This window comes from Shewanella sp. FeAMO, assembly GCF_053653955.1.
The window spans coordinates 2,820,779-2,878,449 of record NZ_CM132201.1 but is presented as its reverse complement, the minus strand read 5'-3'; the positions used below and the strand labels follow the sequence as shown (position 1 = coordinate 2,878,449).

Here is a 57,671-nt window from a genome sequence, read left to right as displayed (position 1 = left end):
AGGTCATTGCCTTGCCGTTGAATTTACCGAGATCCGGGCGGGCAAAGCCGGGGTCATTCACCAGAATAAGGGCGATTTTGCCCTTCATATCCAGGCCCTGGTAGTCGTTCCAGTCGTACTCGGGGGCGTTGATACCGTAACCGACAAACACCAGCGGCGCGTTGGTGATATCGACACGTTTGACATCATGGCGACTGCCGAGCACCAGATCTTGGGGATATTGAAAATCGATGCCGGCCAGCTGTATTGCCTGGGTTTCACTGGCGGTATAGCTCACCATGGGCACTTTTTGCAAAAAGCTGCCGCTGGCGCCGGGCTCAAGCCCCATATCGGCAAAGGCCTTGCTGAGATAGTCCAGAGTCAGCTGCTCGCCGCGAGTTGTCGGTGCCCGGCCTTCAAATTCATCCGAGGCCAGGGTTTGGATGTCCTGGCGAAACTCTTGTTCATTGAAACTGACAACGCGGATGGGGTCGTCGGCAGTATTGTTTTGGCTGCAGGCACTCAAGAGTGCCAGGGTACACAGGGGGATCATCAAGCGCATAACGGATCCTGTTGTTGCTTTTATTGTCAGGTATGGAGTGGCAAAGGCTTTGCCCTTGCCCGTGCGCTATCATGGACGAAAAAACGCCCCCGACACAAGCGGAGGCGGTAAAAGGAATGTTACCAATGGTTTCAGATCACATCTATGTCGGCGGCGCAGGCAAAGACATGGTTGGGTCGGAAGGGCTCTTTCTCTATGTCTTCCAGCTTGCTGACCCCACTGGTGACCAGTATGGTTTCCAGCCCGGCCTGAAAACCGGCCAGAATATCGGTGCGCATGTTATCACCGATAATCACGGTATTTTCGGAATGACCATCTATATGGTTCAGGGCCGAGCGGATGATCCAACTGCTGGGTTTACCCACGTAGAAGGGCTTGCGACCGCTTATTCTCTCAATAGGTGCACAGAGAGCGCCACAGGCGGGACTATAAGCCGGGCCATGGGTATCCGGATTGGTGGCAATAAAACGGGCGCCGGCGGCAACAAAGCGGGCGGCCTTGTGGATCATGTCCCAGTTGTAGGAGCGGGTTTCGCCGACGATAACAAAGTCGGGGTTGATATCGGTAATGGTAAAGCCGGCCTTGTAAAGCTCGTGGGTGAGGGCGCCTTCACCTATGACAAAAGCCTTGCTGCCTTCCTGATGCTTGAGAAAGTCGGCGGTCGCCATGGCCGAGGTATAGAAACACTCTTCGGGAATATGCAGCCCGGCGGCGCCGAGGCGGTTTTGCAGATCTTTGCCCGTCTGTACCGGATAGTTGGTCAAGATAACCAAGGGGTTTCCCTGTTCCAGTACCCGGGCGATAAACTTGTCACTGCCGGGGATTAACTTGTTGTCGTGCATCAGCACGCCGTCTATATCGCAGATAATATTCTTCATGCGCGTCTCGTTCTGTCCTGATAACTGCCCCTATCTAACGCCATTGGTCATAAAATTACAATTGGCCGCGGTAAAAAGCCGGTAACGGAGCGTCATATCCGGGTAAATTAAGCGGAGAGTCAAGCTTGCGCCACAGCCGTAATAGCCATTGTTGGAATGAAAAAAGGAGCCGTATGGCTCCTTTTTGCTGAATTAATCAACCTAAGTTTACTCAGAGATCAGTCCGGGGCGTAGCCGTTGGGGCCGATGGCTTCATCGTCGAGCCAGGCCTTACCGTCAACCATCTTCAGTCGGCCCTGGCAGAACCAGCGCACCACTATCGGGTAGATGGCGTGTTCCTGCTCGTGCACCCTGGCCGCCAGAGTTTCCACTGTGTCATCGGCAAACACAGGTACCTTGGCCTGCAAAATCACAGGGCCACTGTCCAGTGCCGGGATAACGAAATGAACACTGGCGCCATGTTCGCTGTCACCGGCTTCGATGGCGCGCTTGTGGGTATCCAATCCAGGATACTTGGGCAGCAGTGACGGGTGGATATTGAGCATCTTGCCCTGGTAACGGCTGACCAGCTCATCACTGAGAATACGCATAAAGCCGGCCAATACGATGAGGTCGGGCTGATATCTGTCGATAGCCGCCTGCAGTCTGGCATCGTATTGGGCGCGGGACTCCTCTTTGCGGGCGATGACGCAACTGGTGTCTATTTCGGCATGATGGGCCCGGATCAGACCATAGGCATCGGCCTTGTTGCTGATCACTCCGACCACGCGCCCTGGCATCTTGCTATCACAGCTGTCGATAACAGCCTGCAAATTACTGCCATTGCCCGAAATCATTACCAATATGCGACAACTCTCCTGCATTAAAGGATCTCCACTTGCTCTTCTTGTTGAGTACGATTGGCGATAGTGCCTATCTGCCAGGCGTTTTCACCTTTGGCCTTGAGTAGCTCAATGGCGGCGGCGGCTTCAGCCTGAGGCAGGGCAACTATCATACCGACACCACAGTTAAAGGTGCGGTACATTTCATGTTCTGTGATATTACCGGCTTGCTTGAGCCAGTTGAATACGCTGGGCCACTGCCAGGACTCGCCCTGGATAACGGCCTTGGCATTTTCTGGCAGTACCCTTGGAATGTTTTCCCAGAAACCGCCGCCTGTGATGTGTACCATGGCGTGAACCGGATGTTTTTCCAGCAGTTCCAGCAAAGGTTTGACATAGATGCGGGTCGGTTCCAGCAAGTGATCGATAAGCGGCTTGCCGTCCAGATCTTGCTGTGGGTCGGCCTGGCTGACTTCCAGGACTTTACGGATCAGTGAGTAACCGTTGGAATGAGGACCACTGGAGCCCAGGGCTATCAGTGCATCACCGGCCTGTACCTTGCTGCCGTCGATGATGGCTTCTTTCTCCACCACACCGACACAAAAACCGGCCAGATCATAGTCAGCGCCTTCGTACATGCCGGGCATTTCGGCAGTTTCACCACCGATCAGGGCACAACCGGATTGGAAGCAGCCTTCGCCGATACCTGTGACCACATCGGTCGCCACATTGACGTCCAGCTTGCCGGTAGCATAGTAGTCGAGGAAAAACAGCGGCTCGGCCCCTTGTACCAGCAGGTCGTTGACACACATGGCCACCAGGTCGATACCGACAGTGTCATGCTTTTTGAAGTCAATGGCCAGGCGCAGCTTGGTGCCCACGCCATCGGTACCGGAAACCAGCACAGGGTGCTTGTATTTGGTTGGCAGTTCACACAGGGCGCCAAAACCACCCAGGTTGCCCATGACTTCAGGACGGTGAGTGCGTTTGACTACGGACTTGATGTTATTGACGAGTGCGTTGCCTGCATCGATATCGACACCGGCGTCTTTATAGCTCAGTGGGGTAGGGGTACTCACTTGATCCTCTCGGGTACATCGTTATGGATTTTATGCGGCGCTATTCTAGCAGTTTGCCGGGGGGGTCGAAAGCCAAGATTGCACTTTATTCATAGGGATATAAGTCACGATTTACCAGATTTATAAAACTTTCTGTTTTACCGCCGGAACAAATCAACTAAAATCTCAGAAATTTGCCCAAATCCGGCTGGTTTGTGCTCTTCACGCCGGGAGCCGCCAGTCTGATTGCTCGTCCCGCCCGCAAGATCAGGAGAAAAAGAATGAAAGTTGTCGAGGTTAAACACCCGCTGGTACGCCACAAAATCGGTTTGATGCGCGAAGCTGAGATCAGCACCAAGCGTTTTCGTGAGCTCGCCGCCGAGGTTGGCAGCCTGTTAACCTACGAGGCAACCGCAGGTTTGGAAACCGAAACTGTGACCATTGAGGGCTGGAACGGTCCCGTTGAAGTGGAGCAGATTAAAGGCAAGAAGGTGACTGTAGTGCCTATTCTGCGTGCCGGTCTTGGCATGATGGACGGCGTGCTGGAGAACATTCCCAGTGCCCGCATTTCTGTCGTCGGTGTTTACCGTGACGAAGAAACCCTGGAGCCTGTGCCTTATTTCGAGAAACTCGCCAGCGATATGGAAGAGCGTTTGGCACTGGTAGTTGACCCTATGCTGGCTACCGGCGGCTCCATGATTTGCACCATAGACTTGCTGAAAAAGCGTGGTTGTAAGCATATCAAGGCGCTGGTATTGGTTGCGGCTCCTGAAGGCGTCAAGGCACTGGAAGAGGCGCATCCTGATATTGAACTCTACACGGCGTCTGTCGATAAGTGCCTGAACGATAAGGGCTATATCCTGCCTGGTCTGGGTGATGCCGGTGACAAGATTTTCGGTACCAAATAAGTCTCTTTAGTGAGCACAACTCTTTATTGTTTTTAATAAAAGAGTGAGCATAAGAAAGGCGCCCTCAGGCGCCTTTTTGCTTATTTCGACCTTACTTATTCCTTCTGATCTTAGGCGGTTTTCATGGTGATAACCGCGGCGATAACCACGGCTATGCCGACCCAGCCTATGGGCTTGAGTCTTTGTTTGAACAGCAAGGCGCCGCCGATAGCCGTTCCCAAAATGCCTATGGCGCCCCAGGAGGCGTAGGCGATCGCCAAGTCTATCTCTTTCACTGCCTGTGCCAGCAGAGTAAAAGCGCTCAGCACCAGCAGGATTGCCAGCGCGCCCCACAATTTACGCTTGAACCCATTGGAGCGGGTGAGCGCCATATTGGCGGCAATATCAATCAAGGCGGCCAGCACCACATAGCCAAAGGAGAGCGTCAGAAACTGGTTCATGTTCGCCTCCGTTACAGGTTACCGGCGGTGCTGTTTGCTCCCAAGCCGGTATCCTGAACTTTGGTTTTATCACCTTCATGGCTCTCCCCCAGAGTCACCAACACTATACCCAGGATGGCCAAGGCCAGTCCGGCAAGCTCCTGCGGGTTGAGCCTGGAGTCAAACAGCAGCATGGATACCAGGGTGATCAGGGCTATGCCCAAACCTTCCCAAACCGCATAAGCCACGCCTATGGCAATCTTCTTCGCCGCCAGTGATAAAAAGAAGTATGACACACCAATCAAGAGGTACATCAACAGGTAGCCCCAGATTGAGCCTTCGGGTCCCAGCAGGTTCATGGTACTGGTACCCGCCACTTCGGCGGAAATCGCAAACAATAGAAATACGCGTGCAAGGATCATAATTCACCTTCTACATGAAATTAAAAATATGCATAACGGAGAATTGCGCATTACACCCGGAACTATCTGGCCAGATAAGTGATGAAAAAAGGAGTAACAACAAAATTAAGTAGCAATTCCAAACTTACGCCACTAGGTTAACCGGTCAATTTTTGGGTTGGTAGGTAATTGAGATATTCAATTTTGAATATCTATTTCAGTCTGGACAGATGCTTGCGATGGCCGAAAGGTGTCTTGCATTACCTTGTGAAGATGCCGGTGCAGCGGGTGATTACGGTAGGTCTGCAAAAAGCCGCCGGACACCACGAAGTGGCTGAACTCCTGATTGACCTGGGGCATGGGGAAGGAGGCCAGCTCCGGCATCAACCTGGCAGTGCCTTGACTGGCGTACATGATGGCGTCGGTTTCCAGCAACATCTGGCAGGCGACCCTAAGATTGTAGGACTTGAGCAGCACATGGGGCTGATAACCCATACGCTGATACTCTGACTCCACAGTGCATTGCGGATTGTAGGAGGCCGGTGCAGGCAGGGAGACTATCGGCAGCGTGGACACTGTCTGCCAATCATTTTCATCGCCGAGCAGCGGATGATTTTTGCGTGCCAGGATCACCCGTTTTTCGGTGAACAGCGGCCGCATATAGATATCCTTGGACAGCTCGGTTTCCTGATCCAAAATACAATAGTCATGTATGCCTTCGAGCATCTCATCATGGCTGTAACCATTCCAGCTGGAAAAGGTGAAGCTGGCTTTGGGAAAGGCCCGGTGACAGCTTTGCAGCAATCTTTGTCCCTGTTCATCCATCAGGTAGGGATCTGTCACTATGGCTATTTGCCCTGTGTAGGTGTCGGCGCTGAAGTCTTCGAACTCCAGCAGGACTTTCTCGATAGGGGCCAGAATATTGTCAAACTCTTCTGCCAGGCGCAGCGCCATGGGAGAGGGCTCTACACCATGGGGTTTACGGACAAACAGGGGATCCTGGAAGGTTTGCTTCAGGCGCATTACACCCCGGCTGGCGCTGGGCTGAGAGATCCCAAGTTGCATGGCGGCCAACTTGATACTGCGATTGTCGACAACCGCCTTAAGTAGGCGCATCAGATTCAGATCCAGAGTATCCAGTTCATGAGCCATTTATCTATCACCCCTGTTTGCGGCTGGCGCCACTGTATAAGAGCGCGCGGCACAAGATAAAACATCAAAGTTTGCCATGGCTTCTGTGTTGCTCACGGCAATGATTGCAGGTGACTCGAGAGTAACACAGCTTAACGCTCTAAGCGCCTGTGGGGTTACATCGGCTGACTTTGGCGCTTGGCTAATGTCCCGTTCAGAGCAACGCTTTGATTACTCAGTTTCTTTACTGAGTTCTTCTACTGGCTTTCGGGCCTGCTTGAGACCTTGCCACAGCAGCAAGCCGCCGAGTATCAGCACCAAAATAACCACGGGCCCACCGACCGCATAATCGTTTAAGGCGATCATCGGCGGCAACTGGGCCGTGTCTCTGTATGATGCATCGGACACTATGATCAAAAGCGCCAAACCTGCTGCCGCCAACAAGGCGATACCGCTGGAGCGGCACCAGTTACGGCGGCGGTTGAGAAAACCGGCGAGGGTGAGGCTGACAGCCGCCAGCAAGGCGCCGAAGATAACCATAAAGTATTTTGCCGGTTGTTGCTCCGGCAGGCTCTGGAAGGCACCAAAAATACAGACATAAGTTGAAAAAGCGCCGACCAGCAGTAACAGGTAAGCAAGCAATATACGCAGCAGTGACATACGGGTCCTTGTTGTCTTTGGGAAAGGTGGCGATTAAAACATAAAAAAAAGCCCACTTGAAACAAGCGGGCCGCAAAAATTAAATCATTGCAATCAACAAATTGAAGGAAGGAAGTCAAGCATAAGAACCAGGGAAAACTGCCATGAAAACTACACAACAGTTTTGAAGTTCTTGGTTTTCATATTTACCGGGGTAAATACTTCCTGAAAACGAGGCACATTTTAGTGACAGAATGTGTCAGCAACAAGCGAGAAAAACTACGTCATGAGATAAGTAAAACTAATGTCACAAAGGTGATGCAGGTCACGTAAATGCACTTATAGCCCGTGTTTCGCTTCTTTACTCAATGTGGATGCATAAATCTGCAATTTATATAATTAATCCTTGTTGCCGTTTTATTAACATTTGTCATTGTTCAATCCTTGCACAGATTGTCATTTGACGATTGTGTCGGTTTTTTTTGCTTGTATAGTACTTTGCAAGTCGCTGCGTTTGCATTTTTTGCTAAAACGCCGCTGTACGCCTCTTTATTTAGTCGGACAGGAAGTTTCCATGACAATAACTACAAAATTGGCTCGCCCTATGCTGTTGGCTGTAGGCTTGAGCCTGGCGCTCGGCGCCTGCCAGAGCACAGATACCCCAAATGGCCAGAGCTCGCTGGCTGCCGTTAAGTCCCAGTATCCGGCGACCCGCGCCGAAGTGCTGGTCGAAAACATTCACGGTGTTCAGGTTGCCGATCCTTATCGCCACCTGGAAGAAAGCACTCCGGAAACCGAAGCCTGGGTCAAGGCTCAGCAAGCTTTTGGACAGGAGTATCTGTCGGCTATCCCCAACAAACAGGCTGTAGTCGACAGGATCACCACCCTGTGGAACTATGAAAAAATCTCTGCCCCCTTTGAAAAGGGTGACAACACCTTCTACTACCGTAACGACGGCCTGCAGGCCCAGTCAGTGCTCTATGTCAAAGACAAGCAGGGTAATGAGAAGGTGTTGCTGGACCCCAACGCTTTCTCCGACAAGGGCACAGTTGCCCTGTCAGGCGTGTCAGTGAGTGACGATGGCAAGGTGCTGGCCTATGGTGTCTCCGAGTCCGGCTCCGACTGGCAACAGTGGCAGTTTATGGATATTGCCAGCGGCAAGCTGCTCAGCGACAAACTGGAGTGGATCAAGTTCTCCTCTGCCGTGTGGGATCATGCCAACGAAGGCGTATTCTATGCCCGCTATGATGCCCCGGCCGGCGGAGACAAGATGGCCGATGTCAACTTCAACCAAAAGGTTTACTACCATAAGCTGGGCACAGATCAGAGCCAGGACAAGCTGGTTTATGAAAGGCCACAAAACAAGGACTGGGGCTTTGGTATCGGTGTCTCTGAAGACGGCGACTATCTGCTGCTGTCCATCTCCCAGGGAACAGACAGCCGCAACCGCTTCTTCTATAAGTCACTCAAAGATCCAAAAGCGGAAGTGGTCGAGCTGATTTCCGAGTTGGAAGCCGAGTACAGCTTTATCGGCAACGACAAGTCAGTATTCTACTTCAAGACAGATCTCGATGCCCCCAACGGCAAAGTGATTGCCATAGATTTGCGCCGCCCGGCCAAAAAAGACTGGAAGACAGTGATCCCTGAGACAAAGGATCCTATCGCCAGTGTAGGGATCATCAATGATCACCTGGTGGTGAGCTCACTGCATGATGTGCTGGGACAGCTGTCCATCTACTCCATGGGCGGCGTCAAGCGCCAGGACGTGACTCTGCCGGGCAAAGGTAAGATTGCCGGCCCATACGGCAAGCGCAGCAAAGACTACTTCTATTACACCTTCAACAGTTATGTGCAGCCGCAGACCACCTATAAGTTTGACTTCAAGACAGGTGAGTCCGAGCTGTACCAGAGTCCTAAAATCGTCTTCAATCCGGATGATTATGTATCCGAGCAGGTGTTCTACACCAGCAAGGACGGTACCAAGGTGCCCATGATGCTGTCATACAAGAAAGGGCTGAAGAAAGACGGCACCAACCCGACACTCCTGTATGCCTATGGTGGTTTTGCCATCTCCATGACCCCAAGATTCAGCCCGGCCAATATCGCCTGGCTGGATATGGGCGGCATCTATGCTGTGCCCAGCCTGCGTGGCGGCGCCGAATATGGTGAGAGCTGGCACCAGGCCGGTATGTTCGACAAGAAGCAAAATGTGTTTGACGACTATTTTGCCGCAGCCGAATACCTGTTGGACCAGGGCTATACCAACAAGAGCAAGCTTGGCGCCTATGGCCGCAGTAATGGTGGTTTGTTGATGGGCGCCGCCGTGACCCAAAGACCGGATCTGTTTGCCGCCGTGCTGCCCGCCGTAGGGGTACTGGATATGCTCAGATTCCACAAGTTTACCATAGGCTGGGCCTGGACCAGTGAATACGGCAGTGCCGACAATGCCGAGCAGTTCCCGGCGTTGCTGGCTTACTCGCCATATCACAACGTCAAGTCTCAGGCTTATCCTGCGACCATGGTGATGACAGCCGATCATGACGACAGGGTGGTGCCGCTGCACAGCTTCAAGTTTGCCGCCATGATGCAGGCCAAGCAGCAGGGGGATCAGCCGGTTATCATGCGTATCGAGTCCAATGCCGGTCACGGCGCCGGTAAACCCACGGCGATGAAGATAGATGAAGCGGCGGATATCTTCACCTTCCTGTGGCACAACTTTGGCTTGACCCTGCCGAGCAAAATCGACGGTTAAGCTTAAGTTAAGCCTTGAAAAAATAAACTGGGGCCTGCGGGCCCCTTTGCTTTTTCCGCCATTCACAAGCGGATTGTGGATAAGGTATAGTAGGCCTCACTTTTGGCGCATTAAAAGCAAGTGGAAGCATGTTTCGTTGGCCTATCACTGTCTATTATGAAGACACAGACGCGGGTGGGGTGGTTTACCATTCCAACTATTTGAAATTTTTTGAAAGAGCCCGAAGTGAGTGGCTCAGGTCTATGTCGGTGAGCCAAACCGCCCTGTTGCAGCAGGATATCGCCTTTGTGGTACGCCACGCCGAGCTGGATTTCTGCAAGGCGGCACGATTTGAGCAGAACCTTTGGGTGGAAACCCGTGTCTCAGAAGTGAAGCGGGCATCTTTGGTGTTTGAACAGCGCCTGGTAGATGCCGAGGGTGAGTGTTATTGCGCAGCCAGCATTCTGGTTGCCTGTATTTCGCTCGAGCGCATGCGGCCATTGGCCATTCCCCAACACATATTGCAGGAGTTTAAAAAAGGTGGAAGCTGAGATTTCGTTTATTGGATTGTTCATGCAGGCCAGTCTGTTGGTAAAACTGGTGATGCTCACCTTATTGTCTCTGTCTATCGCGTCCTGGGCTGTGATTATCCAGAGGCGCAAACTCCTGAAAGCGGCCAGGCAAAATGCCGAACGCTTCGAAGAGAAGTTTTGGTCCGGTGTGGATCTCAATCGTTTGTACCAGGAGCTGTCGGTGCGCCAGGAAAGCAACTCAGGGCTTGAGTCCATGTTCGTATCCGGCTTTAAGGAATACGCCCGCCTGTCGAAACTGAACGGCCGGGTGCCAGAAGCCATTATGGATGGCAGCTATCGCGCCATGCGGATCTCCCTCTCCAAAGAGTTGGATAAGCTGGAAACCCATCTGCCACTCTTGGCAACCATAGGCTCTACCAGTCCCTATATCGGCCTGTTTGGTACAGTTTGGGGGATCATGAACTCCTTTATCGCCTTGGGCGCGGTTGAAAATGCCACTCTGGCCATGGTGGCACCGGGTATTGCCGAAGCGCTTATCGCTACCGCCATGGGCTTGTTCGCCGCGATTCCAGCGGTTATCGCCTACAACAGATTCTCCACTCAGGTGGAAAAGGTCGAGTCTTCCTACGCCAACTTTATGGAAGAGTTCTCCGGCATATTGCACCGTCAGGCATACAGCGATAAGGAAGCCGTATGATGCAGGGATATCAGCGCAAGCGGCGTCGCCCCGTCGCTGAAATCAATGTGGTGCCCTATATCGACGTGATGTTGGTGCTGCTGATCATCTTTATGGTGACGGCGCCGATTGTGACTCAAGGGGTGAAAGTGGACTTGCCTCAGGGTAAGGCCGAGCCGCTGCCCGCCGACAGCAAGCCGCCTGTGGTGGCCTCCATCAATGCCGAGGGTGAGTATTTTCTCGACTTGGGTGGCTCACCCAATAATGAGGTGCTGGATCTGGAAGAGATCAGCACCCGGGTCAGCGCCATCATCAAGATGGAGCCGGATCGCCCCGTGGTGGTCAAGGGCGATCGCGCCATTCCCTACGAGCGGGTAATCCAACTGATGGTGTCGCTGCAAAATGCCGGCGTGCCTTCTGTCGGTTTGATGACAGATTCGCCAGAGGAGAAGTAAGTGGCTGGGAAATCTGATTTTACTGTCCCCTTTATCATCTCAGCTGTGCTGCATATTGGGGTTATTGCGATTCTGGCCATGGGCGTGGACTTTCAGGACAAACCCAAATTGCCGACACCACAGGCTCAGTCTGCGCCTGTGCAGGCCGTGGTGGTCGATCAACAGAAAGTGGATGACTATGTCCAGAAGCTGAAACAGGACAAGGCCGCCGCCGAGCGCCGTGAGCTCGAGCGGCAGCAGGAGCTGGATCGCAAGGCCAATGAAGCCAAAAAGGCCCGTGAGCAGGAGCAGGAACGGATCCGCAAGTTGGAGGTCGAGCGCAAGCAAAAAGAGCTGGAGACCCAGAAGGCTGCCGATGCTGCCAAGGCTGCCAAGCTGAAAGAGCAGCAGGAGAAAGAAAAGGCCCAGAAAGCCGAGGCCGAGCGTAAGGCCAAGGAGCAACAGCGTAAGGAAGCCGAAGAGGCTGCTCTTAAGGCAGAGCAGAAACGCAAGGCTGAAGAAGCCGCCGCCAAAAAAGCGGAAGAGGAGCGAAAACGTAAAGAAGCTGAGCGTAAGGCCAAAGAGGAAGCCGAGCGTAAACGCAAGGCCGAGGAAGAGGCCCGTCGCCGTCAGGAGCAGGAGTTGGCCGATGCGCTGGCCGCCGAGCAAGCCGCCTTGTCTGCTACCCGTAATCGTCAGGTCATGAGTGAAGTCGACCGTTACCGGGCGATGATCACCGCCACTATTCAGCGCAATCTGGTGGTGGATGAGTCGATGCGGGGTAAAGTCTGTAAGGTCAAGGTGCGTCTGGCCAAAGACGGCTTTGTCACCAACAGCCAGATCATCGAAGGGGATCCTGTGGTATGTCGCGCCGCCAAGGCCGCCATCAACAAGGCCGGGCGTTTGCCGGTTTCCCAGGAGCCTGATGTGTATCAGCTGATGAAAGAGATTAATTTACAAGTCAGACCGGAATTCAACTAAGGGAGCCCCATGAAACGAATTGCCAAGAGTCTTATCTGTTTGCTGGCTGTGCTGGTGCTGCCGGCAAAGGCGGCACTGGATATAGTGATCACCGAAGGGGTGGACGCCGCGCGTCCCATCGCCGTGGTGCCATTTGTCTGGCAGGGCGCCGGGCCGGCCCCAGAGTCGATTTCGGATGTGGTGATGTCCGATTTGACCCGCAGTGGTACCTTCAAACCACTGGATGAATTGTCACTGGGTCAGCGCGCCATCAGCAAGATGGACGAGTTCAATGCCGCAGCTTGGAAAAAAGTCTCTGCCGAAGCCGTAGTGATGGGCTATGTGAAACCCTATGGCGCCGGTAAGTATCTGGTGAGCTTTGATTTGGTGGATCTGGTGAAGGCGCAGATGCAGTCCGGCGGCCCTCAGTCCCGCAGCGAGCTGCTGCTGGATAGCCGTGAAACCGTTATCAGCGAAGCACAGTTCCGCCAGTATGGTCACAGGATCAGCGACATAGTCTACGAGAAGCTGACCGGGATCCGCGGCGCCTTTTTGACTCGTATCGCCTATGTGGTGGTTAATCACCAGGAGAAGAATCCCTACCGCCTGATGATTGCCGACTACGACGGCTACAATGAACAAATGCTGCTGCGCTCGCCTGAGCCTTTGATGTCTCCTGCCTGGTCTCCGGACGGGCGCAAGCTGGCCTACGTCAGTTTCGAAAACAAAAAGGCCGAAGTATTTGTCCAGGATATCTATAGCCAAAGCCGTACCAAGGTTACCAGCTTCCCCGGTATCAACGGCTCGCCAAGCTTCTCGCCCGATGGCAGCAAGCTGGCGGTGACTCTGTCCCGTGACGGTCAACCTGAGGTCTACGTAGTAGAGATAGCCACGGGCGCGCTCAAGCGGATCACCAATCACTATGCCATTGATACCGAAGCTACTTGGTTCCCCGATGGCAAGTCGCTGCTGTTCACCTCCGAGCGGGGTGGCAGGCCCCAGCTATATCAGGTAGAGTTGGCCTCAGGCAAGGTGACCCGCCTGACATTCGAAGGCGAGTGGAACCTGGGGGGGACTGTGACCCCTGATGGCCGCAGTATGATTTTCGTCAACAGAACCAACGGCAAATACAATATTGCCCGTATGGATCTGCAGACGCGTTTTATGCAGGTGTTGACCTCAACCCGGCTCGATGAATCACCCAGCGTTGCCCCTAACGGCACCATGGTGATTTATGGCACCACCTATAACGGCAAGCAGGTGCTGGCAGCGGTATCTGTTGATGGCCGTTTCAAGGCGCGGTTGCCAGTGGGGCAGGGCGAGGTGAAATCACCCGCTTGGTCACCGTTTCTATAACTTATATTTCAGAAGGATAACATGATGGATCTCAACAAGTTGTTTAAGGCAATCGTAATCGCTGCGCCATTACTGGCTCTGGGTGCCTGTAGCTCAACTTCAGAATCAGAAACGGACGCCAGCGGTTCGACAACTTCCGGTAGCGAGTACGGCAATGGTGCCGGCGGCGTGGAAATCGGTGGCGCCAATCCGGTTTTGAGCCCGGAAGAGCAGCAGCGCCTCAAGTTCCAGGAACTGCGTAAAGAACACATCATCTACTTTGATTTTGACCGCAGTGAAGTGCAAACAGAATTTGCTGAAATTCTGGAAGCCCACGGTACTTATCTGGTTGAACATCCTAACGTACGCGTGTTGATCGAAGGCCACGCCGACGAGCGTGGTACGCCTGAGTACAACATAGCTCTGGGTGAGCGCCGCGCCAAGGCTGTAGCCAAGTACCTGCAGGGTATGGGTGTACTGCCAAGCCAGATGAGCATTGTCAGCTATGGTGAAGAGAAGCCTCTGGATATGAGCCACACAGACGAAGGTTTTGCCAAGAACCGTCGCGCTGTGCTGGTGTATTGATCCCGGCATTAGAGGGACATTGAAGAATGAAGAAAGCCGTTATCATCACGGCCATGCTTCTGGGAACTGGGGTCGCTTATGCGGCCCCAGCGCCCGTTGAAGACATTGGCGGCGGTTCCAGTGAGGATCGCATCGCCCGCCTTGAGCGGATCATCAAGGCCCGTCAGCAAGCCGAGTTTGAGACCATGCGCAGAATGGATACTCTGCAGCAGGAGGTGCTGGAACTCAGAGGCCTGACCGAACAACAGAACTATCAGATAAACCAGATGTTGCAGCGCCAGCGCCAGCTCTATGACGAAATCGCCAACCTGCAAAGCAAGCCTGCGGCGCCCGCCGTCAGCCAAACCCCATCAAATGTGGTGGCCAGTTCGTCTTTGTCCGAGACCGACAGCTATCAAAGGGCGGTTGATCTGGTACTGAAAGAGCGCCAGTACGACGCAGCAATTCCGGCATTTCGTGACTTTATCAAGCAGTACCCCAATTCGGGCTTCGCCGATAACGCCAACTATTGGCTCGGGCAACTGCTCTATAATAAGAATGAATTTGCCGAAGCCAAAACCGCTTTTGCCAATGTGGTCGATAACTTCAAAGAATCGGGTAAGCGGGCCGACAGTCTGGTTAAACTTGGGCTGATTGCCGAAAAAACAGGCGATAAAACGGCAGCAAAGAACTACTATCAGCAAGTGGTGAAACAGTACGCAAACAGCGCTGCAGCAAGGATTGCACAGCAGCAATTGGCGGCAATTAAACCATGATTTAACTAAAAAACATCCGCCCAGTTTGTTTTTCATGCAAACAACAAAAAATCGGGAATTTACACTTGCATGAGAATCACAAAGCGGTATTATAGGCGCCCTCAGCACGGCATGGCCTGCTGAGGCGAAACCTGAATGGGTCGTTAGCTCAGTCGGTAGAGCAGTTGGCTTTTAACCAATTGGTCGAAGGTTCGAATCCTTCACGACCCACCAACTTCATGTTTCGTAAACCTTTTAGTGGGTCGTTAGCTCAGTCGGTAGAGCAGTTGGCTTTTAACCAATTGGTCGAAGGTTCGAATCCTTCACGACCCACCACTGATTTATTGCGGTCTGCCTCGGCAGTCAATGTCGGGTCGTTAGCTCAGTCGGTAGAGCAGTTGGCTTTTAACCAATTGGTCGAAGGTTCGAATCCTTCACGACCCACCATCGCAATCCAAATCAAACAATCTGGCAGTATATCCGTGGGTCGTTAGCTCAGTCGGTAGAGCAGTTGGCTTTTAACCAATTGGTCGAAGGTTCGAATCCTTCACGACCCACCATTTGCCTGAGAATAGGTGACACCCAGATGGGTCGTTAGCTCAGTCGGTAGAGCAGTTGGCTTTTAACCAATTGGTCGAAGGTTCGAATCCTTCACGACCCACCATTTCTCAGCGTGCTGCAAAAGGTAGATCTTCCTGCGGGTCGTTAGCTCAGTCGGTAGAGCAGTTGGCTTTTAACCAATTGGTCGAAGGTTCGAATCCTTCACGACCCACCATCAGGAAAGATAGACCAAAACATTCAGTGGGTCGTTAGCTCAGTCGGTAGAGCAGTTGGCTTTTAACCAATTGGTCGAAGGTTCGAATCCTTCACGACCCACCACTGAATGCTCAATCTGTATGGGTCGTTAGCTCAGTCGGTAGAGCAGTTGGCTTTTAACCAATTGGTCGAAGGTTCGAATCCTTCACGACCCACCATCCAGAACTCCGCTTGAAAACGCCAAGCTCGCCAATATCCAGCTTCAGTCGATTCGCAATATCCAAGCTAATTTAGCCAATACTTTTCTACTTTTGTCTCATAGACCTATTGCCAATGTTTCAATTCTGTTAAACATCGGATAGTGCTTCTTGCTTTCTCAATCTGTCTTGGCAGTTGTGTTTTTTGCCGGATGGGTTGGCATAACAACAAGGAGACAATCCAAGATGAAACAAGCAAGACTCACCGGGGTATGCGCTGCAACCCTTCTGGCTCTGGGTGGTTTGGGGACGGCTCAGGCATCGGTATTGGAAAAGACTGACGTGCAGTTTGGCGGCTATCTCAAGGCCGATATCATGTTCAGCGATTACAGTAATGGCGCGCCCGACTCCAACAACGTCTCACGCCAGTTCTATGTGCCCGGCGCCATCTATGGGGTAGATGGCAACGGCAATCAGGTGACCGACTTCCAGGCGCGGGAAACCCGTTTTAACTTCAAGACGGTAACAGATCTCGACGGCCACACTCTCACCGGCTTTATTGAGCTGGACTTCATGACTCATACCGATGGTGATGAGCGGGTATCCAACAGCTATTCACCGCGCATTCGTCACGCCTTTATCAGCTATGACAACTGGACCATAGGCCAGACCTGGACCACCTTTATGAACCCGGGGGCACTGCCAGAAAACCTTGATTTTGTGGGTGCCACCGAAGGGACTCCCTTTGCCCGTCAGGCGCAGCTGAGATACAGCAATGGTGGCTTTCAAATCGCCATTGAAAACCCGGAAACTACCATTACTCCCTATGGCGGTGGCAGCCGGATCACCAGTGGCAATGGGGTGATGCCGGATCTTATCGCCCGTTATAACTTCAAGACCTCTGGCGGCGCCAGTTTCTCTGTGATGGGGATGCTGAGGCAGCTCGAGCTTGAGACCCGTATCGCCAATCAGGATATAGACAGCACTGAGCTCGGCTATGGCGCCAGCGTGGCCGGGATCATTCCTGTGGGCCGTGATGATATCCGTTTCACCGCCACCTATGGCGAAGGCCTGGGCCGCTATGTGGCGCTGAACTTTGCCAATGGCGCGGTACTGGACAACAACAACGACCTGCAGGCAATAGAATCCTACTCAGGCTTTGTGTCTTATCGTCATTGGTGGAACGAGCAGTGGCGATCAAGCTTTACCTTGTCTGCTTTCAGCGCCGATAACGATGTGTCTCTGACCGGAGGCAGCGCCAATAAGGAATCCTATTCAGGTTATATCAATCTGCTTTACTCGCCGGTGAAGGCACTGACCTTTGGGGTAGAGTATATGTATGCCAAGAACGAACGGGAAAATGGCACAGATGGTGAGCTTAACCGGGTCACCTTCTCGGCCAAATACGTGCTCTAACCCTTGTTGCGACCGGGAGCTGTGACTCCCTACTTGTGACTCCCTATTTATACTCTTAGCCAAGCCACCTCAGGGTGGCTTGCTTTTTTACTCTGGCCCTAAATATCAGGCAATTGTGAAATCTGCCTCAAAGGTTTAGGGGCTGTAATGAATGACATGGTTCCCCTTCATTGCAAATTCCGGTCATAGAGGTTCATCAACGCCAGAAGCAGGCAATGGCCCATTATGTTGGTTATCGTTGCGCTGAGCTTGCCAAACACTAATTCGCTATTCATGCCATTGATAACATTTGAGAAGTCATTCTTCACATGTTAATGCTTCGGGGTCAACTGGAGAGGTACCTGAAATGTATGAGCGGCTTACGTCGGTAACCCGTTTAAGCCGATTCTGGGGCAAGCTGAAAGTAAAAAAATGCCCCTCCAGGAGGGGCAATAGGAGGAAGTAAGCTTTTACTCTGTACGGTTGAGTCGCGACTCAATCAGAGTATCAATCACGGCTGGGTCGGCCAGAGTTGATGCATCTCCAAGGTTGGTTATCTCGTTGGCGGCAATCTTGCGCAGGAAGCGGCGCATGATCTTGCCGGAGCGGGTCTTGGGCAGACCACCGGCAAACTGGATAAGATCAGGGGTCGCCAGGGCGCCAATCTCTTTGCGCACCCATTGTCTCAACTGTTGTCTCAGCTCTTCGGTGGCTTCTATGCCCTTGGTCAGCGTGACATAGGCGTAGATCCCCTGGCCCTTGATGTCATGGGGGTAACCCACAACCGCAGCCTCGGCCACCAGATCGTGCGCCACCAGTGCGCTTTCAATCTCGGCGGTACCCAGACGATGACCGGAGACGTTAATCACGTCATCGACCCGACCTGTGATCCAGTAGTAGCCGTCTTCGTCACGGCGGGCACCGTCACCGGTGAAATACATGCCGCGGAAGGTTTTGAAGTAGGTCAGGGCAAAGCGTTCATGATCACCGTAAACCGTGCGCATCTGTCCCGGCCAGGAATCCAGCATCACCAGGTTGCCCTCGGTAGCGCCTTCCAGAATATTGCCCATGTTGTCTACCAGCGCAGGTTGCACCCCGAAGAAGGGACGGGTGGCCGAGCCTGGCTTGGTATCCGTGGCACCGGGCAGCGGACTGATAAGAATGCCGCCGGTTTCGGTTTGCCACCAGGTATCGACAATCGGGCAATGCTCATGACCTATGACCTCGTGATACCAGCGCCAGGCCTCAGGGTTGATGGGTTCGCCCACAGAGCCCATGATCCGCAGCGAGCTGCCGTCAAACTGGTCAAACTGCTCCTTGCCTTCGGCCATCAGGGCGCGGATAAGCGTGGGGGCCGTGTAGAGTATGTTGACCTGGTGGCGGTCAATCATCTCGCCCAGGCGGGCAGGGCTTGGGTAGTTGGGCACACCTTCGTGAATAAGCACTGTGGCGCCATTGGCCAGCGGGCCGTAAATCATATAGCTGTGGCCGGTGATCCAGCCCACATCTGCGGTGCACCAGTAGACTTCGCCCTGCTTGTAGTCGAACACATATTCGTGGGTCATGGAGGCGTACACCATGTAGCCGCCCGTGGTGTGCAGTACACCCTTGGGGTTACCGGTAGAGCCTGAGGTGTAGAGCAGGAACAAGGGATCCTCGGCGCCCATTTCTTCCACTTCGCAATGCTCGGAAGCGGTTTCGGTCAGCGATTCCCACCAGACATCACGACCATCGACCCAGTTGATATCATTGCCGGTGCGTTTGAGCACTATCACCTTCTCAACCGTGGTGACATCCGGATGGGCCAGCGCCTCGTCGATATTGCGCTTGAGTGGGATGGCCCGGCCACCACGCAGACCTTCGTCTGCGGTCAAAATTACCTTGGAGCGGCCATCTATGATACGTGAAGCGATGGAATCCGGGGAAAAACCACCGAATACCACGGAATGCACGGCGCCGATGCGGGCGCAGGCCAGCATGGCGATGGCGGCTTCCGGCACCATGGGCATATACATGGTGACCACGTCACCGCGGCGCACGCCCTGGCTCTTGAGGGCGTTGGCAAATTTGCACACTTCTGTGTGCAGCTGGCTGTAGCTCAGGGTGCGTTGATCTTTGGCATCATCGCCTTCCCAGATGATGGCGGTTTGGTCGCCGAGTTTTTCCAGATGGCGGTCGAGGCAGTTGGCCGAGGCGTTCAGTGTGCCGTCGTAGAACCAGTTGATGGACAGGTTGTGATCGTCAAATGAGGTTTTCTTGACCTTGGTATAGGGCTTGATCCAGTCGATACGTTTTCCATGTTCACGCCAGAAACCTTCGGGGTTAACCACGGACTCCTGGTACATTTTCTTATATTTTTCATCATTTACCAGTGCATTGGCCGCAATTGCTGCGGGCACTTTATAAAGAGACTGAGTGCTCATTTGGCTTCCCTTTGTTTTTGTCATGCGTGAGCCAAAGTATGGGATGCTTGCCGGTGCCGTCTCTATTAGACATTGGTCTAGTTCTGAAAAAATGTTATTTATTAACCGGTTATTGCGTTTAAAACGAACAGCTTGAAGTGCTTGAGCCGGCGCCGTGCCGCCTGAAAACGCCGGGTTTCTGCCTCTGCAAAGTAAGGGAACATGAACGCAGGCCAAGGCAGCGGTTCATCAAAGCCATTGGCTGGTGTAATCTAGCCGGGATAACAACAGTCGCCGACGGATACGGCGACAATAAAGAGAACCCTATGAATCTGACCCTTTTTGTGGCGGTGATCGCCGTCTGTTATGTTTGTTTGCTGTTTCTGCTTGCCTGGGGCGCGGAGCGTTGGTTCAGTGGTGTCACCCGCAGGTTGCAGAAATGGATCTACGCCCTCAGCCTGGCGGTGTATTGCTCTTCCTGGAGTTTTCTCGGCACGGTTGGCCAGTCGGCCAATGACTTTTGGTCCTATCTGCATATCTTTATCGGCCCCATCATCATTTTTACCCTGGGCTTTGGCATGCTGCGCAAAATGGTGGTGGTGTCCAAGGCGCAAAATATCACCTCGGTGGCCGACTTTATCGCCGCCCGCTACGGCAAGTCGCAGCCGCTGGCGGTGATCATCACTCTCATTGCCCTGTTCGGCATCATGCCCTATATCGCGCTGCAGCTGAAAGCCATGGTATTCAGCCTAAGCCTGTTCCAAAGCCCGGATGATCCGCTCGATGGCGCCAAAGTCGCGCTTATCATCGCCGTGCTGCTGGCCATCTTTGCCATCCTCTTCGGCACCCGCAAACTGGATGCCACCGAGCATAACCCGGGGATGATGCTGGCTATCGCCTTTGAATCCTTGGTGAAACTGGCCGCCTTTGTGTTGGTGGGCGGCATAGTGGTCTTCGGGGTATTCGGCGGCTTTGGCGACCTCTGGAGCCAGGCCAGCGCCAAGGGCGTAATAGTCAATCCCAATCTAAGGCTCGAAGCGCTGATGCCCGAGCTGATAGTCGGCATGGCGGCTTTTCTCTGTATGCCGCGCCAGTTCCACGTCATGGTGGTCGAGGCAGAAGGCGAGCAGACACTGTCCAAGGCGCGCTGGTTGTTCCCTCTCTATATCGGCCTGTTCGGCTTGTTTGTCGGGCCGCTGGCACTGGCGGGCAAGGTGCTGCTCGGCGACAGTGTCTCTGCCGATACCTATGTGATCAATCTGCCGCTGGCGCTGGACGCACCTTGGCTGGCGATAGTGGCGCTGCTGGGAACCCTCTCGGCCGCCACCGGTATGGTGATAGTGGCTGTGGTGACCATCAGTGTGATGATAAGCAACGAGTGGCTGGTGCCGGTACTCTTGCGTACCGGGCAGATCCGTCGCAAGAACTTCAGCCAGTTTTCCCAGCAACTGCTCTATGCCAGACGTCTCTCCATCGCGCTGATCCTGGCTTTCGGGTATTTCAGTTACCTGAGCTTTGAGAGCAGTGATTCCCTGTCCAACCTGGGCATGCTGTCTTTCGGCGCCTTTGCCCAGTTGGCACCGGCCTTGGTGGGCGGGCTCTACTGGAAACATGGCAATCGCGCCGGGGTGTTTCTCGGCATGGCGGCGGGCTTTGGTCTATGGGGCTTTTTGCTGCTCAAGGGCTCGGGCGCTTGGGAAGGCGTGCTGGCAGGTCAATTTGAACTGTTAAAGGCGCTTAAGCCCAATGTCAACGATACCCTGTTGGCACTCGGCGCCAACCTGATTGGCTATATCGGCGGCTCTATCTGGCTGCGCGCCGGCTTGGTGGAGCGTATTCAGGCCAGCGCCTTTGTCACCCCGGGTGAACTCAAAAACACAGGCAATCGCAAGACAGGCCCCATCAGTCAGCAGGACTTGCTTATCCTGGCTAGCCGCTTTGTCAGCCCGACCCGGGCCTATGAGAGTTTCTCGCGCTTTTCTGCCGATGCGGTGCGCAGCGACAGCTGGCACAAGACCGCATCACCCGAGCTTATTGCCCATACCGAGCACATGCTGGCCGGGGTGCTGGGGGCTTCCAGCGCCTCTTTGGTGATGGACTCAGTGTTGCAGGGGCGGGATCTGGCCCTCGATGAAGTCTTCAGCCTGGTGGATGAGGCCTCATCGAAGATTATTCTCAGTCAGGACATGCTGCGCGCCGCCATAGAACACGCCTACGAGGGTATGAGCGTGGTGGACAAAGATCTCAACCTGGTGGCCTGGAACTACCGCTATGTAGAGCTTTACGACTATCCGGAGGATTTCCTGCAACCGGGAATGCCCATCAGCGAGGTGATACGTTTCAATGCCTCCCGCGGCTACTGCGGCCCGGGGGATGTGAATGAGCATGTCGAGCGCCGGGTACAGCATATGCGTAACGGCACCGCCCACAGCTCAGAGCGGCGCAGGCGCGATGGCAAGGTGATCAAGATTCAAGGCAATCCCATGCCGGACGGCGGTTTTGTGATGACCTTTACCGACATTACCCAATATCGTGAGCAGCAACAGGCGCTGGAGCAGGTCAACGAAACCCTGGAGGCCAGAGTCAAGGAGCGCACCTATGAGCTGGCGCTGCTCAACAGCAAGCTGCTCGAAGCCAAGGCCCAGGAGGAGATGGCCAACGCTTCCAAGAGCCGTTTTCTGGCGGCGGTGGGGCATGACTTAATGCAGCCGCTCAATGCGGCCAGGCTGTTTACCGCCTCTTTGAGTCAGTATCCCGGGCTGGACAGGGAAGGGCGACTGACCCTCTCCCATGTCAACAGCTCACTGAAAACCGCCGGTGAACTGCTGACCGATCTTTTGGATATCTCCAAGCTGGATTCCGGCATGGTGGAGGTAAAACGGCGCGACTTTGCCATCTCCGAAGTGCTCAACGCCCTGGCGGTGGAGTTTGAGGCAATGGCCAAAGACTGCCAGATCCGCTTTGCCATGATGCCCTGCAGCCTGACGGTCAATTCAGACCCTTCACTGCTGCGGCGGGTGCTGCAGAACTTTCTCACCAACGCCTATCGCTATGCCAAGGGCGGGCGGGTGCTGATGGGCTGTCGCCGCCGCGGCAGTGAGCTTGAGGTGCAGGTGCTGGATACCGGCTGCGGCATTGAAGCCGGGCAGCTTAGGGAGATATTTCACGAGTTCAAGCGCCTGGATAACCCCCATTCCAACAGCGTCAACGGCCTGGGGCTTGGGCTGGCGATAGCCGACAGAATAAGCAAGGTGCTGGAGCATGATATCCGTGTATCTTCGGTACAGGGCAAGGGCTCTGTATTTGCCATTCGGGTGCCGCTTGGGGCCACTGTCAGCGTGCCGCAACCCAAGGCCATCTCTGCTGTGTTGCAGCCGCTCGCCGGGGTCAAGGTGCTGTGTATCGACAACGAAGAGGCTATCCTCGCCGGGCTCGAAAGCCTGTTGAGCCGCTGGCAGTGCGAGGTGATCTGCGCCCGGGATCTGAGTGATGCCAGGATCAAGCTGGGGCTCAACGGGGTGGCGCCGGATATCATGCTGGCGGATTATCATCTGGATAAGGGCCAAAACGGCGTCGATGCCATGGATGAGCTCAGGGCGCTGTATGGGCAACATCTGCCCGGCATTTTGATCACCGCCAATACCCGTAAGGATCTGGTGGAGGATGTCGAGCGCCGCGGTTACCACTATATGGCCAAGATGATTAAACCGGCGGCGCTCAGGGCCTTGATCTCCAGCCTGGTGAAGAAGGCGTAATTTAAAAGCTCAGTGAAATAGCCTTTGGAAACGGGGCCTGATTTATCGGCGATAGATCAGGCCCTGTATTTTAGCGGGTGACTTCTGTCTGTGTCTGCGTCAGTGTCTGTGCTTGCGCCAGAACCCCGGCGTATCCGGCCGCTCGCCAAGGGCGATAAGCCAGGCCGTAGCTCAAGGTCGCCATGGTCCAACCGATAAGGGCGCTGGCGATATCGTGGGATAAAAAGTGGGCGCCGCGAAACTCCTGACACAGACTGAACACGGCGCCTATCAGCAATACCGCGCCGAGTAACTTAAAGCGCCATTTCGGCTTCAAGACCAACGCCAGATAATAAAGTCCCACCCAGGCAAAGGCGCCGCTGGAGTGGCCGCCGGGGAAACACTGGCCCAATTCAGTGTCAACGCTCAGGCTCATGGGGAAGGGCAGATAAGGCTGCTGGCCACCAAATAAACTGAGATCCCAGGGACAGGCGACATTGGTCATGCTCTTGCCGATACGCACCAAAAGCACGGTTGCCAGGGCGCTTATAAACAGCATCAGCAAGGGCCGGCGCCAGCGCTTCATTGAGGCTTTGAAACTGCTTAAAACCAGGGTCGACAGCAACACAACTGCCGCCAGCACCACCAGATCCCGTCCTCCTGTGTGCAGCAGTTTGTCTGCGACAAAGGCATGGCGCCAGGGCCAGGCCGTGTTGGTGCCCTCAAATGCCAACATCCACTGTGCCAGCAGCAGGTCGGCATTAGTGATGTGCAGCAAGATAAGCACGCCAAGCCCTACCGATAACGGCAACAGCAGATGATGTTTGAACCAGTGTTGAAAACTCAGCGGGTGGCTTGCAATGGGCATTGTGATTCCTGTGGCATAGTGCGAGTTGAGACAGAGTCGCAGCTGAGATCTGCGAAATAAAAAGCCTGAAAAAGTGGGCGTTGAATTCATGGCCCGGCTGGTGGATAGGCATTATTTTGGCCGGCTCAGATTAAGGTCTGCTTAAGGCCGGGGACTTTTGTCTCATTCGCCCGGAATGGCGTATTGCAATGAGTTGAAACAAAACCTTTTTTGCGTATTTTTTTACCACTGGTTATGTTACAGGGGTAGCTCTGCTATGGCGCTGGTTAAGTTGCGGTTTTGGCGGGGGATCCCCACAGGTTTGCTGGTATTCAAATACAAGGAACAGGAATGAAGCTCAATAAACTCTTTTGGCTGACGGCCCTTGCGCTAGGCAGCCCCAATTTGCTGGCTGCCGAGGCCAAACTCCTGCGGGAGCCGGATCTTCGCGGTGATACTCTGGTGTTTTCCTACGCCAAGGATATCTGGAAAGTGTCGCTCAAGGGCGGCGAGGCGGTGCGCCTCACCAGTTTCCAGGGGCAGGAGATGCAACCCAAGCTGTCGCCGGACGGCAAATGGGTGGCCTTTACCGGCGACTATGAGGGCAATCAGGATATCTACCTGCTGCCGATTGCCGGTGGCGAGCCCAAACGCCTGACCTTCCACCCGGATGTGGATCAACTGGTGGGCTGGAGCCCGGACAGCAAGTCGGTATTGCTGCGATCCGGCAGGGCCAATGCCCCGAGGGGCTGGCAGCAGCTGTTTACCCTGTCCATCGAGGGCGGCAATCCCAAGCCTTTACCCATGAACCGCGCCTTTGACGGCAGTTTCTCTGCCGATGGCAAGCAGCTGGTTTACCGCCGCGCCGGTCTTTGGGATCCGGGCTGGCGTAACTACCGCGGCGGCCAGAATCAGCCGCTCAGGTTGATTTCGCTCGATAGCCTGGAGGAAAAAGATCTGCCCTGGGACAACACCCAGGATCTCGAGCCCCAGTGGCACGGCGACTATATCTATTTCCTCTCCAACCGCTCTCAGGTCACCAATATCTTTCGGGTAGCGGTCAAGGGCGGCGAGCCGGAACAGGTGACTCATTACCGGGATGCCGATGTCAAAGGCTTTACCATGGATAACGACACTCTGGTATACGAATACCGCGGTGAGCTGGTGAAAAAATCGCTGGCCAACACCAATTCCAACGACAAGGATGAGGCACTGGCCATCAGCCTGCATGCCGATTTCCCCTGGGTGCGGCCACGCTTTGAAGAGGTTGAAAAGCAGATAGAGTCGGCAGCCATTTCGCCTACCGGTAAGCGTGCCCTGTTTGTGGCCCGCGGCGATGTATTTACCGTGCCCGTGGAGCACGGCGATGCCCGTAATCTTACTGAAAGCTCAGACAGCCGCGAAGTGGGTGCCGCCTGGTCCAACGGCGGCAAACAGCTGGCCTGGTTCTCCGACAAGAGCGGGGAATATCGCCTGGTGATAGCCGATCAACTCGGCAAGCCGCAGCAAGAGATCAAACTGGCCGAAAAAGGCTTCTATAGCGGGCTTATCTGGTCGCCCGATGATAAACAGCTGGTGTTCAGCGATCAGCGCCAGCAACTCTGGCTGGCAGACTTGTCCAAGGGTAAGGCGCAGGTTATCGACAGCCAGCCGGTAGTGAATCCCGACTGGGAAATGGCCCCCAGCTGGTCGCCTGACAGCCGTTATCTGGCCTACAGCAAGCAGGATGACAGCTTCTTCCGCAGTCTCTACCTGTTCGATACCCGCAATAATCAGAGCAACAGAATTACCCAGGGCATGGCCGATGTGCGTTACCCAGTGTGGGACAGCGCCGGCGACAAGCTCTATTTTGCCGCCAGTACCGACTATGGCCCTCACGCCGCCTGGTTGGATATGACCTCGGTTGCCTTCACCCCGACTTACGGCCTCTACACCATGCTGCTCAATACCCGCACCGAGGCGCCCATGCTGCCAAGAAGCGACGAGGAAGAGGGCAGCACTGAAGAGGAGTCCAAAGGCTCAGATGCGCCACCTGCGGTGCGAATCGATCTCAACGGTATAGCGCAGCGGGTGCTGCCTCTGGGTGAGAGCGGTAAAATCCACAGCCTGAGCGCCGGTAAGCCAGGTGAGCTGTTCTATATGCAGGACTTGGATGAAACCACAGAGCTTCGCAAGTACAGCACTGAGGAACGTAAGGCCGATACCCTGGCCGGTGATGTGGATGAGTATCATCTGAGCCACGACGGCGAGAGCCTGCTGGTGAAAATCGGCGACAACTGGCAGCAATTTGCCGGCGCCGCGCCCATGGGGGACGATGCCAAGACCCTCAACGTCAAGCTGACGGCCCGTATCGATCCCAAGGCCGAATGGCAGCAAATCTTCCGCGAAGCCTGGCGCTTCCAGCGCGATTACTTCTATGTCAGTAATCTGCACGGCGCCGATTGGGACGCGGTATACAAGGAGTTCCAGCCACTGGTCGCCCATGTGCGCCACGGCGCCGATATGACCTATCTGCTCGATAACATGGGCGCCGAAACCTCTGTGGGCCACTCCTTTACCAATGATGGCGATCTGCCGGAAATTGCCGACAACCGCACCGGTCTGCTCGGCGCTGATATTGAGGCGACCGACAAGGGTTACCGCTTCAGCCGCATCTATCGCGGCGAAAACTGGTATCCGGCGGACCAAGGCAGTGCGCCGCTGGCCCTCTATCCCCAGGTTAAGGCGGGCCAGTATCTGCTGGCAGTCAACGGCAAGCCGCTGGATAACAAGGCCAACTTCTATCAGGCCTTCCAGGGGACTCTCGGTAAACAGACCCGTCTCAGTATCAGCCCGGATGGCAGCGACAAAAAAGCCTTCGAAGTGACTGTGGTGCCAACGGCCAGCGAACAGGCATTGAGACGTAACGCCTGGGTCGAGGATAACCGCAAGCGGGTGGATGAAGCTTCCGGTGGCAAACTGGCCTATGTCTGGGTTCCGGACACGGGCGAGAACGGTTTCAGCTACTTCAACCGCTACTTCTTCGCCCAGAATCAGCGCCAGGGCGTGATCATAGATGAGCGCTTCAACCACGGCGGTTACATTGCCGAGTACATCATAGATGTGCTGCGCCGCGAGCGTAACGGCTACTTCAATAACCAGATGGCCGGCGATCACCCCATGACCAGCCCGGGCAGCGGTATCTGGGGGCCCAAGGTAATGCTGATCAACGAAGTCTCCGGCTCGGGCGGCGACATGCTGCCTTATATGTTCCGCTATTACCAAGTGGGCAAACTGGTGGGTAAACGCACCTGGGGTGGCCTGGTCGGCATCTGGGGTGTGCCTTCCCTGATGGATGGCGGCCATATCACGGCGCCGCGTAGCGGTTTCTTCAGTATCGACGGCCAGTGGCGGGTCGAGAACGAAGGTGTGGCCCCGGATGTGGAAGTCGAGCAGTGGACCAAGGACACAGCCAAAGGCATAGATCCTCAGCTGGAAAAGGCCATCGCTATTGCCTTGGATGAGCTGAAATCTGCTGCGCCGGTGAAGCTGCCACAGCCCGCCGATCCTGTGCGGGTGCCTCAGGTGAAATAACCCTGTGACATGGCTAGGATGAAATAGCTCAGGGGAAAATAGCCCAATAACTTGCGCCGCTTGCCTTAGTCTTACAGGCAAGCGGCGCTATTTATTAGGAAACTATCAAAACTCAGCCAATTATTTTGTAAAAAATAACCAAGACAGGCTTTTATGGCTTTTGTCAAAAACTTGACCTATGACTAATTGTTTTCACAAACAGTACTGAGTATTGTGTAACTATTTCAGGTGCTTATCTTTAGCCTTTACTTAAGCTGGAAGCTGTTGCATTTTTCTGTTTTCAGCGGAATTCAGGGACGAACAGCATTCGCGCCCGTGCGGTAGCCATGAGGGTTACTCAGCTTTTGTAGAACGCTTGCTCATCGAATCAAGATAGTAGCTATGATTAACTAGGCACTTCAAATCAGTTGATCTAAAGGGCTTACAGTTCCGGCATAGTGCTGGCCAAGCACATGTGTGTATATTTGGGTTGTTTTCAGATCATTGTGCCCCAACAGCTCTTGGACGCTTCTGATGTCTCGGCCAGCCTGCAACAGATGAGTCGCGAAGGAATGCCTGAAGGTATGGCATGTGACCCTTTTCGCAATACCTGACTTGATTACTGCGGCGCTGAGGGCTTTCCGAATGACGCTTTGATGTAAATGGTGTCTACACATAGTCTGTGTGTAAGGGTGTTGGCTAATGGCCGTTGAGGGGAAAACAAACATCCATCCCGGACGTCTATATGCAGAGGGATACTTACGCTCCAGAGCGTAGGGTAAAGATGGGCCAATTCCTCTTTCGTTATCACGCGACTGTAAAGTATGAGCTTGTTCCATAAACACAGGTAATTGAGATGCACAGCGTTGGCTTAATATCGTCTGCCTGTCTTTACGTCCTTTACCGTCCCGTATGATTAAGGCCAATTGAACGAGATCAATATCCTGGATCCGTAACCTAAGGCATTCAGATACTCTGAGTCCACTGCCATAGAGTAATTCAATGATCAACCTGTCACGCCCGCACAACTGCTGAAGGATGAGCTTGATTTCATCCGGGTGCAATACTGTTGGGAGTTGTCGTTGCTTACTGGCGTAACGAAAACCTAAGTTGCCAAGTTCTTGATGCAAGTGCTTGTGATATAAGTAAACTAATGCATTCAACGCCATCTTTTGGGTATTGATTGCCACATTACGTTGGTTGGCAATGTAACTCAAAAACTGGCCAACTTCGTTCGTTCCCATAGTCTCTGGGTGGCGTTTATCGTGAAATAGAATAAAAGCCTTGATCCAATAGAGATAGGCTTTCTCAGTCTTAACACTGTAACCGCGCATCCGCATGGTTTCCCGAACAGAAGTTAAAAAAGGACTTGGACTGGTCATTGCGAGCATCTGGATACTGTTTTTTTATACAGTATTATTGAGATTTTGACAAAATGCCCAGAAATTTGGAGATAATTTTGCGCGTTATTTCTGCAATATCACAAAAAATAACTTAAAATTCATAAAGATATAAAACCATTTTGGTAGATAATAGGTTTGGAAACCGCGCATGCGCGTTTTGCTGCAAGGGATATTCGGGCTAAACTCTATTATATTTAACTAATACAAAGAGATAGCGATGCGCGTTTACACTCCTCCGATGACTAAAACGCGCATGCGCACTATACAGCTGTTATGTGAATGGAGATTTTAATGAGTCATAAAGAAAGAATCGACGTCTTGTTCCATCAAATGGCGGATGAGCTATTTGATTTTATCCTTAAGTCTGAAGATGCATTTCCAGAAAAGTGGGTTCCAGCTACATTCATAAAGGAACAACTCGATCTTGTAAAAAACGCATATCCTCAGGGGAATAAAACCGATAATCGTACAGGTTGGTTTTTTGCGACATTAGCTCGACATCTACAAGATCAAAATCGTGTGAGTTTTAAAAAGGTAGGCTCAAGGTCTTTCTATCAGACGAAATAAATTCACATAACAAACAGTTTAAGAGGGATTCAGCACGCGTGGCATTTTTGGTATGCGGTGGTTTCGGTGTTGAAGTGCCATGCAGCCGCTTGGTCATTGCGTGCTTCACCCCTTAACTGGGCGTTATATTGCCAAAGGGAATTCAGCGATTTGAACCATTACTCATTCGTTGCTATGGATTGTTTTGATGTTACTTTTCTGAACGATCTAGAACAGCGTTTCGAACACCAGGAAACAGTTACTCTTAATAGCTTTGATGAGTTTTCGAAACTGCTCGATTTTTTCTCAGTCGGCGTTTCCGATGAGGTCATGCCAAAGGTGGACGAGGTGAATTGCAGTTGGCTATTGGTTGACGTGCCACAGCCAAAGGACATCGCAGACTTCGATGCCTTCTATGAGCAATGGCTAGTGCAAACAGGCAGAGACAACAATATGGATGAGTATGGGCAATTAATTTGTCTTAACGGCCTTTTTGAAAAATTCTCGCGGGCCAGCATTATGGTGGTGCTGAGTGAGGCAATATAACAAGTCAAGCAATTGCGCTCAGGCCGTTGAAAAGCACGGCCTCCGCGGGACTGGCTACGCCAGCCCATTCTTGAAGCGTTATGTAACTTAGAGGTAGAGTATTGAAATACAAGTTAATTTTAGAGAGAGCATTAGAAAAAATTCCTTTCCAGTCTTACATATTGAGGCTCAGGTTTTTTATTTGTCACCCTCAGATAGGGCTCAAGACATATGCCCATCATCAGCAGCGAGAGTATGCTTTTTTAGATATTTTTAATGGTCTTGCTCTTCTAACTGCGATTGTTTCCTTAATAATCTTGTACGACCGATCATTCAACGAATTTAAGATTATTATTGCACTCAATCCACTATTTGTTGTGTTTTCATGGGTGTCGAATGCATTGGTGTTTTCAGTAGTGAGTGCAATGTCTTTAACCGCCGTGAAGTTTTGGTTAACTTCCTCCGTTAGCTTTAAAGACAAAGTACTAAGTTTGGTATCGAAAAAAATCAATAAGCAAGTTGAACTCGATTTCTATAACCTACTAACTCATGGGCTTCGATGCTATGCCGCTTTTGGGTTATTTCTGGGACTTCCCTTTGTTAAAGCATTAGGTTCTATATATTTAGAAGGGCAGTCGTCACTTGCTGAAGTTTGGGGTTCTTGGTATTGGCAACTATACATAATTGTGACGCTAGTTGGTGGGTCTGTGTGGTTGGTTTTTTATCCGTATGTTAAATATTGTAAGTTAACAAGAAGCAGGATTTTTAATACTGTCGCTGTTATCGCGATTGTTGTTGCTTCATTTGAACCTTTGAAATGGATGCCTTTTGACTATTCTGACAAGCTCATGGATAGCGAAGTTCGATGTGACTTGTTCAAAAAAGGTGATTTCATAAAACGCATCCCAATGCACTTGCAAAATGATGCCATAAGCAAAGTGTGTACAGTTACATAACAAAGCATTTAAGAGTGATTCGCAACGCTTGGCGTTTTCGCTTCGCTCAAGTATAGCCAAGCGCTGCTCACACCTTCGAAAAAAAACAGGACAGCCATATCTTTTTGATGTTTCGCCCAGCCTTGACTAGGCTTTGAAATACCCATCAAAGCTCAGTCGAGGTTGGTTATGACCACAGCCCGTCGCCGGTTGATAGATGCTGAAAGTACGCCCTTTTACCACGTGATTAACCGTTGCGTCCGAAGGGCATTTTTGTGTGGTGAAGATGCACTGTCTGGGCGCAGTTACGAACATAGGCGTGACTGGATAGTGGATAAAATCAGGCAGTTGTCCTCATTCGAAGTCATTGAGAGAGAATATTAGGTTGTTACTTTACAATGAGTGGCTTGATTTTTTGATTTAGGTAAGACGTTAATTTTTTAAATCAACAAATATTCTAATATAGAATATTTTCGGTGATTAGATTCAAGAGGGAGTCAGTAACGTTAAAGCGCTAATCCCAATGAAATAGGAAAGGCGCTTCTCTTAGCTTTTTAGAGATGATTCATTCTTTGCCTTTTTGCAAGACTCTAGCTACGACTCTGCGCCGTTTCCTGCAGGTATCGCCATAATGGTTTTCCATCTTTTATATCAATTATCACGACAGATGAACGAGAAGAATTTTTCTCGGCTTCTTGGTGAATTTCACGATAACTCAGCACAACGCTGTCTGCGTTGATGAGTAATGTTTCACATTGTTCAATGAGGATCGAAAGTGAGGGGCGTGTACCTTTATTCTTGCGAAACAGTACATCCACTTGAGATTTATCCGCTACGCTACCTGATGTTGTCACCATTGTAAAAGATGGACAAAAGCTATTGATGAGCTTCTCTAACGAAGCCTCTTGCTCGGCGCTTCCTGTGAATACATCTTGAATCCACACGTGTAGGTCTAGAACACTACGATGGGCAACTTCGACTAATTCCTTTTCGGGTAACATGATGATTTATCCTCGTTTGGCTTGCGATTAAGTTTTTTTATGATGAATAAAGGGGTGATGCCAATAAAAGCAGCGAGTAGGAATGTCAGCTGATACGCTGACGTATCATTGGTGTAGTGCTGCAATACGTTGAACAAAAGTGTAAAAAAAGCGCACCCAAGGCTGAACGAAATTTGACGGTTGAGGTTCCAAACTGCACTGGCCTTGGTTAATGTTGCTTCATCAAAATCAATCATCGCTGTAGTTTGTGCCGTATTGGCACTCACCCCACCACCTAAGCCCATCAATAGATACGCAATAATAAGTAACTGTATGTTGAAATGATGGCCAATAAAAAAGAGCACAGCAATACCGGCAGAATGTGCCAATATACCGAATAAGAATAGTGGGTGAGCGCCAATGCGATTGTAGAGCCGACCACCTAAGGTAATCGCAATAAGTGAGCCTACCCCATAAAGCACCATCAACATCCCCGTTCTTTTTGCCGACCAACCTAATACCTCTTGAAGAAAGAAGATATTCAGTAAGTTTACTCCTGTGAAAACACCTGGCACAGCTAAATACACTAATACAGAAAAGCGCATGTGCGTATTTTTCAATACACTCAAATCAACAATGGCATGCGCAGTTTTACGATAATGGCGTAAATAGAGAAAGGAGAACCCCAACCCTGTGATAATGAATAGCACTGGTAGTAGTTTTGAGCTAGCATTCGCATAAATAGAAAGCCCGATGAGTAACGTTGCGAGTGAAGTGCTGACAAATAGGAGCCCTTTCATATCCGGTGTTAGCGCTTTTTTGGTTTCAGAGCGAATCCAACAAGCAGCTAATACAGCGGCCAACAAACTAAAAGGAATGTTACTGAGAAAAACCCAGCGCCAAGATACATGATCAACAATGATACCGCCGATACTGGGTGAAATAGTCGGAGCAATTAAGGCAATACTCATAATGAGTGTGGATATTTTGGTTCTTTCTTTGTTTTTAAATAAATTGAAAGTCAGCGCCTGACCTACTGGTATCAGTAAACCGCCTCCGATACCTTGAAGGAATCGAAAAAAAACGAGCGAGTAAAATTCATTTGTCATACCTGAACACAACGCACCGAGCGAGAATACTAACATTGATACGGTCATCATTTTTCTCGCACCAAACTTACTCGCTAACCAGTTACTCACCGGAATAATCAGCGTTAAACCTAAAATGTAACTGTTGGCAACCCAAGCTACACTCGATTCTGAAATTGATAACTCTTGAGCGATATCTGGAAGGGCAATCGCTGACATAAAAATATTAATACAATCAATGAAAAATCCTAGCAGGAAAATAAGCGCGATACGATAACGATAAGCCATTGGCAATCCTGGTGAAAGTCTAATTGTGGAGGATTTTAAGGCATTTGACTCAGAGTAGTGATCTGTTTAAAATAAACGCTTTGTTTAATTGGGATTGACGATGATGTTTACTAATATTAAACGTATCCATACGTTTATTACTGTGGTGAACAGTGGCTCTTTTACTAAGGCGGCCGAACAGTTGTTTATTAGTAAAGCCATGGTTAGTGTTCATATTAAATCTTTGGAAGATTCACTCAATGTGCCATTGCTTATTCGTAACTCTCGAGGATTTATTATGACCGAGGCAGGAGAGTTACTTTATAATGATTTTCAAAATATCTTCTCCGATATTTACTCATCATTGGGAAATGTTGTTGAAAAGCATAACTCTTTAACCGGACACTTAAGGATCTCGTCCACCGTCGAATTCGGCGACGCATTTCTTATTCCGCTGATTGGTAAGTTTTGTCATATTCATCCAGAGCTCAATATCAGCTTTCATGCTGACTCATCACTTAATAAATTAGTGAATGAAAAAATTGATCTTGCCGTAAGACTAGGAACGCTTGATGACTCAGCTCTAAAGAGCCGCAAGCTTGGCTGTTTCTCTATTATGATAGTGTGCTCCGCCACTTGGTTAGCACAAAACCCTTTATCCTCATTGGAGGATTTAAAAACGGCGCCGTGGATTGCTAACAGTAACCTCAAAACGCCCAACCAATGGACGCTACGTAATGGTGATGGGCAGGCCTTTAAACTAAAGTTCTCGGCAAAGTTCAGCGCCAACTCCTCCATAGCAATCAGGTCCATGGTTCAATCGAGTTTAGGCATTGCGATTCTCCCCGAGTGGGTTATTAAACAGCAGCTACAAGACGGAGAGTTTGTCACATTATTTCCAGATTGGCGTTTACCTAAGCAAGATATTAGTGTGGTTTTTACTGGGGATCATCGCGTTCGACGCCATTGCCGCTCATTAATCGATTACTTAGTAGAGAACAGTCATTTTTAGCCGCTAAACGGCGGCAGCAAGAACGGCAACAAAAGGCAACAAGGACACCCACAATTAGCCAGCGGCAACAAGGACACCCACAATTAGCCAGCGGCAACAAGGACACCCACAATTAGCTGAGTAAAAGCTTTAGTCATGTCTGTCTTACAGAAAGGCAGATGTTTCCATTGAAAGAACTTTGTTTTTCAAGCCTTTGAGGGATGTTCGGTTATAGAAGTGAGTGCAAGAATTACGGGGCGGTTTTATTTAGTTCTATTTAACGTAAAGGCCTGTGCATATTTGCGAACTAACAGATGCTTATGCTGCAACACAGCCAGTGATTCCACACCAGACACGGGGTATCTCCTTCCAGGACGCACTGACACAGTGTCTAATATGAATAAATTTTCGAATGTCTAACGATAGGGATATCAAGGAATGGCCTCGCGGCATCGGGTTTCTTTGGAAATCACGAGTACAACGACAAGTGATCTACTATTCGCCGTCGCTATTTACGTTAAATTGGCCTGCAGTTCCATTTTGCTGTGAATCTTGTGAGGGCTCATAGCCTGCATTTTTTGCCAAAAGGGGCTGTTTAAAAAACGTTTTTCCTGCTGATAGTAATGAGCACGCATGGCCAGATAATGCTGGTAGCGCTGGATGAGCATTTGCTGATATTGCATCAGACCATGGTGAGTGTCATGACCTGATGTTTTGAATATACCCGCGATGATATCTGCACAGGTGACACCGTCGGCCATGGCTTTGATGATCCCGCCTGAGGTGATGGGATCGAATGTACAGGCAGCATCACCAATGGCAAGCCAGTTTTTGCCTGTGGCAGGGTTTAAACAAAATGAGGAGGCTGGATAGCGTTTAGGCTGGGTATCTTCGGGAGTGACTCCCTGCAGCAGCGCCTTGGTATTGGGAGAGTTAACCAGGATATCGAGCCAGTTGTTTGTCTCATGAAGCTTGAGTGTTTTAGCTGTTTGGGGATCCGTCGTTAAGCTTATCAGTACTCTGTCATTTGGCAGACGGGCGGCATACCACCAGCCATTTTCAACAGCTTCAAGGTGTGTTTGCTGTGACAAAGGATAGTGTTTATCTGTGATGATAAAGCGGCGTCCCAGGCTTACCAGGGCATGGTTTGATTGTTTTTTACTTCCCTGGGTTTGGGCGAAGCTGGCGCGTGCCCCGCTGGCATCAACGACGAACTTAGCATTGAGTTGATGTTCAGCCCCCTGTCTATCAAGCGTTAAATGATGGTACTTATCATTGACAAGCCTGCCAGTTTTAAATTGGCATTGAGTTAACAAGGTTACACCTGCACTTTGAGCCTGCTCGGCTAAAAAGCGATTAAATTTTTGGCGATCAAGGTGCCAGCCATGCCCATAGGGACTGAGCAAACTGTCGTTAAAGCCATTGCGATTATCTCCCCACCATGAGCGACTGCCATAGCAGGGTTGGTGTTGCTGCTTGACAAATGCTGACCAGATCTTGAGTTGATGAAACAGCTGTTTGGTTTGCGGGGGAATACTCTCACCGATGCGAAACTGCTGATAATCAGAAGACTCAATGATGACAATGTCATCTATCCCCTGTTGGATTAAGCGAATGGCGCAGCAGCAACCGGCTGGACCACCACCTATGATGGCAACTTGAGTAGCAGTGGCTGAAGCTGAATAATTGTTCATAGGCTGTTTTATCTATCTATTGTGCTGCTCTGGCACTGCAGTTGATGCAGGCCAGAGCATTTTGAGATTACTTCTCTGGTGGATAGACAGGGTCGGTAACCGTATTGTCCCAAGGCATAACCAGGTTGCTGTCGTCTTGGCTAAAACCACTTTGGACTTCCAGGTAATAGTTAGGGTCTAAGTGCGCCGGGTATCCATCGATGGCGGCCCCTTGGATCACGACACCTATATTTTGCCAGTTGTTGAGGATCCCGTGGCGATCCTGATATCGACCGACATTAGAAGCGGGTGAGTTATTTAATTTACCCTGAGCATCGAAGGTGAGTTGTTGTCCACTGGCACTGGTGCCTTGTCCCCTGACCGAGTAACGCTGTAATGGCAGGGTGTTATCATTGCGTTTGGCTACATCCTCATAGGTGTAAACGGCAACGGGTCTTTGGGCAGGCCAGGACCAAAACAGGCTGGTATTGATATTACCGCCGTAGATATTACTTTCTGTGATAACTCCACCCGGATTAGGCGCGGGGGTATGGGTGGCGCAGGAGTTATAATCCGTATGCCAGGGAATGGCCATGAATTTACATAAATCCCCCGGTTGTACAGGGTAGCTGCGCAGCGGAACATAGCCGACACCCAGAAATGGGCTGCCTTTAGTGGCGAGGGCATAATTTAATGGCTGGCGATTGATTCTAAATGGGCCAATATTCGGGTTTTGCCAGTCAGAGTTATACAGCTTAGTGTCCCGTACGATAAAGGTGAGATCGATACCCGGGCTAAAACGTCCACCCAAACAGTTCATCAGTACGGCTCTATCCAGGGCTTCACCCTCATTTAATGGGGTTGTCATGCTTGGAGCAGAGGTGGAACATAATCCCTTAGCCCATTGTTGCATAAGGAAGTATTGGCTGTTACTTAAGGTGAGAAAGCTCTTATTGGCATCCCCCAGAGAGAGGGGCATCATCGGGGAGCCGTCTTCAAGATGATTGTTCTCATCTGCGCTGGGTTTGCGCATAAAGGACATGATGTCAAACTGAGGCTTGTCTTTAGTGAGTTTATCGATTTGCCGATGACTTTTGATGGCACTGTCAGGCAGGTTAGTGTTCCACATTTGCATGGAGGCCGCCCTCAGTATGGGCTGAATGTCCTGGGCAAAGTCGGGAACATACTCAGGGTTGTAGGCATTATTTTGATATAAGCCTGGGTTGAGATTGAATGCTTCTACCCAGGTGGTGTAGATATCATCCCACAGGCTAACAACATTGAGTGTTTGCGGCGCATATGCCGGATCTGTGCTAACAACCCAGGCGCTGTTTTCCAGTGCCTGATAACTGCCATCATCAAAGAGCAATACGGCGGTGACAGGGCCGTCTGCGGTATCATCGAGCCAGTTGTTATTATCGACATCCATATCCAATTTTGCATTGGGATCGGCATTGCCCTGTTGATCAAAGCCACAGGCTTTACCAAAGCCGCCAAGCACCACCAGACGTCCGTTGGTTTCGGTTTGGATCTCTCCTAAATAGTCGATACGAGTGTTGGGATCATCATTGCCAGCCGTTGCTGGGTAAGATTGGGGATAGTCCGGTAGAGGGATAACTGCATTTGTGTGTTGGTCCCAGTAACTGGCCTGGATGTTTGGGTTGAATTGGGCCGCCTGTCTTTTATTCGTACTTATGGTGCGAGGACCGGCATCAATGACTAATTTTTGCAGACGTACAGTATCGGCCGGGTTGTCCGTTTGATTAAAACTGGGATTGCGCAGGGGCGGTGTCTTGCCATCTTGATAGAGAATGATCCCTAAATTAGCGCTCTCATCCATTTCCCAGCAGTTTGCTTTCTTATTGGCAAGATGCACTGTCCAGATGATATCGGTGACGCATTTACCATCGACCTTACTGCCAATGGTTACTTCCTGTGCTTGCGGCGCAGGATAACTTGGGTTGTTTTGCTGTGGATATTGATAAATTTTAAACCTTGCTCCTTGTCGTTTGAGACGCCCCTGGCTGTCACGAATGTCTGAGCTGCTAATGGGGGTGTTGTCTGTGCCTGCTTTAATGGGGAGTCCCCCTGTGAGTGTTTGTCCGGGTTGCGGCATTGCAGCTATGGTTTGTGGTTCGATGTAGTAGTCCATACTGTTGCCGACGCGGGCAAAGCCTATAGTTGGGTGAATGCGTAAACTGACGGTCATAATTAATTCCTTTTAACTGAGTGGCCGTTGAGGTAGTTCTTTAACAGTATGTGGCTGGTATTGACATTTTTTCCCGCCAGAGGCGCTGTTTTTTCCGGAGTATCTGTTACCGCCGTGGTGTTGTGACAGGAGAAACATTCATTGGCTGAGCGTTGATTTTGAGTGAAGGTTTCGATAGTGGAATTTGATAACCGCGTAGACCCAATCAGTAAGTTTGTTTCGGCGTCGGGATCCATGTTCGGACTCCAGTCTGGGGTAAGTTGGTCTTCTTTACTGAACCAGACGGCACCTATCTCAAGGTAGTTACGCCAGATAGAATCTTTAGGCATTAACTGATGCACGTTATCATTGAGACTGATAATGGCTTGAACATTTTCTTTGGCCTTCTTTGGATTTGGCAGATTATCAACCGTTCCTTGTGCGTATTGCAGACATGTCTGAGTCACTGCAGCCATGGTTTGGGTCTTGGTATCGAGCTTTAATATGGCATTCATGCCGGCGTTGTTGGTATTACAGTCTTTGGCTAAGGTGTTGGCTTTATAAAAGAGATAGTCCTTATCGGAAACAATTTTGTTGGGTGACTGCCCTTTGGCAAAGGTGGGGGCATTGTCTTTAAATTCGAATGTGGCCCAGATGGCTTCGGGGTGCTTATTGACGTATACCGCAATATGGAAACCCACCAAGGCAACTTGAGTCATCTCCTGTTGTGCATTCTCAGGGATCACCACCTGACCGTTATCGACGGTCAGCAGTTGTATCGGGGCTTTGGTGGTATATAAACCAGAGGTGTCTTCACCGGGCTGGACAATCTTCCAAGCGGCCTTGAGTGACATAGCGCCATTGGGAAAATTGAGTTTATTATCAGCTTGTTGCATCCCACTGTGGGTATAGAGTTTGTGTTTGATGACAAAGTCACGGTAGATATCGTTGATCATCATGCTGGTATATAACGCCCGTCCATGTTGGTCGATTAAAATTCCATTTGAGCCCGCCTGGTTGACACCTCCCAGCAGATGGTTACCCGGCTGGCTGTCAGGATAGATCCCGGTATCAGAATAGAAGGTTTCAAAGCGGAGTTTTCCTTCGTCTACTTGTTCGGTTAACCAGATGAAGCTTTGCCAGGAGAATTGATGGAAGTCACATATGGTGGAATCATCAAAATTATCGGCAGCGATCTTGGGGTTGAATTTACCTTCAAACCATGACGCATCTGCGGTACAGTTTGCGGTTGGCGAGTATTCCTCGGCCCAGCCTGAGAAGCTGAAAAGGCTTAATGTGCTCATGCTCAACACCGTCAACATGAGCTTACTTAACATCCTTGTTTTGTTCATAAATCCTCTCAAAATTGTCTATTAACAGATAAAGCTAAGCTCATCCTTAGCTTAGTATGGTTTATTATCCCGTGTTTATATCATCAGCACGAGGGACATCTTTATCTTTTAATTTAAGATAAAGAGTATAGTTCAAGTTGATAGGGGCGCAATTTATACCAGTGAAATTTGTGGAACTTAAGCCTGCTATTTTTTCTCTTTGAAAAACAAGCCAATTTAGATACCGGTTTTAATTGGCTGGTTGCAAGTATTTGATTTAAAACAATTGAATAAGTCGATGGGGAAGTGATAAAGAAATCGATAGAAAGAAATCGAGACACCCATTGTCGAAGAAATCGAGACACCCATTGTAAATAACCGATTGTAAGTGTTGGGTGAGAAAAATCTCTAGTGATCTAGCTTGTAAAATACTGTGTTTCTATTGAAAGGAAATAGTGTTTCAGGCCATTTGAAGGCCATTCGACTATTGAAGTGAGTGCAAAATTCGAATTTCAGGCATTATTGAAATCGAACAAAGTTCGACTCAGTTGGTGGAGAAGACTAAGGGGATTTAGCTAAACAACTTCTGACAATTAGCGGCCCCTTGCCTTCGTCGTCGTTGCAGGTGAATACAGTAGTCTGTAAGAGATTCCAGTGTACCAACCGGCCCCTTGAATAGACGGCTAAAATCAGTCGTCAACTTGAGCCAGTTGCCGACGGGGATGTTTAAACGATTCAAAATGGTCGTAGTGCCGGCAGTAATCTGGCCGCGCTTGTCATGGCGGATAATACGCCCGGTATCATCGACCAGTTGCAGATAATCCTTGGCTTCAAAGTGCAATCCTTGTGGCATGTTCAGCCGTTCATTGCCGACAAAGGGTAACAGCTCAGGTGTGTTTTTGCCTTGCATCGCGGCCCGTATCCGCCGTTGAATACTGGTATAGTCTGAGTCTTCCGGGGTTTTGGCTATTCCCGCGCGGATAGGGTTCAAGTCAACATAAGCCATGCAGGCCAATACCGCTGCATCATCCAACAATGGCTGGGATTTGAAGCGGCCTTCCCAAAAGCGACCGCTGCATCCGTCTTCCCGATTGGCTTGTCTGGCAATAGGTTCATTGAGCGCCCGCATAAACCAACTGATATCCATCAAACGTTGGCGATAGACTTCAGTGGTTTGTTGCAGGGTGAGATATTCAATATCAGAAAGTGTTTCACCGCGCAGAAAACGCTGGGATAACAGGGTTCCACTGTAAAGCAGGTGCCAACGCTGTAAAACCTGCTCCAATGTCCATTCAGTGGCGGTTTTCAAGTCAACTCTGAGCACCAAGTGCAGATGATTGGACATGACTGCATAGGCACACAAGTCAATGGAAAAGACGGCCACCAGTTCCAATAGACGCGACTCAACCCAATCACGGCGATGTTCATAACTCTTGCCGGAATAATCATCAACGCCACATAGAAAGGCGCGACGTACACAGCGGGAGATGCAGTGATAGAAGGGGGTGTCCTCAAGACTGACTTGAGCATATCTTGGCCTCGGCATGGCATCCTTTCCTTTTCAAAGGCTCCATTCAAGCCTAGACAAGGTGAGAGAAACCTGCCAAGAATTATGGGTGTCCCCATTTTGGAACCGTTCTGTGGCGGTTTTCAAGTCAACTCTGAGCACCAAGTGCAGATGATTGGACATAACTGCATAGGCACACAAGTCAATGGCGAACACTGCCACCAGTTCCAATAGACGCGACTCAACCCAATCACGGCGATGTTCATAACTCTTGCCGGAATAATCATCAACGCCACATAGAAAGGCGCGACGGACACAGCGGGAGATGCAGTGATAGAAGGGGGTGTCCTCAAGACTGACTTGAGCATATCTTGGCCTCGGCATGGCATCCTTTCCTTTTCAAAGGCTCCATTCAAGCCTAGACAAGGAGTCAATAATCCGCCAAGAATTATGGGTATCCCCATTTTGATTTAGGATGTCCTGTATATTTTCTGTATATTTTCTGTATATTTTGTAGCATCGTATGCTGATTGACCAATACTGGAGAACAGTCTATGCCTCAACTTGGAGTTTCAGAGTTTTCAATGATCGTTGTAACGACAGGAAAACCGAAGCTAACAAAGATCCGAAACATTGCAAATAGACCACCTTACGCGTTTTATAAAGACTACTACTTGTCGCTGAGGACTGCGATTAAAAGCCTATTTACGCAAAAACGCCACATATCGTATCTCTACGAAATTTGCAGAAAACAAAAAAACGCCAGCAAAAAAATAAACTACGAGAAAGTTGCAAATAATTTTAAAGACTGGCAATCAGGGAAAAATATTCAGGCATTTCAACCTCCTAAAGATAGTTATAATTACTCTAGAACTAGCATTACATGCAACCCTGAATTGAATGTTGTACTGCATGGTCAACCTAGATTAGTAAAACTTCACTTCAACGCATCAGAGAAAATGACTCAGGAACGAGCAAACATTATTTGTGCGCTTATGGAAGAAGCTATCGGTGATCATGAGTTTGAGTATTCAGTACTCGATTTAACCACTGGTAAAGAGTTTTTCTTCAATAGTAACTATGAAAAAACGTTTATGTGCATAAACGCAGAGATCATTAACCTAGAAAATAACTGGGAAAATTAACTTCTCTGTAGTCAGACGCGGATGTCTGCTTGTCGCCAACAGCGGCCGAGCGTAGCGAGGTTCAGCGCACGCAATGCGTGATGCTGCTTGGTCTTGTTATGTTTTTAAGAATGCCAAATTCTGTATCTGGTTTAAAGGAAGTAAAGCTACCATATTGGTTTTCAATAAAGAGAGCAACAAAAGAAAAAATATGAAGAAAAAATATGGACACCCAACGTTAATACTATGAGCGTCTCTCCGAGCCCCATGAGGCGGGTGTGACCGAGCATGTGATCGTGTTGAGCGGCACTATGGAAGTGTTAGTCGATGGTCAGTGGCAGCCACTACAGCAGGGTGAAGCAGTGCGCTTTGCCGCAGATAAACCACATGGTTACCGCAACTTAAGAGATCAACCCGTAGTGTTTCATGATCTTATCCACTACCACAGGGAAGCGCCTGCCACTGAGTAACGCCGACAAGCCAAACAACAATAATCGAGACACCCAGTATTAGCTGCTAGTGGTTGTCCGGAGAGTCAAGTATGACGATAACAGCTGTAGGCAAATCCATGGCGCTGGCTTTGAAGGCACAGGGCTTCAAGCCGGTTCAGGAATGTGAAGCAAAGATCCCCGGGTGCGTCGCGCTTTTGAAAAGGCAAACCTGGGCCAGCAATAGAGCCGTAGCTATGGTTTGTCTGGCTGAGTTGCCTTCAGATATGGATACTTACATCAGCCAGTTAAGGAACAGAGTCGCGTTTAAGGTGGGATTCTTGCCGCTAGTTTGGGGTTTGTATCTTCAGGTTATTATCTTTTGCCCCAAAATCAGTGAAGAAGCACTCTCCCCGGCAGATTATGTAGCCAAGTTGGATAATCAATGGGCCATAGTGCAAAGCGTTTTCTTGGTCGATACAGTCAATAAGGTTTTCAAAGAGGGCAGAGCTTGGGGCCAGTTTTTGAGCTCCAGCTACCAGGATGCGATTTCAAGCGAGCTACAGGCCTTTTATACAAAGAGTGATAGATAATTTATGGTTGGAAAATGATCCCTAACTTGGATATTGCCGGCGATTGGCGAGCTTACCTCGAGGCCAGGGCGAGCGGAATTAAGTCTTTATGGAAAAAAGAGTTAGCAGCCGTGCTTGAGCGCATAGACGCGCTCGAGGGTGAGGCGCTGGCATCTTACCTTGAGTCGCTATGTGAATTGGCTCTCTGCCGTTCACAGCCGGATATAAACGCCCCGCAAGCCGCGAGCGAGGAGGTTAGGCAACTTGAGCTGGACAGTCCTTCACTGGCACTGCCCTTGGCCCACCCCGGATTACTGCCAAAGTTGCAGGCGTTTTGGCTGGCACGTTTTGATGAGCCCAGAGTAAAACTTTGGCTCTACTGCGCTTATGGGCTGCAGGATACTTATATCAAAATGCGGCCGCTACTGAATGCCGCAGAAGGCATTGATAATCCGTCTCCCGAGATTTTGCTGCAGCAAATACTGGCCGATAGCGGGGTTACAGACTTCCTGCGCCAGCAAGCAGCATTGCATTTGGCCCGCAGTCTGTTGGAAAGCCTTGATTTTGCGTTGCATGAAGTGCCGTATTGTTTGTGTATTCGGGCCGATATCTGTTGGCAGATGCTAGATGAGCTTGATGAGTTGGCCACTATTTTACCGGTTGTGCCGTTATCCCGCTTTAATTTGAGTGGTGAGGCTTATCGCCGGGCATTGACGCTGTGGTGCAACTATTGCGATTACACGGAAGAGCAAGGTGCGCGTGGGCACGAGCCGCTTGAGTATGATGACTGGTGTGCCAAACTGGCAGAAGAGCACGATTGAAAGCGTTTGAGTTGATGCTCAGGAGGGCGAAGTGTTGATACGCTCCCGGGCAAAATGCTTGATTGTAGGCATGGGGATTTAGCGCGCACCGATACGTGGCTTGGGATAGAATGGCATGCAAATTTTATTGCAAACTAAAGGAGCGCGAGTGCAGCAGAATCAAAATGAGCAGGCATCAGACCTGGCACAAATCTGGGTCGATGCCGATGCCTGCCCGGTAGTGATCCGCGAAATGTTAGTGCGGGCGGCGGCGCGTACCGGCATCAATGTCACTTTTGTCGCCAATCAGGCGCTCAGGATAACAGGTGCTGCCAGTGTCAAAACCTTACAAGTTCCCAAGGGGTTTGATGTGGCCGATAACGAAATCGTGCGCCTGTGTCAGGCCGGCGATTTGGTGATCAGCAATGATATTCCGCTGGCGGCCGAGGTGATAGACAAGGGCGCCAAGGCGCTCAATAGCCGCGGTGAGCTGCTGAATCGCGACAATGTGCGTGCCCGCCTCAATATGCGGGATTTTCTCGATACCCTGCGTGCCAGCGGTATAGATACCGGTGGCAGTCCCAAGTTGAGCCAGGCAGATAGACAAGCTTTTGCCAATGAGCTGGATAAATATCTGCTGCACTGGCAGCGCGCTAAGACGCGTCAGGGGTAAGCCTGCCAAGTCTAGATTTGAAATCACAGAGATTCGAAATCACGGGGACTCGAAAGCTCAGAGAGTTGAAATTTTAGCGGCTATGCAGGATTCAGAGTCTACGCAGAATTCAGTTCCTATTTAAGATCTGGCTGCAGCTCAAGACCTGTCATCCATTCAAGGCAGGGCATCCATTCAAGACTTGCCCAGATCCGGCGCCTCCGGCAGCGCCTGCTGCAAAAAGTCCAACAGCAGGCTGACCTTGGGCGACAGATGGCGGTTATGTGGGTATAAGGCCCAAATACCCTCAGGCGCCGCCTGGTAAGCCTCGAGCACAGATACCAGGGCGCCGCTGGCGAGATCCTCACCGACATAATAATCGGGCAGTTGCACCAGCCCGAGCCCTTTGCGGGCAGCATCCAATAACCCAGGGCCAGAATTACACACCAAGCGGCCACTCAAACGCCATTGACGTTCCTGGCCCTGCTCGATAAAACGCCAGTAAGGGTGGTTACCCAGTAAACATTGATGCCGATGCAGCTCGCCCAGAGTGTGGGGCACGCCGTGGTTGGCCAGATACTCCGGGCTGGCACAGACATAATTGCGGCGACTGCCAAGACGCCGCGCCATCAAGCTGGAGTCCGCCAGCTTACCCAGCCGAATCGCCAAATCATAACCGCCATCAATCAGATCCAGCGTCTTGTTGTTGAGATCCAGTTGCAGATCCAGCTTGGGGTGCAGGCAGAGAAAGTCATTCAGCAGCGGCAGAATAAACTGCTCGCCGTAAGTGACCGGCGCCGTCACCCGCAGCAAGCCCTGCGGGGTTTGTTTCAAACTGCCAAGGGCGCGTTCGGCTTCTTCTATACCATCTTGCAGCAAGCGGCAGTGGCGATAATAAAGCTGACCCTCTTCACTGAGCGACACCTTGCGGGTAGTGCGATAAAAGAGTTTGCTTGCCAGGCGTTTCTCCAGCGCGGCGATTTGGCGGCTTATCTGCGCTACAGACAAGTTGAGCCGCTCGGCGGCGCGGGTAAAGCTCTGGCTCTCGGCCACGGCGATAAATTCGCTGATCCCTTCCCAGTGGTTCATTATTACTTCTCAGTAAAAGTGATTTGTATATTTGGCTGATTATCTTTTATTTGGGAATAAATACAATGTTGGCAACCGGTTTATGAGCCAAGAGGTTCGTTACCGAATCAATCACAACAGAAGGAAGCGACAATGACAGACAAATTTATCAAGTCCCGCGCCGCCGTAGCCTGGGCTGCCGGTGAGCCGTTGAAGATGGAAGAGGTGGATGTGATGTTGCCCAAGGCCGGTGAGGTATTGGTGCGCATTGTTGCCAGTGGTGTGTGTCATACCGATGCCTTTACTTTGAGCGGCGACGACCCAGAAGGCGTGTTTCCGGCCATTCTCGGCCATGAGGGCGGCGGTATAGTGGAGATGGTCGGCGAAGGCGTCACCAGTGTGGCGGTGGGAGATCATGTTATTCCTCTTTACACGCCTGAATGCGGTGAGTGTAAGTTCTGCCGCTCCGGCAAGACTAACCTGTGTCAGAAGATCCGCGAGACCCAGGGCAAGGGCCTGATGCCGGATGGTACCACCCGTTTCTTCAAAGACGGCAAGCCGATTTTCCACTACATGGGCTGCTCGACTTTCTCTGAATATACTGTATTGCCTGAGATCTCCCTGGCCAAAGTCAACAAGTCGGCACCGCTGGAAGAGATCTGCCTTCTGGGCTGCGGTGTCACTACCGGCATGGGCGCTGTAATGAACACTGCCAAGGTGGAAGAGGGTGCCACAGTGGCCATCTTCGGGCTCGGCGGCATAGGGTTGTCGGCGGTGATTGGCGCTGTGATGGCCAAGGCCGGTCGCATCATAGGCATAGATGTCAATGAATCCAAGTTTGAACTGGCAAAGAAGCTGGGGGCAACCGAGTGCATCAACCCCAAGGACTATGACAAGCCTATTCAGCAGGTGATTGTGGATTTGACCGACGGCGGCGTCGATTATTCGTTCGAGTGTATCGGCAATGTGGATGTGATGCGCTCGGCGCTCGAGTGTTGCCACAAGGGCTGGGGCGAGTCAGTGATCATCGGGGTTGCCGGTGCCGGACAGGAGATCTCCACCAGACCCTTCCAACTGGTGACCGGCCGGGTGTGGAAAGGCTCGGCTTTCGGTGGTGTCAAAGGACGCTCACAGTTGCCGGGCATAGTGGAAGATTATCTGGCCGGTAAATTCAAGCTGGATGACTTTATCACCCACACCATGGGGCTTGAAGATATCAATGAAGCCTTCGAGCTGATGCATGAAGGTAAGAGCATTCGCAGCGTGATCCACTTCTGAGGACCTTCTGATGGAAAATATCAGTAACAACAGGTCGTTTGGAGGCTGGCACAAACAGTATCGTCATCACTCCAGCAGTCTGAACTGTGAGATGCGTTTCGCCATCTATCTGCCGGAGCAGGCCAATAGCCAAAAGGTACCTGTGCTGTATTGGCTCTCCGGGTTGACCTGTACGGATGAAAACTTTATGCAAAAGGCCGGGGCCCAGCGCCTCGCGTCTCAGTTGGGGCTGGCCATAGTTTGCCCGGATACCAGTCCGCGTGGAGAAGGTGTGGCCGATGCCGAAGATGCTGCCTACGATCTGGGGTTGGGGGCCGGTTTTTATGTCAATGCTACCCAGGCTCCCTGGAGCAGCCACTATCGTATGTATGACTATGTGGTAGATGAGTTACCGGCCTTGATAGAGCAGCACTTCCCGGTATCGGATAAGCGTGCCATTGCCGGTCACTCCATGGGCGGCCACGGCGCGCTGATGATAGCCCTTAAAAATCCGGGCCGTTATCTCAGCGCCAGTGCCTTTGCCCCCATCAGTCATCCTAGCCAGTGTCCCTGGGGCCAGAAGGCGTTTGCTGCCTATCTTGGCAGCGACAGGGAGGCTTGGAAGGCTTATGACACGGTAGAGCTGATAAAAAGTGGTGCCAAAGGGCTACCGATGCGGGTTGATCAGGGCGAGAGTGATCTGTTTCTGGCCGAGCAGTTACTGCCACAGGCCTTGCAGGCCGCAGCCACTGATGCCGGAATTGCGCTGAGTTTTCACAGCCACCCCGGCTATGATCACAGCTACTATTTTATCGCCTCATTTATCGACGAGCAGCTTAAGTTTCATGCCGGCCATCTGGGCTTGTAAACGCTGAGCCTCTCAAATGCAGCGCCGCCGAGGGTTTGCCCCGGCGGCGCTTTTTTATGCGTTATAGCGGCCATTGCCCGGTATCCGCTTGTTGAGTACTTTCTTGTTTACCCCACTTTTGTCTGAGGGGGGGATTAACGAGCGTAGGGATTAATGGGAGGGAGCATGAAAATAGGCAGATGGCAGACACCCTTTGAGCAGGGGGATCTTTTTATCACCGGGCTCTTCTGGGGCGGTGATTTCATGTTGCAGCTTCCCGGCGGCAAACGCTATCAAATCAAAAATACGCCCCATCCCGGAGTCGATCTCAGCCTGGAGCTGTTTCATTTACCGAGTGAAGGGCGCTATCGGCTGCATTACCACTCGGTCACTGCGTTTCGTATGTTGGATGAACATGGGTTGCTGGAACTTTGGCAGGCGCTGAGCGAGCTTGGGGACGAACAGGGTTACAACAGCCGCCTGATTAAAGATCACGCCTGGTCGCAGGAAAGCCCAATCAGTTTCTTCCATGGACACAGTGAAGGCTGGTCACATCTTATCTGCACCGGCGATGAGTGTGTCGAAGTGTTGTGCCCGGGTGCGCCGGAAATCATCTATCTTGGCAAATGTGCCGCCATGGAGGACTGAAAAATCTTTGGGAAGCGGTGAGATCAGTTGATCTCGACCTTTTCCATCCCCAGTTGCTGCAGCGCTATCACGGCTTGGGTGCGGTTGCGAACCCCCAGCTTACGGAAGATAGCGGTGGCGTGGGCCTTGATGGTCGCCTCGGATACGCCCAGGTCGTAGGCTATCTGCTTGTTGAGCAGGCCTTCGGCAAACATCTGCAACACCTTGTATTGCTGCGGCGTCAGCTCAGAGAGCTTGCCGGCGACCTTGTCGGTTTCGTCCTCATCATTGATTTCAACCAACTCTATGCCTTGAGGCAGCCAGATATCGCCGAACATTACTGCGGTGATTGCTTCGATAAAGGTTTCCATCGAAGCCGATTTGGGAATAAAACCGGCGCCGCCGTAGTGCAGGGCACGGCTGATGGTGGCGGCATCTTCGTGGGCTGAAATCACTATCACCGGCAGTTCGGGGAAATGGGCGCGCAGATGGATAAGGGTGGAGTAGCCATGGGAGCCCGGCATCTGCAGATCCAGTAGTACCAGATCATATCCCTGATGAGTTTGCTCAAGCAGTTTTTGCAGCGCATCGGCACTGTCGGCCTCAAACCAGCGGGTATTGGATAAACCGCTGTTAAGCGCCTGGCGCAGGGCATTGCGAAATAAAGGGTGATCATCGGCGATGATAATATTTAAGTTTTCTGGCTTCATGGCTTGTTATGATTATGGCTCTGCACGCTGAAGAAGGGTCAATGTAACAGAAAAGTGACAAATAATCCTATTGCTTTATCAGGGTTTAAGTGACTTTTTGTTACTGTCGCTTTTAGACTTTAGTCGAGAACGACGGCCAATAAAAGCCTTTTCAGCGGTAAAGACTGTTGCAGAATGAAACCTAAAAAGCCTGTAGCCAGATACAGGCCAGGATTATGCGAGGGCCTAGTTGGCCAGATCATCACTCCAGATCTGGGTCGGCTTTCTGTCTTCATCGACAGCCACGAAGGTGAAGACACCGCGGATAGCGTGCTCGCGCTTATCCTGATACATATCTTCTACAAAAATGTTCACTTCGACTTTCATCGAGGTGTTGCCCACATGGATCACCCGGGCGATCAATTCTGCCAGGCTACCGGCGGGGATCGGTTTTTTGAAATCGATTCTGTCAGAGCTGACGGTGACCAGTGTCTTGCGACAAAAGCGGGTGGCGGCGATAAAGGCGGTTTCATCCATCCAGGCGAGGGCTTCACCGCCAAACAGTGTGTTGTGATGATTGGTAATGGACGGGAAAACCGCCTTGATCACCCGAGCCTCGGCTTGTTCAATTCGGCGCGCTACGGCCGCTTCATATTGGCTCTGTGTCGTTTCTGGCATACGGCAACCTCAAGGTTATGCTGGAAAATCAGGGGCGGTATTATAGTTCGACCAAAGGCGGATTGACAGCCTAAGCCAGAAAGCCCTGCATGAAAAATATTGGATGTTCAAAAGTATCCGGGCATGAAAAAGCCCCGGCATCTCCAGCGTGGAGATACCGGGGCGATTCCATTTCAGTGGTCCGTATCTGGGCGACTCATTTGCCCAGCAGGCGGCGTCTTTCCTTGGCGGCGGCGGCCAGATCTCTGAGCAGCTTTTCCGAGTCTTCCCAGTGCAGGCAGGCATCTGTGATGCTTTTGCCGTAAGTGAGTGGCTCACCGGCAACCACTTTCTGATTGCCTTCCACAATAAAACTCTCGGCCATGATACCGGCAATGGCGGTGGAGCCGCTGCGCAGCTGCGTCATGATATCTTCGGCGACTTCCAGCTGCTTCTTGTGCTGCTTCTGGCTGTTACCATGGCTGAAGTCGACCACTATGCCGGAGTGGATCCCAACCGAGTCCATCTGCTCTCTGGCTTTGGTCACATGCTGCTCGCTGTAGTTGGGAGTTTTACCGCCGCGCAGAATGATATGCCCATAGGGATTACCATGGGTGCGGTAGACCGCCAGTGAGCCGTCTTTGTCCGGAGAGTAGAAGATATGTGGCTCTCTGGCGGCGCGCACTGCATCGACGGCAATATTGATGTTGCCGTCGGTACCGTTCTTGAAGCCTACCGGGCAGGAGAGTGCCGAGGCCATTTCGCGGTGAATTTGGCTTTCTGTGGTGCGGGCCCCGATGGCGCCCCAGGTGATGAGATCGGCAATATACTGACCATTCACCATATCCAAAAACTCGGTGGCGATAGGCAGTTTCAGCTCGGTGATCTGCTGAAGCAACTTGCGGGCCAGGCGCAGGCCTTTATTGGGGCTGAAGCTGCCGTCCAAGTCAGGATCGGAAATCAGGCCTTTCCAGCCGACTATGGTGCGGGGCTTCTCAAAATAGACCCGCATCAGAATGCACAGATCGTCTTTGAGTTCATGGTGCAGCTTGGCCAGGCGACCGGCATACTCCAGGGCCGCTTCTGTGTCATGGATGGAGCAGGGGCCTATGATGACCAACAAACGCGGATCGTCACCCTGAATAATGGCTTCGACTTCGCGGCGTTGTTCAACCAGGTAGTCTGCGGCTTCCTGAGTCAATGGATACTCAGATGCGAGTTGGGCAGGTGAGATCACTTTACATAAGAGAGAGGTGCGTAATTCGTCTGTTTTAATGGTCATTCATGATACCGGGGGAAATTTCTTGAGCGCTTTGCGCTTATCTTGTGTCGGATTATAACCAATCGAGCCGAGCTGCAAAGTGGCAATTGTCCGATAATTGCCCAAGTGGGCCTTGAAAAAGTGTCAAGTCCCACTTGAGCCATTCAGGGTTCGCACTGTGGTAACAAGTAGTTAGCCAGAAAATGCCATTCTGTAACTCAGTTTCAACTCGGGCAGGTTTTGTCTGCCGCCTGGGGGTATTTTCAGAACATATGGCGCTCAAGACCCGTGGCGTCGAGGATCTTGGTGGCAATTTCCTCGACCGATTGGTTGGTGGTGTCTATATAAGGGATGCGCTCTTTCTTGAACATCATCTCCACCTCTTTGACTTCGAGGCGGCATTGGCGCAAGGAGGAATAGCGGCTGTTCTCCATTCGGCTCTGACGTATCTCATGCAGGCGTACGGGTTCAATGGTCAGCCCAAACAGTTTGGATTTGTTGCGTTTCAGCACCTCGGGCAGCTTGAGGTTGTCCATATCATCCTGAATAAAAGGATAGTTGGCGGCCTTGATACCAAACTGCATCGACAGATAAAGGCTTGATGGCGTCTTGCCGCAGCGGGAAACCCCAAGCAGGATAATGTCGGCCTTGTCCATATGCTTCATGGTCTGGCCGTCGTCGTTTTCCATGGCAAAGTTAATGGCGTCGATACGGGCATCGTAACCTGCGTTGGCCATACCATGGGTGCGATGCAGTGCCGGGCTGGCCGGTACCCCCAATTGTTGCTCCAGTGGCGCGACAAAAGTGTTGAGAAAGTCGTAGTCCAGGCCTTCACTGGAATAAATGATGTCGCGAATTTCCGGTTTGACGATGGAATGAAACACCAGAGGCCGTTCCCCTGTTGTAATAAAACTATCATTAATCTGCTTTTTAACGGCTTCTGCCTTAGCAGTATTTTCCACAAAAGGAATGGTAAGTGAGTCAAATTCCAATGGAAATTGAGAAAGTACTGCGTGACCAAACACTTCGGCCGTGATCGCTGTTCCATCAGAAATGTAGAATACTTTACGTGCCATGCCGACCTCGTGTAGTAATAAAATTACAAATAAAATTATAGATTTACGCTTGTTGCCACGGAGTGTAAAATGCCGCTGCCCTCGTGTGAAGGGGCCACTGAAATAAACTTGCGGAGATAGAACTGTGCAGCAATACGTACTCTGGTATCAGGAATTAGGCATGGGTGACGTCAACAAGGTCGGCGGTAAAAACGCTTCCCTTGGTGAAATGATCAGTAATCTGGCCAATGCCGGTGTTCAAGTACCTGGCGGCTTTGCGACCACATCCCACGCGTTCAATGAGTTTCTTGAGCAAAGTGGAGTAAACCAGAAGATATACGACATTCTTGACACATTGGATGTAGATGATGTCAACGCACTGGCTAAAGTTGGTGCACAGATCAGACAGTGGGTTATCGAAACCCCATTTCAGCCAGAACTCGAACAAGCGATTCGGGAAGCCTACGAAAAATTAGCCTCTGAAACCCAAGACGCCTCATTCGCCGTGCGTTCCTCTGCCACTGCAGAAGATATGCCCGACGCTTCATTTGCCGGTCAGCAAGAAACCTTCCTCAACGTGAAGGGCTTCGAAGCTGTATTGGTTGCCATCAAGCATGTGTTTGCCTCCCTGTTCAATGATCGCGCTATCTCCTATCGTGTGCATCAGGGTTACGACCATCGCGGTGTGGCGCTGTCAGCCGGTGTTCAGCGCATGGTACGTTCCGACAAGGCGGCTTCAGGCGTGATGTTCACCATGGATACCGAGTCCGGTAACAAGGACGTGGTATTTATCACTTCTTCCTTCGGTTTGGGCGAAATGGTAGTACAAGGTGCGGTTAACCCAGACGAGTTCTACGTACACAAGCCAACCCTGACTGCCGGTCACAAGGCCGTTGTTCGTCGTAACATCGGCAGCAAGCTGATCCAGATGGTGTACTCGGATGATGCATCTCACGGCAAGCAGGTGAAAATTGAAGATGTCGCCAAAGAACAGCGCATGACTTTCTCCATCAATGATGAAGAAGTGATGGAGCTGGCCAAGCAGGCGATGATCATTGAAAAGCATTATGGCCGTCCGATGGATATCGAATGGGCCAAAGACGGTAACGACGGTCGTCTCTACATAGTTCAGGCTCGCCCTGAAACCGTACGCTCCCGTGAAGGTGTGCAGCTGATTGAGCGTTATCACCTCAAGAGCCGTGGCGAAGTGATCTGTGAGGGTCGCGCCATTGGCCACAAGGTGGGCTCAGGTGTTGCCAAGGTGCTCAAATCTATCGACGAAATGGACAAGATCCAGCCAGGCGATGTACTGGTTACCGATATGACCGACCCGGATTGGGAACCTATCATGAAGCGCGCCAGCGCCATTGTCACCAACCGTGGTGGTCGTACTTGTCACGCTGCTATCATTGCCCGTGAACTGGGTGTGCCTGCGGTAGTGGGTTGTGGTGACGTGACCGACAAAATTCAAAACGGTCAGGAAGTAACGGTATCCTGCGCCGAAGGCGACACAGGTTATATCTATCAAGGCAAGCTGGAGTTTGATGTGATTTCCAGCCGCGTTGATTCCATGCCTGATCTGCCGATGAAGATAATGATGAACGTGGGTAACCCTGACCGCGCCTTCGACTTTGCCCGTCTGCCTAACGAAGGTGTGGGTCTGGCCCGTCTCGAGTTCATCATCAACCGTATGATAGGTATTCACCCCAAGGCTCTGCTGGAATTTGATCAGCAAACCGATGAGCTGAAAGCCGAGATCACCGAGATGATTGCCGGTTATGATTCTCCGGTTGAATACTATGTTGCCCGTCTGGTGGAAGGTATCTCTTCTATCGCTGCAGCATTCCACCCCAAGAAGGCCATCGTGCGTATGTCTGACTTCAAGTCAAACGAATATGCCAACCTGATCGGCGGTGACAAGTACGAGCCAGAGGAAGAGAACCCAATGCTGGGCTTCCGTGGCGCCAGCCGCTATATCTCCGAGTCGTTCCGTGATTGTTTCGCCCTCGAGTGTGAAGCCATCAAGCGGGTTCGTAACGACATGGGGCTGAAGAACGTAGAGATCATGATCCCGTTCGTTCGTACTCTTGAAGAAGGCCGTCAGGTTATCGAACTGCTGAAAGAGCAAGGTCTGGAGCGTGGTAAAGATGGTCTGCGCGTCATCATGATGTGTGAACTGCCATCCAACGCCCTGCTGGCGGATCAGTTCCTGGAGATGTTTGATGGTTTCTCCATCGGCTCCAACGACCTGACTCAGCTGACTCTGGGTCTGGACCGTGACTCGGGCATCATCAGTCACCTGTTCGACGAGCGTAACGAAGCCGTTAAGGCGTTGCTGGCGATGGCTATCAAGTCTGCCAAGGCCAAGGGTGTTTACGTGGGTATCTGTGGTCAGGGTCCTTCGGATCACGCCGACTTCGCTGCCTGGTTGGTGGAGCAGGGCATAGACACAGTGTCTCTGAACCCCGACACTGTGATCGACACCTGGTTGTACCTGGCTGAAGCCCACGGCTAAGCTTGAAACAACTCAGTAAGTTATGAAAGAAGCCGCTTTTTAGCGGCTTCTTTTTGTTTATAATGGCCCGATAACAATAATTGAGCCGAGCAATAAGATGTTACCCCTATTATCACACCAACAAACTCTGGAACCCCTGTATCTGGATTATCTGGATGCGCTTGAGCAGCGAGGCTTTCGCGGCGATATCGACAGGCGCTACAGTGCCCGCTTGGCTCAAGCGACGGATAACTCTGTCTATCAGTTCCTGCCGCAGGCGGTGCTCTATCCCAGAGACAGCGCCGATATTGCCATGGCGTTGCGGCTCGCCTGTGAGGAGGCTTTTGCCAAGGTGGTCTTCAGTGCCCGCGGCGGTGGTACAGGAACCAATGGCCAGGCGCTGACCCATGGGATAGTGCTGGACCTCTCACGCCATATGAACCGGGTGCTGGAAGTTAATCCAGAGGAAGGTTGGGTCAGAGTCGAGGCCGGTGTGGTCAAGGATGCGCTCAATGATGCGTTGCGGCCGCACGGCTTTTTCTTCAGCCCGGATCTTTCCACCTCCAACCGTGCCACTCTGGGCGGCATGATCAATACCGATGCTTCCGGCGCCGGCTCGCTGGTGTATGGCAAGACCTCGGATCATGTGCTGGAGCTTACCAGTGTGTTGGTGGATGGCAGTGTGCTGCACACGGCTCCGGTGAGCCGCGAGGCACTGGAATCGGGTGAGAAGGTCACTGACAACCCGCTCGGCAACAAGTTGATTACCGAGGTGGCCCGTCGCTGCCGTGAGCAGCGAGAGCTGATTGAACAGCGCTTTCCCAAGCTGAACCGTTTTTTGACCGGTTACGATCTGAAAAATGTCTGGGATCAACAGCTCTGCGAATTCAATCTGTCGCGGATCCTCACGGGCTCAGAGGGTACGCTGGCGGTGGTGACTGAGGCCAAACTGGATATCACCCCTTTGCCGGCCAGCCGCCTTATGGTCAACATCAAGTATGACTCTTTTGAATCGGCACTGCGCCATGCGCCCGACTTGGTGCTCGCCAATGCCACTGTGGTGGAAACCGTCGATTCCAAGGTGCTGAATCTGGCGCGGGAAGACATTATCTGGCACTCGGTATCCGAGCTTATCCAGGAAGTGCCCGGCAAGGTAATCGATGGCCTTAACATGGTGGAGTTTGCCGGAGAACAAGCCCAGGTCGATGAGCGGGCAGAGCGTCTGGCCGTGGCGCTGGATGCACAGATTGCTGCCGGTGAAAAAGGGGTGCTTGGGTATCAGCTTACCCGGGATGCCGGTTCCATCAATAAGATTTATGCCATGCGCAAGAAGGCGGTCGGGCTGCTCGGGGCCACCAAAGGCCGCCGCAAACCGATAGCCTTCGCTGAAGATACCGCCGTACCACCGGAAAAGCTCGCCGACTATATCATGGAGTTCCGTGCCCTGTTGGATAGCCATCAACTGCAATACGGTATGTTCGGCCATGTGGATGCCGGGGTGCTGCACGTGCGTCCGGCGCTGGATATGTGCGATCCCAAGGATGAAGCCTTGCTGCGCACCGTCTCGGATCAAGTGGCGGCACTGACGCAGAAATACGGCGGCCTAATGTGGGGCGAGCACGGTAAAGGCGTGCGTGGTGAGTATGGCCCCCAGGTATTTGGCGAGCAGCTTTGGAGTGAGCTTGAAGAAGTTAAGACGCTGTTCGACCCCCAGAATAAACTCAACCCAGGTAAGCTGGTGGCACCCAAAGGCCAACAGCTTATCTACAATGTCGACAGTACCAAGCGCGGCAGTTTCGATAGGCAAATACCTGTCAGTGTCCGCGATGCCTTCCCGGATGTGATGAACTGTAACGGCAACGGCCTGTGTTTCAACTACAGCCGCTTTTCGCCCATGTGCCCCTCTTTCAAGGTGACTGGAGACAGGATCCATTCGCCCAAGGGCCGCGCCGGGTTAATGCGTGAGTGGCTGAGACTGCTGGAATCTGAAGGCGTTGATGTCAATGAGCTGGCCAAGTCCAAACCCATGGGCTTATTGCAGCGGCTGCAGAACAGCCTCAACGCCAAGAAAGAATACGACTATTCCCACGAGGTGATGGAGTCGCTCAAGGGCTGTCTCGCCTGTAAGGCGTGCTCCGGCCAGTGTCCGGTGAAGGTGGATGTCCCCAAGTTCCGGGCACAGTTTTTCAGTATCTATTACCGCCGTTATCAGCGTCCCGCCAAGGATTATCTGGTGGCCGGTGTCGAGGATTCGGTGCAGCTGATGGCCAAGGCGCCCCGGCTGAGTAACTTTGCGGCGCAGAATCCTCTATCCAAGTGGGTGATTAAGAAGGCTCTGGGGTATGTGGATGCGCCTGCGCTGTCTGTTCCTACGCTGAAACAGCGCCTGGATGCTCACCCCAGCCGTGGTTATGATCTCAACGCCTTGAGCGCTATCCCCGCCGCTGAGCGACAAAACTATGTGTTGGTAGTGCAGGATCCTTTCAACAGCTTCTACGATGCCGAACTGGTTTATCGCTTTATTCGCCTGATCGAAGCGCTTGGACTCAAGCCGGTATTGCTGCCGTTCAAGCCCAACGGTAAACCGGCTCATATCAAGGGGTTTCTGGAGCAGTTTGCCAAGACGGCACAGACCGCCGCCGATTTTCTCAATCAGGTGCATGCCCTTGGCATGCCCATGGTGGGGGTAGATCCGGCGTTGGTGCTGGTTTATCGCGACGAATACCGTGAGGCGCTCGGTGCCAAGCGCGGCCAATTCAATGTCCAGCTTGCCAGCGAGTGGCTCAGTGCCATGCTCGAGCAGTTACCGCAACTGCCTGCAAGCGGGCGCGAGTTCACCTGGTTCAGCCACTGCACTGAATCCAGTGCTCGCCCCGGCACTGCCAAAGAATGGCAAACCATCTTTGCCCGTTTTGGTGCCAAGTTGGGAACCGTGAATCTGGGTTGTTGCGGCATGGCCGGTACCTATGGCCATGAGCTGGAAAACCTGCCACGCTCCAAGGCTCTGTATGAGATGTCCTGGGACGAGGCGATAAAGTC

Annotated in this window: 47 protein-coding genes, 8 tRNA genes and 3 pseudogenes (2 of these 58 running past the window's edge); 35 read left to right on the top strand and 23 right to left on the bottom strand. The window is 51.6% G+C overall.

From position 1 onward, the window contains the following. From ACWAU4_RS12930 to purM, 4 genes are all read right to left on the bottom strand, one after another. Positions 1 to 541: the 5' portion of a M28 family metallopeptidase gene (locus ACWAU4_RS12930; protein WP_208124820.1), read on the bottom strand. Its footprint begins 1,106 nt before the window's first position; the window shows 541 of its 1,647 coding nt (coding positions 1–541); the start codon lies at positions 539 to 541; its stop codon lies beyond the left edge, outside the window. A gap of 131 nt (positions 542 to 672) precedes the next feature. Then, a complete protein-coding gene (locus tag ACWAU4_RS12925) occupies positions 673 to 1,419 on the bottom strand; it encodes an HAD-IIA family hydrolase (RefSeq protein ID WP_025889385.1) in 747 nt (248 codons plus the stop codon). Between the two features lie 218 nt (positions 1,420 to 1,637). Next, a complete protein-coding gene (purN, locus tag ACWAU4_RS12920; RefSeq protein ID WP_025011947.1) occupies positions 1,638 to 2,282 on the bottom strand; it encodes a phosphoribosylglycinamide formyltransferase in 645 nt (214 codons plus the stop codon). Then, the gene (gene purM / locus ACWAU4_RS12915) at positions 2,282 to 3,319 is read right to left on the bottom strand and encodes a phosphoribosylformylglycinamidine cyclo-ligase (RefSeq protein WP_025011948.1); all 1,038 of its coding nucleotides are present in this window, start codon (positions 3,317 to 3,319) and stop codon (positions 2,282 to 2,284) included. The genes purN and purM overlap by 1 nt, the downstream gene beginning before the upstream one ends. A 260-nt stretch (positions 3,320 to 3,579) precedes the next feature. Here purM and upp point away from each other — a divergent pair, with 260 nt between their 5' ends. After that, complete coding sequence (gene upp, locus ACWAU4_RS12910; RefSeq protein ID WP_028781646.1) at positions 3,580 to 4,206, top strand: uracil phosphoribosyltransferase; 627 nt, start codon at positions 3,580 to 3,582, stop codon at positions 4,204 to 4,206. 110 nt (positions 4,207 to 4,316) lie between these two features. On the opposite strand, the gene ACWAU4_RS12905 is transcribed toward upp, so the two are convergent. From ACWAU4_RS12905 to ACWAU4_RS12890, 4 genes are all read right to left on the bottom strand, one after another. Then, on the bottom strand, positions 4,317 to 4,646 hold the full coding sequence (locus ACWAU4_RS12905) for an SMR family transporter (RefSeq protein WP_028781645.1): 330 nt from the start codon (positions 4,644 to 4,646) through the stop codon (positions 4,317 to 4,319). Positions 4,647 to 4,657: 11 nt separating this feature from the next. Beyond that, complete coding sequence (locus ACWAU4_RS12900) at positions 4,658 to 5,047, bottom strand: SMR family transporter (RefSeq protein WP_025011949.1); 390 nt, start codon at positions 5,045 to 5,047, stop codon at positions 4,658 to 4,660. Between the two features lie 177 nt (positions 5,048 to 5,224). Beyond that, complete coding sequence (locus ACWAU4_RS12895) at positions 5,225 to 6,178, bottom strand: LysR family transcriptional regulator (RefSeq protein ID WP_208124819.1); 954 nt, start codon at positions 6,176 to 6,178, stop codon at positions 5,225 to 5,227. A 210-nt stretch (positions 6,179 to 6,388) separates the two neighbouring features. Beyond that, on the bottom strand, positions 6,389 to 6,817 hold the full coding sequence (locus ACWAU4_RS12890; RefSeq protein ID WP_144221358.1) for a hypothetical protein: 429 nt from the start codon (positions 6,815 to 6,817) through the stop codon (positions 6,389 to 6,391). Positions 6,818 to 7,370: 553 nt separating this feature from the next. On the opposite strand from ACWAU4_RS12890, the gene ACWAU4_RS12885 reads away from it, so the two are divergent. The 17 genes from ACWAU4_RS12885 to ACWAU4_RS12805 all read left to right on the top strand — a co-directional run bounded on the left by ACWAU4_RS12885 (position 7,371) and on the right by ACWAU4_RS12805 (position 17,153). After that, complete coding sequence (locus ACWAU4_RS12885; protein ID WP_208124818.1) at positions 7,371 to 9,548, top strand: prolyl oligopeptidase family serine peptidase; 2,178 nt, start codon at positions 7,371 to 7,373, stop codon at positions 9,546 to 9,548. A gap of 128 nt (positions 9,549 to 9,676) precedes the next feature. Next, positions 9,677 to 10,078, top strand: coding sequence for a tol-pal system-associated acyl-CoA thioesterase (gene ybgC / locus ACWAU4_RS12880; protein ID WP_025011952.1), 402 nt, complete (start codon positions 9,677 to 9,679; stop codon positions 10,076 to 10,078). After that, positions 10,068 to 10,757 (top strand): protein TolQ, encoded by a 690-nt coding sequence (gene tolQ / locus ACWAU4_RS12875; RefSeq protein WP_145839959.1) that lies wholly within the window; start codon positions 10,068 to 10,070, stop codon positions 10,755 to 10,757. Before ybgC ends, tolQ begins: the two co-directional genes overlap by 11 nt. Further along, positions 10,754 to 11,191 carry a protein TolR gene (tolR, locus tag ACWAU4_RS12870; protein ID WP_025011954.1) on the top strand — a complete coding sequence of 146 codons (438 nt, stop codon included), beginning with the start codon at positions 10,754 to 10,756 and terminating at the stop codon, positions 11,189 to 11,191. The genes tolQ and tolR overlap by 4 nt, the downstream gene beginning before the upstream one ends. Further along, positions 11,192 to 12,151 carry a cell envelope integrity protein TolA gene (tolA, locus tag ACWAU4_RS12865; protein ID WP_093983226.1) on the top strand — a complete coding sequence of 320 codons (960 nt, stop codon included), beginning with the start codon at positions 11,192 to 11,194 and terminating at the stop codon, positions 12,149 to 12,151. A gap of 9 nt (positions 12,152 to 12,160) precedes the next feature. Next, complete coding sequence (gene tolB / locus ACWAU4_RS12860; protein ID WP_208124817.1) at positions 12,161 to 13,486, top strand: Tol-Pal system beta propeller repeat protein TolB; 1,326 nt, start codon at positions 12,161 to 12,163, stop codon at positions 13,484 to 13,486. Positions 13,487 to 13,510: 24 nt separating this feature from the next. Then, complete coding sequence (pal, locus tag ACWAU4_RS12855; protein WP_025889363.1) at positions 13,511 to 14,050, top strand: peptidoglycan-associated lipoprotein Pal; 540 nt, start codon at positions 13,511 to 13,513, stop codon at positions 14,048 to 14,050. A gap of 26 nt (positions 14,051 to 14,076) precedes the next feature. Next, the gene (gene ybgF / locus ACWAU4_RS12850; RefSeq protein ID WP_025011957.1) at positions 14,077 to 14,805 is read left to right on the top strand and encodes a tol-pal system protein YbgF; all 729 of its coding nucleotides are present in this window, start codon (positions 14,077 to 14,079) and stop codon (positions 14,803 to 14,805) included. A gap of 137 nt (positions 14,806 to 14,942) precedes the next feature. Further along, positions 14,943 to 15,018: transfer RNA gene (locus ACWAU4_RS12845), tRNA-Lys, on the top strand. Between the two features lie 26 nt (positions 15,019 to 15,044). After that, positions 15,045 to 15,120 (top strand) — tRNA-Lys (locus ACWAU4_RS12840). A 35-nt stretch (positions 15,121 to 15,155) separates the two neighbouring features. Beyond that, positions 15,156 to 15,231: transfer RNA gene (locus ACWAU4_RS12835), tRNA-Lys, on the top strand. A gap of 37 nt (positions 15,232 to 15,268) precedes the next feature. Beyond that, positions 15,269 to 15,344 (top strand) — tRNA-Lys (locus ACWAU4_RS12830). Positions 15,345 to 15,372: 28 nt separating this feature from the next. Next, positions 15,373 to 15,448: transfer RNA gene (locus ACWAU4_RS12825), tRNA-Lys, on the top strand. Positions 15,449 to 15,483: 35 nt separating this feature from the next. Then, positions 15,484 to 15,559, top strand: a tRNA-Lys gene (locus ACWAU4_RS12820). Positions 15,560 to 15,587: 28 nt separating this feature from the next. Then, positions 15,588 to 15,663: transfer RNA gene (locus ACWAU4_RS12815), tRNA-Lys, on the top strand. A 19-nt stretch (positions 15,664 to 15,682) separates the two neighbouring features. After that, positions 15,683 to 15,758, top strand: a tRNA-Lys gene (locus ACWAU4_RS12810). A gap of 225 nt (positions 15,759 to 15,983) precedes the next feature. Beyond that, entirely contained in the window at positions 15,984 to 17,153 is a 1,170-nt protein-coding gene (locus ACWAU4_RS12805) for a DcaP family trimeric outer membrane transporter (protein ID WP_101096795.1), read from the top strand. Between the two features lie 449 nt (positions 17,154 to 17,602). Here ACWAU4_RS12805 and acs read toward each other — a convergent pair whose 3' ends face one another. Further along, positions 17,603 to 19,555: an acetate--CoA ligase gene (gene acs / locus ACWAU4_RS12800; RefSeq protein ID WP_044734647.1), complete on the bottom strand. Its 1,953-nt coding sequence runs from the start codon at positions 19,553 to 19,555 to the stop codon at positions 17,603 to 17,605. A 305-nt stretch (positions 19,556 to 19,860) separates the two neighbouring features. Here acs and ACWAU4_RS12795 point away from each other — a divergent pair, with 305 nt between their 5' ends. Continuing rightward, on the top strand, positions 19,861 to 23,289 hold the full coding sequence (locus ACWAU4_RS12795; RefSeq protein WP_454290292.1) for a hybrid sensor histidine kinase/response regulator: 3,429 nt from the start codon (positions 19,861 to 19,863) through the stop codon (positions 23,287 to 23,289). 70 nt (positions 23,290 to 23,359) lie between these two features. On the opposite strand, the gene ACWAU4_RS12790 is transcribed toward ACWAU4_RS12795, so the two are convergent. Further along, positions 23,360 to 24,136, bottom strand: a complete 777-nt coding sequence (locus ACWAU4_RS12790) for a phosphatase PAP2 family protein (RefSeq protein ID WP_186298649.1) — start codon at positions 24,134 to 24,136, stop codon at positions 23,360 to 23,362. Between the two features lie 330 nt (positions 24,137 to 24,466). Between ACWAU4_RS12790 and ACWAU4_RS12785 the strand changes: the two genes are divergently transcribed. After that, on the top strand, positions 24,467 to 27,688 hold the full coding sequence (locus tag ACWAU4_RS12785; protein ID WP_208124816.1) for a S41 family peptidase: 3,222 nt from the start codon (positions 24,467 to 24,469) through the stop codon (positions 27,686 to 27,688). Between the two features lie 398 nt (positions 27,689 to 28,086). Here the strand turns inward: ACWAU4_RS12785 and ACWAU4_RS12780 are convergent, their stop codons facing one another. After that, complete coding sequence (locus tag ACWAU4_RS12780; RefSeq protein ID WP_025890107.1) at positions 28,087 to 29,049, bottom strand: integron integrase; 963 nt, start codon at positions 29,047 to 29,049, stop codon at positions 28,087 to 28,089. A 312-nt stretch (positions 29,050 to 29,361) separates the two neighbouring features. On the opposite strand from ACWAU4_RS12780, the gene ACWAU4_RS12775 reads away from it, so the two are divergent. The 4 genes and pseudogenes from ACWAU4_RS12775 to ACWAU4_RS12760 all read left to right on the top strand — a co-directional run. Further along, entirely contained in the window at positions 29,362 to 29,637 is a 276-nt protein-coding gene (locus ACWAU4_RS12775; protein WP_208124815.1) for a hypothetical protein, read from the top strand. A gap of 150 nt (positions 29,638 to 29,787) precedes the next feature. Beyond that, entirely contained in the window at positions 29,788 to 30,162 is a 375-nt protein-coding gene (locus ACWAU4_RS12770) for a hypothetical protein (RefSeq protein ID WP_454290291.1), read from the top strand. A gap of 101 nt (positions 30,163 to 30,263) precedes the next feature. Beyond that, a complete protein-coding gene (locus ACWAU4_RS12765; RefSeq protein WP_208124813.1) occupies positions 30,264 to 31,097 on the top strand; it encodes a hypothetical protein in 834 nt (277 codons plus the stop codon). Between the two features lie 168 nt (positions 31,098 to 31,265). Beyond that, a pseudogene (locus ACWAU4_RS12760) lies at positions 31,266 to 31,448 on the top strand (alpha-amylase family glycosyl hydrolase); the annotation flags it as partial. A gap of 218 nt (positions 31,449 to 31,666) precedes the next feature. On the opposite strand, the gene ACWAU4_RS12755 reads toward ACWAU4_RS12760, so the two are convergent. Continuing rightward, positions 31,667 to 32,077, bottom strand: a complete 411-nt coding sequence (locus tag ACWAU4_RS12755) for a hypothetical protein (protein ID WP_101059344.1) — start codon at positions 32,075 to 32,077, stop codon at positions 31,667 to 31,669. Beyond that, a complete protein-coding gene (locus ACWAU4_RS12750) occupies positions 32,056 to 33,432 on the bottom strand; it encodes an MFS transporter (protein ID WP_208124812.1) in 1,377 nt (458 codons plus the stop codon). The genes ACWAU4_RS12755 and ACWAU4_RS12750 overlap by 22 nt, the downstream gene beginning before the upstream one ends. A 100-nt stretch (positions 33,433 to 33,532) precedes the next feature. Here ACWAU4_RS12750 and ACWAU4_RS12745 point away from each other — a divergent pair, with 100 nt between their 5' ends. Next, complete coding sequence (locus tag ACWAU4_RS12745) at positions 33,533 to 34,423, top strand: LysR family transcriptional regulator (RefSeq protein ID WP_144379990.1); 891 nt, start codon at positions 33,533 to 33,535, stop codon at positions 34,421 to 34,423. Positions 34,424 to 34,914: 491 nt separating this feature from the next. On the opposite strand, the gene ACWAU4_RS12740 is transcribed toward ACWAU4_RS12745, so the two are convergent. The 5 genes and pseudogenes from ACWAU4_RS12740 to ACWAU4_RS12720 form a co-directional block, all read right to left on the bottom strand. After that, entirely contained in the window at positions 34,915 to 36,096 is a 1,182-nt protein-coding gene (locus ACWAU4_RS12740; protein ID WP_208124811.1) for an NAD(P)/FAD-dependent oxidoreductase, read from the bottom strand. Positions 36,097 to 36,163: 67 nt separating this feature from the next. After that, positions 36,164 to 38,284, bottom strand: a complete 2,121-nt coding sequence (locus ACWAU4_RS12735; protein WP_454290290.1) for a LodA/GoxA family CTQ-dependent oxidase — start codon at positions 38,282 to 38,284, stop codon at positions 36,164 to 36,166. A 2-nt stretch (positions 38,285 to 38,286) separates the two neighbouring features. Beyond that, positions 38,287 to 39,567: a hypothetical protein gene (locus tag ACWAU4_RS12730; RefSeq protein WP_208124809.1), complete on the bottom strand. Its 1,281-nt coding sequence runs from the start codon at positions 39,565 to 39,567 to the stop codon at positions 38,287 to 38,289. A 598-nt stretch (positions 39,568 to 40,165) separates the two neighbouring features. After that, entirely contained in the window at positions 40,166 to 41,140 is a 975-nt protein-coding gene (locus tag ACWAU4_RS12725) for a hypothetical protein (protein WP_045284114.1), read from the bottom strand. A gap of 57 nt (positions 41,141 to 41,197) precedes the next feature. Next, positions 41,198 to 41,485, bottom strand: a pseudogene (locus tag ACWAU4_RS12720) (transposase); the annotation flags it as partial. A 170-nt stretch (positions 41,486 to 41,655) separates the two neighbouring features. On the opposite strand from ACWAU4_RS12720, the gene ACWAU4_RS12715 reads away from it, so the two are divergent. The 5 genes and pseudogenes from ACWAU4_RS12715 (at position 41,656) to ACWAU4_RS12695 (ending at position 44,698) form a co-directional block, all read left to right on the top strand. Further along, positions 41,656 to 42,246: a hypothetical protein gene (locus tag ACWAU4_RS12715; RefSeq protein ID WP_208124807.1), complete on the top strand. Its 591-nt coding sequence runs from the start codon at positions 41,656 to 41,658 to the stop codon at positions 42,244 to 42,246. Positions 42,247 to 42,470: 224 nt separating this feature from the next. Further along, positions 42,471 to 42,695, top strand: a pseudogene (locus ACWAU4_RS12710) (cupin domain-containing protein); the annotation flags it as partial. Between the two features lie 110 nt (positions 42,696 to 42,805). Continuing rightward, complete coding sequence (locus ACWAU4_RS12705; RefSeq protein WP_144128438.1) at positions 42,806 to 43,246, top strand: hypothetical protein; 441 nt, start codon at positions 42,806 to 42,808, stop codon at positions 43,244 to 43,246. A gap of 14 nt (positions 43,247 to 43,260) precedes the next feature. After that, positions 43,261 to 44,046, top strand: coding sequence for a hypothetical protein (locus tag ACWAU4_RS12700; RefSeq protein ID WP_144379987.1), 786 nt, complete (start codon positions 43,261 to 43,263; stop codon positions 44,044 to 44,046). 148 nt (positions 44,047 to 44,194) lie between these two features. Then, positions 44,195 to 44,698, top strand: a complete 504-nt coding sequence (locus ACWAU4_RS12695) for a YaiI/YqxD family protein (protein WP_256873008.1) — start codon at positions 44,195 to 44,197, stop codon at positions 44,696 to 44,698. Between the two features lie 174 nt (positions 44,699 to 44,872). Here ACWAU4_RS12695 and ACWAU4_RS12690 read toward each other — a convergent pair whose 3' ends face one another. Next, entirely contained in the window at positions 44,873 to 45,766 is an 894-nt protein-coding gene (locus tag ACWAU4_RS12690; RefSeq protein ID WP_144190666.1) for a LysR substrate-binding domain-containing protein, read from the bottom strand. 132 nt (positions 45,767 to 45,898) lie between these two features. Here ACWAU4_RS12690 and ACWAU4_RS12685 point away from each other — a divergent pair, with 132 nt between their 5' ends. The 3 genes from ACWAU4_RS12685 to ACWAU4_RS12675 all read left to right on the top strand — a co-directional run bounded on the left by ACWAU4_RS12685 (position 45,899) and on the right by ACWAU4_RS12675 (position 48,497). Next, positions 45,899 to 47,023, top strand: a complete 1,125-nt coding sequence (locus tag ACWAU4_RS12685; RefSeq protein ID WP_028781420.1) for an S-(hydroxymethyl)glutathione dehydrogenase/class III alcohol dehydrogenase — start codon at positions 45,899 to 45,901, stop codon at positions 47,021 to 47,023. Between the two features lie 10 nt (positions 47,024 to 47,033). Beyond that, on the top strand, positions 47,034 to 47,870 hold the full coding sequence (gene fghA, locus ACWAU4_RS12680) for an S-formylglutathione hydrolase (protein WP_107004921.1): 837 nt from the start codon (positions 47,034 to 47,036) through the stop codon (positions 47,868 to 47,870). Positions 47,871 to 48,035: 165 nt separating this feature from the next. Next, complete coding sequence (locus ACWAU4_RS12675; protein ID WP_025011191.1) at positions 48,036 to 48,497, top strand: hypothetical protein; 462 nt, start codon at positions 48,036 to 48,038, stop codon at positions 48,495 to 48,497. 23 nt (positions 48,498 to 48,520) lie between these two features. Here the strand turns inward: ACWAU4_RS12675 and ACWAU4_RS12670 are convergent, their stop codons facing one another. From ACWAU4_RS12670 to ppsR, 4 genes are all read right to left on the bottom strand, one after another. Continuing rightward, positions 48,521 to 49,186 carry a response regulator transcription factor gene (locus ACWAU4_RS12670; protein WP_025011190.1) on the bottom strand — a complete coding sequence of 222 codons (666 nt, stop codon included), beginning with the start codon at positions 49,184 to 49,186 and terminating at the stop codon, positions 48,521 to 48,523. Between the two features lie 225 nt (positions 49,187 to 49,411). Further along, positions 49,412 to 49,843, bottom strand: a complete 432-nt coding sequence (locus ACWAU4_RS12665; protein WP_045283855.1) for an acyl-CoA thioesterase — start codon at positions 49,841 to 49,843, stop codon at positions 49,412 to 49,414. A gap of 196 nt (positions 49,844 to 50,039) precedes the next feature. Beyond that, positions 50,040 to 51,104, bottom strand: a complete 1,065-nt coding sequence (locus tag ACWAU4_RS12660; protein ID WP_025011188.1) for a 3-deoxy-7-phosphoheptulonate synthase — start codon at positions 51,102 to 51,104, stop codon at positions 50,040 to 50,042. Positions 51,105 to 51,346: 242 nt separating this feature from the next. Beyond that, positions 51,347 to 52,159: a posphoenolpyruvate synthetase regulatory kinase/phosphorylase PpsR gene (gene ppsR, locus ACWAU4_RS12655; RefSeq protein ID WP_028781424.1), complete on the bottom strand. Its 813-nt coding sequence runs from the start codon at positions 52,157 to 52,159 to the stop codon at positions 51,347 to 51,349. 124 nt (positions 52,160 to 52,283) lie between these two features. Between ppsR and ppsA the strand changes: the two genes are divergently transcribed. Next, positions 52,284 to 54,653: a phosphoenolpyruvate synthase gene (gene ppsA / locus ACWAU4_RS12650; RefSeq protein ID WP_454290289.1), complete on the top strand. Its 2,370-nt coding sequence runs from the start codon at positions 52,284 to 52,286 to the stop codon at positions 54,651 to 54,653. 97 nt (positions 54,654 to 54,750) lie between these two features. Then, positions 54,751 to 57,671, top strand: the 5' portion of a protein-coding gene (gene ydiJ, locus ACWAU4_RS12645; protein WP_208124806.1) for a D-2-hydroxyglutarate dehydrogenase YdiJ. 124 nt of this gene lie beyond the right edge of the window; the window shows 2,921 of its 3,045 coding nt (coding positions 1–2,921); the start codon lies at positions 54,751 to 54,753; the stop codon falls past the right edge of the window.

What these genes read in the sequence shown, in the direction of transcription:
- ACWAU4_RS12730 (WP_208124809.1), bottom strand. Translation starts at nt 39,567, where the DNA reads ATGAGCACATTAAGCCTTTTCAGCTTCTCAGGCTGGGCCGAGGAATAC.
- ACWAU4_RS12715 (WP_208124807.1), top strand. Translation starts at nt 41,656, where the DNA reads ATGCCTCAACTTGGAGTTTCAGAGTTTTCAATGATCGTTGTAACGACA.
- purN (WP_025011947.1), bottom strand. Translation starts at nt 2,282, where the DNA reads ATGCAGGAGAGTTGTCGCATATTGGTAATGATTTCGGGCAATGGCAGT.
- ACWAU4_RS12790 (WP_186298649.1), bottom strand. Translation starts at nt 24,136, where the DNA reads ATGCCCATTGCAAGCCACCCGCTGAGTTTTCAACACTGGTTCAAACAT.
- ACWAU4_RS12925 (WP_025889385.1), bottom strand. Translation starts at nt 1,419, where the DNA reads ATGAAGAATATTATCTGCGATATAGACGGCGTGCTGATGCACGACAAC.
- ACWAU4_RS12740 (WP_208124811.1), bottom strand. Translation starts at nt 36,096, where the DNA reads ATGAACAATTATTCAGCTTCAGCCACTGCTACTCAAGTTGCCATCATA.
- ACWAU4_RS12785 (WP_208124816.1), top strand. Translation starts at nt 24,467, where the DNA reads ATGAAGCTCAATAAACTCTTTTGGCTGACGGCCCTTGCGCTAGGCAGC.
- ACWAU4_RS12725 (WP_045284114.1), bottom strand. Translation starts at nt 41,140, where the DNA reads ATGCCGAGGCCAAGATATGCTCAAGTCAGTCTTGAGGACACCCCCTTC.
- ACWAU4_RS12700 (WP_144379987.1), top strand. Translation starts at nt 43,261, where the DNA reads ATGATCCCTAACTTGGATATTGCCGGCGATTGGCGAGCTTACCTCGAG.
- ppsR (WP_028781424.1), bottom strand. Translation starts at nt 52,159, where the DNA reads ATGGCACGTAAAGTATTCTACATTTCTGATGGAACAGCGATCACGGCC.
- pal (WP_025889363.1), top strand. Translation starts at nt 13,511, where the DNA reads ATGGATCTCAACAAGTTGTTTAAGGCAATCGTAATCGCTGCGCCATTA.
- tolR (WP_025011954.1), top strand. Translation starts at nt 10,754, where the DNA reads ATGATGCAGGGATATCAGCGCAAGCGGCGTCGCCCCGTCGCTGAAATC.
- ACWAU4_RS12905 (WP_028781645.1), bottom strand. Translation starts at nt 4,646, where the DNA reads ATGAACCAGTTTCTGACGCTCTCCTTTGGCTATGTGGTGCTGGCCGCC.
- ACWAU4_RS12805 (WP_101096795.1), top strand. Translation starts at nt 15,984, where the DNA reads ATGAAACAAGCAAGACTCACCGGGGTATGCGCTGCAACCCTTCTGGCT.
- ACWAU4_RS12890 (WP_144221358.1), bottom strand. Translation starts at nt 6,817, where the DNA reads ATGTCACTGCTGCGTATATTGCTTGCTTACCTGTTACTGCTGGTCGGC.
- fghA (WP_107004921.1), top strand. Translation starts at nt 47,034, where the DNA reads ATGGAAAATATCAGTAACAACAGGTCGTTTGGAGGCTGGCACAAACAG.
- ACWAU4_RS12690 (WP_144190666.1), bottom strand. Translation starts at nt 45,766, where the DNA reads ATGAACCACTGGGAAGGGATCAGCGAATTTATCGCCGTGGCCGAGAGC.
- ACWAU4_RS12665 (WP_045283855.1), bottom strand. Translation starts at nt 49,843, where the DNA reads ATGCCAGAAACGACACAGAGCCAATATGAAGCGGCCGTAGCGCGCCGA.
- ACWAU4_RS12750 (WP_208124812.1), bottom strand. Translation starts at nt 33,432, where the DNA reads ATGGCTTATCGTTATCGTATCGCGCTTATTTTCCTGCTAGGATTTTTC.
- ACWAU4_RS12670 (WP_025011190.1), bottom strand. Translation starts at nt 49,186, where the DNA reads ATGAAGCCAGAAAACTTAAATATTATCATCGCCGATGATCACCCTTTA.
- acs (WP_044734647.1), bottom strand. Translation starts at nt 19,555, where the DNA reads ATGAGCACTCAGTCTCTTTATAAAGTGCCCGCAGCAATTGCGGCCAAT.
- ACWAU4_RS12675 (WP_025011191.1), top strand. Translation starts at nt 48,036, where the DNA reads ATGAAAATAGGCAGATGGCAGACACCCTTTGAGCAGGGGGATCTTTTT.
- ybgF (WP_025011957.1), top strand. Translation starts at nt 14,077, where the DNA reads ATGAAGAAAGCCGTTATCATCACGGCCATGCTTCTGGGAACTGGGGTC.
- ACWAU4_RS12885 (WP_208124818.1), top strand. Translation starts at nt 7,371, where the DNA reads ATGACAATAACTACAAAATTGGCTCGCCCTATGCTGTTGGCTGTAGGC.
- ACWAU4_RS12735 (WP_454290290.1), bottom strand. Translation starts at nt 38,284, where the DNA reads ATGACCGTCAGTTTACGCATTCACCCAACTATAGGCTTTGCCCGCGTC.
- ACWAU4_RS12660 (WP_025011188.1), bottom strand. Translation starts at nt 51,104, where the DNA reads ATGACCATTAAAACAGACGAATTACGCACCTCTCTCTTATGTAAAGTG.
- ACWAU4_RS12755 (WP_101059344.1), bottom strand. Translation starts at nt 32,077, where the DNA reads ATGTTACCCGAAAAGGAATTAGTCGAAGTTGCCCATCGTAGTGTTCTA.
- ACWAU4_RS12745 (WP_144379990.1), top strand. Translation starts at nt 33,533, where the DNA reads ATGATGTTTACTAATATTAAACGTATCCATACGTTTATTACTGTGGTG.
- tolB (WP_208124817.1), top strand. Translation starts at nt 12,161, where the DNA reads ATGAAACGAATTGCCAAGAGTCTTATCTGTTTGCTGGCTGTGCTGGTG.
- ACWAU4_RS12685 (WP_028781420.1), top strand. Translation starts at nt 45,899, where the DNA reads ATGACAGACAAATTTATCAAGTCCCGCGCCGCCGTAGCCTGGGCTGCC.
- ybgC (WP_025011952.1), top strand. Translation starts at nt 9,677, where the DNA reads ATGTTTCGTTGGCCTATCACTGTCTATTATGAAGACACAGACGCGGGT.
- ACWAU4_RS12775 (WP_208124815.1), top strand. Translation starts at nt 29,362, where the DNA reads ATGAGTCATAAAGAAAGAATCGACGTCTTGTTCCATCAAATGGCGGAT.
- ACWAU4_RS12895 (WP_208124819.1), bottom strand. Translation starts at nt 6,178, where the DNA reads ATGGCTCATGAACTGGATACTCTGGATCTGAATCTGATGCGCCTACTT.
- ACWAU4_RS12780 (WP_025890107.1), bottom strand. Translation starts at nt 29,049, where the DNA reads ATGACCAGTCCAAGTCCTTTTTTAACTTCTGTTCGGGAAACCATGCGG.
- upp (WP_028781646.1), top strand. Translation starts at nt 3,580, where the DNA reads ATGAAAGTTGTCGAGGTTAAACACCCGCTGGTACGCCACAAAATCGGT.
- ACWAU4_RS12795 (WP_454290292.1), top strand. Translation starts at nt 19,861, where the DNA reads ATGAATCTGACCCTTTTTGTGGCGGTGATCGCCGTCTGTTATGTTTGT.
- ACWAU4_RS12900 (WP_025011949.1), bottom strand. Translation starts at nt 5,047, where the DNA reads ATGATCCTTGCACGCGTATTTCTATTGTTTGCGATTTCCGCCGAAGTG.